Genomic DNA, 48,196 nt, shown 5'->3' on the forward strand with positions numbered 1-48,196 from the left:
AGGAGTTTTGTCTGATGAGTACCAAGAAGCCAGCCACCCCGCCGAAGAGTGAACTTGCGGGCACCGATACCTTGGACCGTGGCAACACCAACGCCAAACTGCAGGCCCTGGAGGAATTCCGCTCCGACGCGACCGGCCAGGCCCTGCGTACCAACCAAGGCGTTAAGATTTCCGACAACCAGAACACCCTGAAAGTCGGCTCCCGTGGCCCGTCGCTGCTGGAAGACTTCATCATGCGTGAAAAAATCACGCACTTTGACCATGAGCGCATCCCGGAGCGCATCGTGCATGCCCGGGGTACCGGCGCCCATGGCTATTTCCAGACTTACGAGAACCATTCGGCGCTGAGCAAGGCCGGGTTCCTGCGTAATCCCGAGCATAAAACCCCCGTGTTCGTGCGCTTCTCTACCGTGCAGGGCCCGCGCGGCTCGGGCGACACGGTGCGCGACGTGCGTGGTTTCGCCGTGAAGTTCTTCACCGACGAAGGCAACTTCGACCTGGTGGGTAACAACATGCCGGTGTTTTTCATTCAGGACGCGATCAAGTTTCCCGACTTTGTCCACGCGGTGAAACCTGAGCCTCATAACGAAATTCCTACGGGCGGCTCGGCCCACGATACGTTCTGGGATTTTGTTTCGCTGCAGCCGGAATCGGCGCATATGGTTCTGTGGGCAATGTCTGACCGTGCGATTCCGAAAAGCCTGCGTGCCATGCAGGGTTTCGGTATTCACACCTTTCGCTTGATTAACACCGAAGGTAAGTCGAGCTTCGTGAAATTCCACTGGCATCCGAAGGTCGGCACTTGCTCCCTGGTGTGGGACGAAGCGCAAAAGCTTGCCGGTAAAGATACCGATTACCACCGTCGTGACCTGTGGGAAGCCATTGAGGGGGGCGACTACCCCGAGTGGGAACTGGGTGTGCAAATCGTCGCGGAAGAAGACGAGCACAAGTTCGACTTCGACCTGCTCGACCCGACCAAGATCATCCCCGAGGAGCTGGTGCCGATTACGCCGCTGGGCAAGATGGTACTTAACCGCAACCCGGACAACTTTTTCGCCGAAGTCGAACAGGTCGCCTTTTGCCCAGGCCACATCGTGCCGGGTATCGACTTCACCAACGACCCGCTGCTGCAAGGCCGTCTGTTTTCCTACACCGACACCCAGATCAGCCGTCTCGGTGGTCCGAACTTTCATGAGCTGCCGATCAATCGGCCCGTGGCGCCCTTCCACAATGGCCAGCGCGATGCCCAGCACCGCACCGTGATCGACAAGGGGCGTGCGGCGTACGAGCCTAATTCGATTGATGGCGGTTGGCCGAAGGAAACGCCACCGGCGGCTCAGGATGGTGGTTTCGAGACCTATTACGAGCGGGTCGATGCCAACAAAGTACGTGAGCGCAGTGAGTCGTTCGGTGATCATTTCTCCCAGGCCACGCTGTTCTTCAATAGCATGAGCCATCACGAGAAAGAGCACATCATCGCCGCCTACAGCTTCGAGTTGGGCAAGGTGGAGCGCGAGTTCATCCGCGCCCGTCAGGTCAACGAGATCCTGGCCAATATCGACTTGGAGCTCGCCAAGCGCGTGGCGCAGAACCTGGGTCTGCCGGCACCGACCAAGGGCACTGTGCCGCCACGCAAGACCTCGCTGAAAGCGTCGCCAGCGCTGAGCCAGGTCAACTTGCTGTCGGGCGATATCAAGACGCGCAAAGTGGCGATTCTTGCCGCGAACGGCGTTGATGGTGCTGCAATTGATGCGCTGAAGAAGGCACTGGAAGCTGAGGGCGCACATGCCAAGCTGCTGGGGCCAACCTCGGCGCCGGTGAAGACCGCTGATGGCAAGAGCCTTAAGGTGGATGCGTCGATGGAAGGTATGCCGTCGATTGCATTCGATGCGGTGTTTGTCCCTGGCGGGAAAGACTCTGTGAAAGCCTTGAGTGGTGATGGCGTGGCGTTGCACTTCCTGTTGGAAGCGTACAAGCACCTGAAGGCGATTACCGTCGCCAGCGATGCCAAGCCATTGCTGGATCTGTTGAAGCTTGAGGCGGATGCGGGATTGATCGTCGGGTCGGATGCCAAGGCGTTCAAGGCGTTCTTTGCCGCGATTGCCCAGCACCGGGTCTGGGACCGTGAGCCGAAGGCCAAGGCGATTCCGGCTTAAGCGCCTGCTCGGCTACTAGAGCGCTTTCGCGGGCAAGCCCGCTCCCACATTTGAACTGCATTCACGTGTGGGAGCGGGCTTGCCCGCGATACTTTTACTCCGCCTTGCGCGGAATCAGCACAATCTGGGCCGGAATATTCTTAAGAATCTGCCGGTGAATCTTCAGGTCATACCCTGAGTCGATACGTTTCACCCGTTTGGTCAGCAACGTGGCCAGCCACGGGTAATCCTCCGTGCGCGGCGCCTGGATGCTCACATCGCACTGGTAATTCACCACGTCGGTGGCAATTGCATCCAGCTGGTGGCGCAGTTCTTCGATATTGGTGAGGTTCAATGCCACGGTCGTGCTGGGCGCAGCCGGGTCGATGACCTTGGCCGGGGGCTTGGCTTCGGCCGCTTTCAGGGCCGCCTCGGCTTTGTCCAGCTCGGCTTTGCGGGCATGGGTGATGGCGCTGTTCACGCCGCCGGTCAGCGCGGGGGCCTTGGGCATCAACGCCCGGGCACGGCTCAGGGCGGTGGCGGCTGCGTTGACATCACCCTTTTGCAGCACGACCTGGCTGCGCTGCAGGTACGCTTCCGCCAGTTGGCGCTGATAGGCTTCAAGCGCCGGGTCATTAGGCGATTGGGCCTGCAACGCGGCCAGTTGGTCTTCGGCCGTGGCCAGCTCGCTGCTGGCCAGGTTTTGCTCCAGCTGCGCGATGGCCGCAGCGCGTGCGTCCGGGGCCTCGGGGGCGGCGGGCGGTGTGCTTTGACAGGCGCCCAGCAGCAGGGAAAATGCGGCAAGGAGCAGATAACGGGAGGTGAACGGCTTCATTCCTGCGACTCTCTATTTGCGCAAAAAGCGAGCAAGTCTACACCCCTCGACGGGGCAGGACAAAACTCAGCAGAAACAGGGCGGCGGCCGTGACCACTATCGATGGGCCGGCCGGCGTGTCCTTGAACCAGGACAGCGCCAAGCCACCGCACACTGCAAGCATCCCCAACAGGCTGGCGCCGATCGCCATTTGCTCCGGCGAACGGGCATGGCGCTGGGCAGCGGCTGCAGGAATGATCAGCAACGACGTGATCAACAATACGCCCACTATCTTCATCGCGACAGCAATCACCACGGCGATCAACAGCATCAGGGCCATGCGCAGGCTCGGCACGGGCAAGCCTTCCACCGTCGCCAGTTCTTCGTGCACGGTAATCGCCAACAGTGGGCGCCACAGGGCTACCAGCAGCAGCAGTACCGCCGCGCTGCCGCCGAGGATCCACGCAAGGTCGGTGGGGCTGATCGCCAGCAGGTCGCCGAACAGGTAGGCCATCAAGTCGATGCGCACTTCGTGCATGAAGCTCAGCACCACCAGGCCCAGGGACAGCGTGCTCGGCGCCAGGATGCCCAGCAAGGTGTCGGAAGCCAGGGGCTGACGCTGTTGCAGGGTCACCAGCAGCACCGCCAGGAGCAGGCAGCCCACCGTCACGGCGATGGTCGGGCTGACATCCAGCAAGAAGCCCATGGCCACGCCCAACAGCGCAGCATGTGACAACGTGTCGCCGAAATAAGCCATGCGCCGCCAGACCACGAACGAGCCCAACGGGCCCGCTACCAACGCCAAAGCCAAGCCTGCCAGCAGGGCGTAAAGCAGAAAATCAGCCATGCTTGCAGCTATCTCCATGAACGTGGGTGTGAGGGGGGGTAGGATCGTCCACCACGGCGCCATGCAAATCGTGGGCGTGGTCGTGATGGTGGTGATAAATCGCCAGGCTCTGGGCGTTCTTGCCGAATAGCTCGACGAACGCCGGGTCACCGCTGACTTGCTCAGGGTGACCGGAGCAGCACACGTGACGGTTGAGGCACACCACCTGGTCGGTCGTGCTCATCACCAGGTGCAAATCGTGGGACACCATCAGCACGCCACAGCCATGGCGGTCGCGCAGGCGAGTGATCAGGCTGTACAGCTCGGCCTGGCCGGCGACATCGACGCCTTGTACGGGCTCATCCAGCACCAGCAGTTCCGGCTCGCGCAACAGGGCGCGGGCCAGCAGCACGCGCTGCATTTCGCCGCCGGAGATGCTTTGCACCGGGCTGTCGATCACCTGTTCAGCGCCGACTTCCTTGAGCGCTGCCTGGGCACGGGCGCGGTCAACCCCCGGCACCAGGCGCAGGAAGCGCAGCACGGACAGTGGCAGTGTCGGGTCCACGTGCAGCTTTTGCGGCATGTAGCCGACGCGCAGTTTGGGTTTGCGCCAGACGCTGCCGGTGTCGGGCTTGAGCAAGCCGAGTACGGCACGCACCAGGGTGGTCTTGCCAGCGCCGTTGGGGCCGATCAGGGTGACGATCTGCCCAGGCTCCACGCTCATTGCGATGTTATCCAGCACGTTTTGCCCGGCAAACGTGACCCCGACTTTCTCCAGGCGGATTAACGCGTTGCTCATCAAGCCCCCTGGCAGCCCGAGCACAGGCCGACCACTTCGACCGTTTGCCCTTCGACCTGGAAGCCGACCTCGGCAGAGCTTTTGACGATGGCGTCGCTGATGCTTTTCTGTTCAAGCTCGATGGCGGCGTGGCATTCGCGGCAGATCAGGAATTGGCCCTGATGCGCGTGTTCCGGGTGGCTGCAGCCAACAAAGGCGTTCAGCGAGGCAATGCGGTGCACCAGGCCGTTTTCGAGCAAAAAGTCCAGCGCGCGGTACACGGTCGGCGGCGCTGCGCGACGGCCATCTTGCTCGCTGAGCACGCCGAGAATGTCGTAGGCACCCAGTGGCTTGTGGCTCTGCCACACCAACTCCAGCACGCGGCGACGCAAGGCGGTCAGGCGCAACCCCTTCTGTGTGCACAGGGTGTCGGCCTCCGACAGCGCGGTATGCACGCAGTGAGAGTGGTCATGGGGACGGCTGGCAAGCGGTGTTTTAGGCATGAGCGGCGACAGATATTTGATAGAGACGTTATTATGTTACCCGTTCCTACGCCATTGAGTGGTCATCGTGTCCCGACTTTTTCCCGTTTTTGTCGTATTTGTCACCAGTTTGTTCATCGCTGGCACCGCTCAGGCCGAGGTCAAGGTACTGACCAGCATCAAGCCATTGCAGTTGATTGCCGCTGCCGTGCAGGACGGCGTGGCGGTTCCCGAGGTGCTGCTGCCGCCGGGTGCATCGCCGCATAACTATGCGTTGCGACCATCCGACGTACGGCGTGTGCAGTCGGTGGACCTGCTGTACTGGATCGGCCCGGATATGGAGAGTTTCCTGCCGCGCGTGTTGAAAGGTCGTACGGCAGCAACGGTGGCCGTGCAGGATCTTCCCGGTATGAAGCTCCGTCGATTCGCCGAAGATAGCCACTCGCACGCCGACGATGCCGACGAACACGATCACGATCATCGCCCTGGCAGCCTGGACGCGCACCTGTGGTTATCGACCGTGAACGCGCGTGTGATTGCAGCACGCATGGCGACTGACCTGGCCGCCGCCGATCCGGCCAATGCCGCACGTTACCAGCGCAACGTGAAGGCCTTCGATGAGCGCCTGGATGCTCTGGATGCTCGACTCAAGGCACGCCTGGCGCCGATTGGCAGCAAGCCGTATTTCGTGTTCCACGAGGCCTTCGATTACTTCGAAGACGCTTACGGGCTCAAGCATGCCGGTGTGTTCAGCGTTGCCGCAGAGGTGCAGCCCGGCGCCCAGCACGTAGCCGCGATGCGTACGCGTTTGCAGGAGGTGGGCAAGACGTGTGTGTTCAGTGAGCCGCCATTGCGTCCGCGGCTGGCTGAAACGCTGGTCGCCGGTTTGCCGGTGAAGCTGGCGGAGTTGGATGCGTTGGGTGGCTACACGTCGGCCACGGCTCAAGGCTACGAGCAGGTGTTGGAGAAGTTGGGGAATGATCTGGCGGGTTGCCTGGAATCGCTCTGACCGCCAGCCCCGGTCTCATGTGGGAGCTGGCGTGCCTGTGACGCCGTCAGGTCAGCCAGCTTCCCCGTCGACCCGCTGGTGTTCTAGAGCGCGAACGGCAGTTGGACGGTTACCTGCTGGCGCTGCACCAGCCGATGCTCGAACTCCGCCGGGTCATGGATCAACACATCCTGCCCGGCAAATGATTCGGCTGCGATCAGGCGCGACAGCCAGAACCGCACGCAGGCTACGCGCAGCATGGTCGGCCACAACTCCGCTTCCCTGGCGGTAAATGGCCGCAGGCCTGCGTAGGCGCCCAGCAATGCCCGAGCGCGTTGCCCATCAATCACGCCATCGGCGTCCGAGCACCAGTCATTCAAGGCGATCGCCACGTCATAGAGCATTGGCCCGGAGCAGGCGTTGTAGAAGTCGATCAGGCCCGTGAGATGCGTGCCTTCGAACATCGCGTTATCGCGAAACAGGTCGGCGTGAACGTTGGCGCGTGGCAGCGCGAGGATCTGGGCCTTGTGCGCTTCGATCTCGGTCAGCGCCTCTTGCAGCAGTCGCTGCTGTGCATCGTTCAAGTGCGAAATGAGTTGCGCGCCTTCGCTGAGCATCCAGTCCAGGCCGCGATCGGTCCTGCGTTCCAGCACCTTTTCGCCTTGCGTTGCCAGGTGCAGGTGGCCAAGCAGGTCGCCCACCTGGGCACAGTGCTGGGCATTGGCGTCCTTGATGTGCTTGCCGGCCAGGCGCGGTTGCAGCAGGGCCGGTTTACCCTTCAGTTCGCGCAGGGCCACGCCATCGGTGGTGCGCAGGGCGTAGGGCACGGGCAGTTCGGCGTCGTGCAGCACGTCGAGCAATTCGATGAAGAAGGGCATTTCTGCGACCGGGCCGCGTTCAACCAGGGTCAGGACGAACTCGCCCTGCTCCAGGCTGATAAAGAAATTGGTGTTTTCACTGCCGGCGGCAATCCCCTGGAAGTCGATCAGGCGGCCGAGCCCGTAAGGGGCGAGAAAGGTTTCCAGCTCGGGCCGAGCCAGGGGGGTGAACACAGACATGGTTAAAACTGCCAGTACGGGCGCCGCGGTGCGCGGCGCCAATTGATGTTAAGAAATCATTTCCATTCGAAGATCTTCCATGACGGGATCAGCATATCCGGCTGGTCAGAGCGGATGAAGTTCGCATCGGTTCCGTCCGCACGCACCAGGAAATACGGGGGTGCCCCCTTCGGTGTCACCTTGATTGCGTACAGGAAACCATTCTGGCGGTACTCCTGGATGGTCTTGTCGCCCTCCGTGCGAATGGTCACTTCCGGATCGCCTCCGGGGGCGTCGTCTGCCGCCATGGCAGCCATCGGAGCGAGTGCAATCAAGCCGGTCAACAGCAGGCGATTGAATGTACGCATGATAACCTTGTCCCTTTGTCGTCATTGGTCCGGCTATTCTAGCGCCTGACCCGCCGAAAAGGTTGATTCTGCTCATGAGCCAAGCACCCCTCGTCCTGGTGGACGGTTCTTCCTATCTGTACCGCGCCTTCCACGCGCTGCCACCGCTGACCACCTCCAAAGGCCTGCCCACCGGCGCGGTCAAGGGCGTGTTGAACATGCTCAAAAGCCTGCGCAGGCAGTATCCGGACAGCCCGTTCGCGGTGGTGTTCGACGCCAAGGGTGGGACCTTTCGCGATGACATGTATGCCGAATACAAGGCCAACCGCCCCAGCATGCCCGATGACATGCGACTGCAGATCGAGCCCCTGCACCAGAGCGTGATCGCCCTGGGGTTCCCGCTGTTGTGCGTCGAAGGCGTCGAGGCCGATGACGTGATCGGCACCCTGGCCCGCAGCAGTGCGGCCGCTGACCGTCCGGTGGTGATTTCCACTGGGGACAAGGACATGGCCCAACTGGTCGACGGGCACATTACCTTGGTCAACACCATGACCGGTAGCGCCATGGACGTTGAGGGCGTGAAGGAGAAATTCGGCGTCGCTCCCGAGCAGATCATCGACTACCTGGCATTGATGGGCGATTCCTCCGACAACATCCCGGGCGTCCCGGGCATCGGTCCGAAGACCGCTTCGGGCTTGCTGGTCGGCGTGAACGGTGGCCTCAAAGAGCTGTATGAGCAGCTGGATATTGTGCCGACCCTGCCTATCCGCGGGGCGAAGACGCTGCCAGCGAAGCTGGAAGAGCACAAGGAGATGGCCTTCTTGTCCTATCAGCTGGCGACGATCAAGGTCGATGTACCGCTGGACGTGGGCCTGGAAGATCTGCACCTGATCGAACCCGACCGTGAAAAGCTGCTGGAGCTGTACACGCTGCTGGAGTTCAAGAGCTGGTATGAAGAGATCCAGCGCGACGCCAAGCGGGTTGAGCTCAAGGCGGCTCCTGTTGTTGAAGAGGTCATTGAAACTGTGGCGCCGGCAGAGGCGACCTACACCACCATCCTCGACCAAGCGACGTTCGACGTCTGGCTGAAGAAACTCAACGACGCCACGCTGTTCGCCTTCGACACCGAAACCACCGGGATCGACGCCCAGCGCGCCCAGTTGGTGGGGGTCTCCTTCGCTGTGCAGCCCCATGAAGCGGCCTACATCCCACTGATCCACTCCTACATCGGCGCGCCGGAGCAGTTGGACCGCGACACCGTGCTGCTGGCCCTGAAACCATTGCTGGAAGACCCGACCAAGCTCAAGGTCGGCCAGCACGCCAAGTTCGACATGAACATCCTGGCCAACTGCGCCATCGGCGGCGACCCGGCACACGGCATTACCGTGCGTGGCATCGCGTTCGACACCATGCTCGAATCCTACGTGCTGAACGCCACCGCAACGCGGCATGACATGGACAGCCTGGCCAAGAAATACCTGGACTACGACACCGTCGCCTTCCAGGACATCGCTGGCAAGGGCGCCAAGCAGCTGACCTTCGATCAGATCGCGCTGGAGCAGGCCGGCCCCTATGCGGCGGAAGACGCCGATGTGACCTTGCGTCTGCATCAGGCGCTGTTTGCGCAACTGAGCGCCCTCCCTAGCCTGGCAAGTGTACTCACGGATATCGAGATGCCGTTGGTGCCGGTGCTGGCCCGTATCGAGCGCCAGGGCGCGCTGGTCGACAAGGATCTGCTGGGCATCCAGAGTATCGAGCTGGGCAACAAGATGGTCGAACTCGAGCGCCAGGCGTTCGAGATCGCCGGTGAGGAGTTCAACTTGGGTTCGCCCAAGCAACTGGGTGCGATCCTGTACGAAAAACTCGGCCTGCCGGTGTTGAAAAAAACCGGCAAGGGCCAGGCGTCGACGGCCGAAGAAGTGCTGGCAAAGCTCGCCGAAGATGACTACCCGCTGCCCAAGGTGCTGATGCAGTACCGCAGCATGAGCAAGCTGAAAAGCACCTACACCGATCGCCTGCCGGAACAGATCAACCCGCGCACCGGGCGTATCCACACGTCCTATCACCAGGCGGTGGCAGCGACTGGGCGGTTGTCTTCCAGTGATCCGAACCTGCAGAACATCCCGGTGCGTACCGCCGAAGGTCGGCGGATTCGCCAGGCGTTCATCGCGCCCAAAGGCTACAAACTGCTGGCGGCGGATTATTCCCAGATCGAGCTGCGGATCATGGCGCACCTGTCCAAAGACGAAGGGTTGATGAATGCCTTCCGTCACAACCTCGACGTACACACGGCCACCGCGGCCGAGGTGTTTAAGGTTGAGCTGTGCGATGTCACTTCCGACCAGCGTCGCAGTGCCAAGGCGATCAACTTCGGTTTGATCTACGGCATGGGCGCGCAGAAGCTTGGCAAGGACATTGGCGTCGATACCAAGACGGCCAAGGCCTACATCGATGTGTATTTCGCCCGTTATCCCGGGGTTCGCGAGTACATGGAGCGCACCCGTGCCCAGGCATCCGATCAAGGCTTCGTCGAGACTTTCTTCGGTCGCCGCCTCTACTTGCCGGATATCCATTCCAACAAGCCCCAGGAGCGCGCGGCCGCAGAGCGCACCGCGATCAACGCGCCGATGCAGGGCACGGCGGCAGACATCATCAAGAAAGCCATGGTGCTGGTGGACAACTGGCTGGCCGATTCAGGCCTGGATGCCAAGGTGATCCTGCAGGTGCACGACGAATTGGTGCTGGAAGTGCGCGAGGACCTGGTCGCGCAAGTCAGCGAGAAGATTCGCGAGCACATGAGTGCCGCTGCCCAGCTGGACGTGCCGTTGCTGGTGGAAGTGGGCGTGGGCGATAACTGGGACGAAGCGCACTGATTGCGGGGATTTGCCACCACGTTGCGTGGTGGCAGAGTGCTTTAGTGCAGAAGGTGCCGTCAGTTATTTCCAATAGTTTTTTGAACCTGCCGGAACTTAACCCGTGAACTGCCACTCAGAGTTACTGAATGGGTGGTGAAGCCCTTCAATGCTCCTATGTTGTGTTAAGTGTTGGCAGATATCTGGACCCCGCCCTAGCGGTCCGGAACTTGAACCCCGAACTTCCCCTCCCCATACGAAGTCCGGGGTTTTTTTTGCCCGCAGAAAAGTTACTCCGCGATTTCCGCGCCTTTGTCTGCCAGCTCCATCCAGCCGGCCAGCACGGTGTAAGCCTCTTCCAGGCCCATGCGTTTGGGCGCCGAGAACAGCTGGATGGTGATCGCATCACCCCAGCCTTTACGGATTTCTGACTGCACTTTGAGCAGGGTGTTCTTGGCGGCGCCGTAGGTCAGCTTGTCGGCCTTGGTCAGCAGGATATGCATCGGCATGCCGCTGGCCACAGCCCAATCGAGCATCAGCAGGTCGAAATCGGTCATCGGATGGCGGATGTCCATCATCAGAATCAAACCCTTCAAACTCTCCCGGCCACCCAGGTAAGCCTCCAGGTGACGCTGCCAATGCAGCTTCAGCGGGATAGGTACTTTTGCGTAACCGTAGCCCGGCAGGTCGACCAGACGCCGATCATCGTCTAGCTTGAAGAAATTGAGCAGTTGCGTACGGCCCGGGGTTTTCGAGGTGCGTGCCAGGCTGGCGTGAGTCAGGGTGTTCAGCGCGCTGGACTTACCGGCGTTGGAACGACCGGCAAAGGCGACTTCAAAGCCTTCGTCATCGGGGCATTGGTCAACTTTGGCGGCGCTGAGCATAAACGTGGACTGTTGGCACAGGCCGAGGATGGGATTCTTGAGTTGCATGAGTTTTCCGATGTGGGCGGTGCCGAGAAAAGGTGCGGCAAGCGGTGTCGTTTCCGTTTCAGTAGCGCCAGTATATAATGCCGCAGATTTTGTGTGTGCTTTGTCCCAGCGAAGGATGAAGTTCACGGGAGCGATAGACCTTTATTGCGCATTAGAACGCAAAACGCTCTCAAACCCTGAAATGGTCGACGTATGACCAAGTGGTTGCTTGCTATCGGTGTCCTGCTCCCGCTTTACGGCGCTCAGGCTACACAGGATCCGGAAGCGGTGTACAACCGAGTTTGCGTGGCTTGCCATGCCGGCCAACTGCCCAATGCCCCCAAGCGGGGTGATCAAGCAGCTTGGAAGCCAAGACTGGCTAAGGGCATGGACACGCTGGTGCAACACGTGACCCAGGGTTTCAAGGCAATGCCGCCGCGTGGTTTGTGCATGGACTGCAGTACTGAGGATTACCAGGCCATCATTGAGTTGATGGTGAGTAAACCCGGTAGATAACTCTTAAACCCCTTAGCCGTAGTTGGATTAGCTGATGAACAAACTGATCGTGAGTCTGCTGTTGACCTTGGGCATCACAGGCGTCGCCGTCGCTGCAGAGGGCCCCCTAAAAGGTGATGCCACTGCCGGGCAAGCGAAAGCCGCCGTATGTGGTGCCTGCCATGGACCGGATGGTAACAGCCCGGCGCCGAACTTCCCCAAGCTGGCCGGCCAGGGTGAGCGTTACCTGACCAAGCAACTGCACGACATCAAGGATGGCAAGCGCACGGTGCTGGAAATGACCGGCTTGCTGACCAACCTCAGCGATCAGGACCTGGCAGACCTCGCGGCGTATTTTGCCAGCCAGAAAGGCAGCGTGGGAGCTGCTGATCCGAAGCTGGTGGCCCGTGGAGAAAAACTGTTCCGCGGCGGCGACCTGGAAAAAGGTCTGCCAGCCTGCACCGGCTGCCACTCGCCAAATGGCGCGGGCATAGCCGCCGCCGGCTTCCCGCATCTGAGTGGCCAGCACGCGACCTACATTGCCAAGCAGTTGACCGATTTCCGTAAGGAAGAGGCGGGACGAGCCAACGATGGCGACGCCGCGATCATGCGCACCATCGCCCGCAAGCTGAGTGATGAAGACATTGCAGCGGTCTCCAGCTACATCCAGGGCCTGCACTGAGGTGCATGCAACGTTAACACTCGATTAATCCGGTGATGCAAGCATAAAAAGGGTGGCCCAGGCCGCCCTTTTTTGTGGCCGGTGCCGTTACACTAACGAACTCATGCCCGCGTAGACCTGTCACAACAAAGGTCGCGTGAGGCGACTTTATTTGTCCAGGAGTAAAGCATGCGTAATCTGATCCTCAGCGCCGCTCTCGTCACTGCCAGCCTCTTCGGCATGACCGCACAAGCTGCCGATGTGCCGCTTGAAGCCGGTAAAACCTATGTTGAATTGGCTAACCCGGTTCCGGTTTCGGAGCCAGGCAAGATCGAGGTGGTGGAGCTGTTCTGGTACGGCTGCCCGCATTGCTATGCTTTTGAGCCGACCATCAACCCATGGGTCGAGAAACTGCCTAAAGACGTCAACTTCAAGCGTATCCCTGCCATGTTCGGCGGCCCATGGGATGCACACGGCCAACTGTTCCTGACCCTGGAAGCCATGGGTGTGGAGCACAAGGTCCACAACGCGGTATTCGATGCGATCCAGAAGCAGGGTAAGCGCCTGACCAAGCCAGACGAAATGGCTGACTTCGTGGCCACCCAGGGTGTCGACAAGGACAAGTTTCTGGCCACATTCAACTCCTTCGCGATTCAGGGCCAGATCAAGCAGGCCAAGGAACTCGCGCAGAAGTATGGCGTGCAGGGCGTTCCAACCATGATCGTCAACGGCAAATACCGTTTCGACCTGGGTACCTCCGGTGGTCCTGAACAGACTCTCAATGTTGCCGACCAGCTGATCGCCAAAGAGCGCGCAGCCAAGTAAGGGGCCTGTCATGCGCCGCTGGGGTACCGAACGTGCTGTTGGCCTGCATGATCCGCAGGTCAACGAACATCACCTGGAGTCCACGGGCCTGCCGGCAGACAGTCGCCTGCGGCTGCTGAGCTTTAATATTCAGGTGGGCATCAGTACCGAGAAATACCGGCATTACCTCACCCGTGGCTGGCAGCACCTGCTGCCCCACAACGGGCGTGCCGGCAACCTGCAGAAGATCGGCAACCTGTTGAATGACTTCGACCTGGTTGCCCTGCAGGAAGCTGACGGCGGCAGCATGCGCTCCGGTTACATCAACCAGGTGGAACACCTGGCCCAACTCGGTGCTTTCCCTTACTGGTACCAGCAGCTCAATCGCAACCTCGGGCGCCTGGCACAGCACAGCAATGGCGTGCTCAGCCGCTTGAAGCCCTCCGCCATCGAAGACCACCCGCTACCAGGCCCCAAGGGGCGGGGTGCGATCCTCGTGCGTTTTGGCGAAGGCCCGGAGGCCTTGGTGGTGGTGATGATGCACCTGGCGCTGGGTGCCCGTACCCGCACCCTGCAATTGGCTTACATCCGAGAGCTGATTGGCAATTACAAACACCAGGTGCTGATGGGGGACATGAATACCCACGCCAGCGACCTGTTGATGAATTCTCCGTTGCGCGACCTCGGGCTACTGGCACCGCAAGCCGAAGCCACGTTCCCAAGCTGGCGCCCGCAACGCTGTCTTGACCATATCCTGCTCAGTCCTACCCTCACGCTCGAGAGTGTGCAGGTGCTGGCGCAGCCCATCTCCGATCACCTGCCGGTCGCGGTAGAGATTCGTCTGCCGGGTTCGCTGACGGCTGATGCATTACCCGCGTTGAGCCCCGGCCCTCGCGGACCCCTTGCATGAGCGACGACGCCCAGCGCTGGAAAGAGAAATACCTCAAAAGCATCGAGCAACAGGAAAAGCTCGAACGCCGGTGGGCCGCCCGCCTCGACTTGCTGCGCCGTGGGCTGGTGCGCAGCACGCTGGCCGCCGAGGGCACCGACCGCGCGGTCGACCAATGCATGAAGGAAATGCGCGACGTCGTGCGTACCGATGATATGGACGCCGCGCTTGCCGCCTTGTTGCCGCGCCTGGAAAAAGCCGTACTGGATTCGGAGCAGCGCCGCGAAACCCGGGTCGATCAGATCAGCACCGCGCTGACGTCCCTGGTCACTCAACTGCAAAAACTGCCATTACCCCGTGAAGTGGCCCGGCCGCTGAAGGCGTTCGCCAAGCAGTTGGACGGTCGAGTCAGCCAGGCACGTGAGATCCCCTTGCTGCTCAGCGAGTTGAGCGGCCTTCAAGGCCAGGCGCTGAACAACCTGGAGCCGGACGGCGAAACCACGCGGTCTGGGCCTGGGCTTCTGCAGCGCCTGTTCGGTTCCAAGGAGGTCGCAAACGAGGGCGTGACCAGCGAGCCAACACCCGCCCCTGCCGCGCAACCCGCAGTGGCCAAGCCTGTTGCTGAGCCTCAGCCGCCCGAGCCTGAGCCCGAGCAGTCCGAGGCGTTGACACAGGCCCTGCGCGCCTTTGCGCCGCAGTCTCAAGAGGCGGTTGCCCCCGCAGTTGAGCTGGCCGCACCCGCCAAGGTTGCCGAAGCTGCCAGCGAGACGTTTGTCTACGAAGCCCCGGCTCAGGCTGCTCCCCTTGACGTGCCCTTGGCGCGTGTCGAACCCGAGCCTCAGGCCGAACAAGCTGCATCGCAAAGCGCCCTCGCCGCCTTTATTGAACCGCCTGACGTCAAGGTCGAAGCCCCCGATGAGACCGTCATCGGTAGTCTGTCGCTCCCTCCCGTGCTGGAGGTCGAGCAGTCCGACCCTGACGAGCTGCAAGCGGGCGGCCCTTACTCCCTGCCCGATTCGCCGGAGCCATCCTACAGCTCCGTGGCCAAGCACATTGAAGACACCCTGCTTGGTCTGCTGGATGAGCTTTCCTTGCCCGAGCGCCATCGGCCCCAGGCCGAAGCCATGCGCGAGCGTCTTGCCCACGGCTTGAACTGGTATGAATTGCTGCCGATCCTCGATGACCTGGCCGTGTTGATGCTGGCGGTCACCGACAGTGGCCAGCATGAGTTCGAGGCTTACCTCAAGCAGCTCAACGAGCGTCTCGAAGCGTTCCAAGGGCATTTGCAGGTCGCCAGTGACGGCCATGCCGATAGCCGTTCCGCCGCCCGGGAGTTGGACACGCAGATCCGTGAACAGGTCGACGGGCTGCAAAGCAGCGTGCAGGACGCCGCCGACCTGGAAAGCCTCAAGCACGTATTGGAAAGCCACCTCGAAGGCCTGCTCGGCACCATGGATGAACACCAGCAGCAGCGCGACCAGCGCGAGCAGGAAACGGCCGCACGCCTTAAAGGCCTGGCTGAGCGGGTCGCCAATATGGAGCAGGAAGCCCAGGGCTATCGCGAGCACCTGGAGGTGCAGCGCCAGAAGGCCTTGATCGATCCGCTCACCGGCCTGCCCAACCGCGCCGCCTGGAGTGAGCGTCTGGATCATGAAGTCAATGCCTGGCATCAACGTGGCAACAGCCTGTCGCTGGCGATGCTGGACCTCGATCACTTCAAGCGCATCAACGACGGCTACGGCCACCTGGCTGGCGACAAAGTGCTGAAAATCATCGCCAGCGTGCTGCGAAAGCGCCTGCGCCCGACCGACTTTATCGCGCGTTTCGGCGGTGAAGAGTTTGTGTTGCTGATGCCAGACTCATCCCTGACGGATGCCCTGGCAGCGGGCGAGGTATTGCGTGCAGCGATCGAAGCCTGCCCATTTCACTTCAAGGGCGAGCCGGTGACCATCACCGTGTCCATGGGTGTGGCACAGTTTCAACCGGGAGAACGCAGTGACTTGGCGCTCAAGCGTGCCGATGCGGCGCTGTATCGGGCCAAGGCAGCAGGGCGTAACCAAGTACAGGCAGCCTAAAAAGATGTTCCATTTTGTAATTTGACGGCTGGGTCATAAACGGTACGTTACACTGTTGCATTATTGTCCTTCAGCGTAACGTCTTCCGCCATGAAATCCTTGTACATCGCCTTTGTGTTTCTTCTGCTCGCGGGCTGCGCCAGTGGTCCGCGCCTGGACACCACCCACCCCTCGGTGAACCACGACAACCGCATACAGTTCGTGGTCGTGCATTACACCTCCACCAACCTTGAACGTTCCCTGGCATTGCTTACCCACGGCCAGGTCAGCAGCCATTACCTGATCGGTGACGACGCCTCAGGCACCCTCTACAAGCTGGTGGATGAGAGCCAGCGCGCCTGGCATGCCGGGGAAAGCGAGTGGATGGGCCGTACCTGGCTCAACTCCAGCTCCATTGGTATCGAGATCGTGAACCCTGGCTACAAGGACACGCCGACAGGCCGCTTGTGGTATCCGTATTCCGAGGCGCAAGTGAAGTCCCTGGTGGTCTTGCTCAAGGACATCAGCAAGCGCAACGGCATCGACCCCAAGAACATCATTGGCCACAGTGACATCGCGCCGCTGCGCAAGCTTGACCCGGGCCCCCTGTTCCCCTGGAAGCGCCTGGCGGATGAAGGGCTAGGCGTCTGGCCGGATGCCCAGGCCGTCGCGCGGTTCCAAGTGCAATACGCCGCGGAACTGCCCAGCATTACCTGGTTCCAGGAAGAGTTGGCTCGCCTTGGCTATCAGACGCCCCAGACCGGCGAGCTGGATGTAGCGACGCGTCACGTGATCGCGGCGTTCCAGATGCATTTCCGGCCATCGCTGTTTGATGGCACGCCAGATGCGGAAAGTGCCGCGATCCTGCGTGCGTTGAACCGTCGTTAGAGCGGCAGCGCCATATAGAATTGAGTACCCTGCCCCGGCCGCGAGTACACGCCCATGCGGCCGCCGTGCAACTGCACGATCTCCTTGCACAGCGCCAGCCCGAGGCCGGCGCCGCCTTTCTTGCGGCCCACCTGGACAAAGGGTTCAAAGATCCGCCCCTGCTGCCCATACGCAATGCCCTCGCCGTTATCCTCGACGCTGATAATGACCCGCTCGCCATGGCGGCGCGCCTGCAGACGAATTTGCCCGCCAGCAGCGGTATGGCGCAGGGCGTTGCCCAGCAGGTTGTCGAGCACCCTTTCCAGTTGTGCCTGGTCCGCGTAGAGCCGCGGTAGATCGGGTTGAGCTTCTACGAGCAGTTCGATGTCTTGCGCGTTGGCTGGCTCGACGAAACGCGCCCGGGCATGTTCGAGCAGATCGGTGACATCGCACGGCCCCAGCGTGAGTTTCTGCAGGCCGTTCTGGTAGCGCGAGAAGTTGAGCAGGTCGTTGATCAGCTGCATCAGCCGCTGCATCTCCTCGTTGACCGTATCCAGCAGATCCGCTTCACGGGAGTCCGCAGGAAATTTAGCACGCTCGCGAAACAGCCCGAATGCCATGTGCATGCCGGTCACCGGAGTACGCAGTTCATGGGAGGCACGTAATACGAACTCGCTGCGCACCCGTTCGAAGGCGCGTTGTTCGGTGACGTCATGCAGCACCATCACTGCCCCGAGGATATGCCCCTGGATATGGCTGACGGGGGTCAGGCTATAGGTCAACAGGCGAAGTTCGCCTTCGACCTCCACTTCCAGGTCATCCGGTGCCCGTTCCAGGTTGCCGCCGCGCAATACCAGTTGCAGTTGCTCATCCAGTTCCGGCCGCGCCAGCGCCTCGCCCAGGCCCTGGCCGAGGCGTTGCTCATCCCAGCCCAGTTGACGCTGGGCCACAGGGTTTAGGTGCTCCAGGCGGCCTTGGCGGTCAATCATCAGCAGACCATCGTCGATGCTGTCGAGCACCGCTTGCAGGCGCTGTTGACCGGCCAGAAGTTCATCGACATTGGTCGCCTGATGCTGGCGTACCGCTTCGGCCATGATGCCGAAGCGACGGGTCAGCTGGTTCATTTCCGCTGCCGATGAGATCGGCAGCGTCACCTCGAAATCGCCTTGCCCGATCTTGTCCGCCGCCTTGGCCAGCGCCTCGATCGGCCCGCCAAAACGCCGCGCGATACCATGCGCCGTCACAAAGCCGATGATCAGCACCGCGAGGCCTACCAACCCCAGCAACCCGGCGATCAGCAAGGCGCGTTCGCGAGACTTGTGCTCGCTGTTGCTGATGTTTTCCAACGCCTGCTTGTGTTCGCTGATCAGGCCGTTGCGCAGCGTATTGAAGGTGTCGGTGAGTTTTTCCTTGGTGCCTGGCGGGGGGGGTGGTTGCTGGGACTCGTCAAAGGCCTCCAGTAGTCGCTGATACTGGCTTCGGGCCTCGCTGAAGCCTGTCCCGCGTCCGTCGCGCTGTTCATGGGCGATGCCCTGGTCCAGCAGTTCGAAGTAGCGCTGCTTGGAGGCTTGCAATGCCTCGGGGTCTGGGCGGTCCTCCAGCATCATGATCAGTTGGTCACCCAGGCTCTGGCGCAGCTTGAGCCCCAGGTCCAGGGTGATGAAGTTGCTGCGAATCAGGGATTCCTGGGTCTTGGCCATTTGCATGACGCTCACCAGGCCCAGGATCAGGCCCAACAGGGCGACGGTGATCAATGCTGAGATACTCAGGAATAACCGAGTGCGCAGCTTCATCGCTAACTTCATAAGGTACAGCTCACAGGTTGTACTGTTTGCGTTTGCGGTACAGGGTCGACGCGTCGATACCCAGGGTGCGAGCAGCCTGGTCCAGGGTGTCGCTGGTGGCGAGCACGGCGCCGATGTGGGCTTTCTCCAGTTCGTCCAGGCTCAGCGCCGCCCCGATGCGTGGAGCGTTGTTGGTTGGCTGCTCGGCCATCCCCAAGTGGCTGATTTCAACCTTCTCCTGTGGGCAGATGATACTGGCGCGCTCAACCACGTTACGCAGTTCTCGAATGTTCCCCGGCCAGCGGTAGTTGAGCAATGCTTCGCGCGCTTCATCGCTGAAACCGCGTGCCGGTCGGGCGTATTCCTTGACGAAACGCGCCAGGAACCGATCGGCCAGGGTCAGGATGTCTTCGCTGCGCTCGCGCAGCGGCGGCAGGTGCAAGGTGATCACGTTGAGGCGATAAAGCAGATCCTCGCGGAAGCGACCATCACGCACCATGTCTTCCAGGTTCAGGTTAGTGGCGGCGAGAATGCGTACATCGGCACGACGGGTGACGGGGTCACCCACTCGCTCGTACTCCTTGTCCTGGATAAACCGCAGCAACTTGGGTTGCAATGTGAGGGGAAAGTCGCCGATCTCGTCGAGAAACAGGGTGCCTCCGTCGGCCTGGTTGACGCGACCCAAGGTGCTCTCACTGGCCCCGGTAAAGGCGCCACGGCTGTGGCCGAACAGCTCGCTTTCCATCAGCTCAGCCGTCAGCGACGGGCAGTTGATGGTCACGCAGGACTTTTTCGAGCGTTTGCTCCAGCCGTGGATGGCGCGGGCCAGCTCACCCTTACCGGTGCCGGATTCACCCAGGATCAGGATGTTGGCGTCTGTCCCGGCCACCTGGCGCGCAGTTTCCAGCACCACCATCATGGATGGGCTATGCGAGTCCAGGCCGTCCTTGGGCTGGCGTACTTCGCCTTCGAGGGCTTCAAGGCGCGCAGAGAGCTGGCGCACTTCCAACTGCTTGGCAGTGGCAAGGCGTAGTTGGTCGGGGCTGCAGGGCTTGACCAAGTAGTCGGCGGCTCCGGCCTGGATCGCATCCACGGCGGTATCGACCGCCGAGTGGGCGGTGACTATCACCACGCGCATCCACGGTGCCTGAATGCGCATCTGGGCCAGCACGTCCAACCCATTGTCTTCGCCCAGGCGCAGGTCGAGGAAGCACAGGTCGAAGACCTGGCGCTGCATCAAGGTATCCGCCTGGGCTGCACTGTTGGCGGTGGCTACGGTGTAACCCTCGTCTTCCAGGCAATAACGGAAAGTGCGGAGGATCGCGGATTCGTCATCCACTAAAAGAATGCGGCCTTGAAGTTCCTTGGCTGATTCCATCTGTCCCGCGCTCCTTAAACTATGTGTGTATGAATGATGGTGGTTAGTCCCGGAATAATCGGGCAAGTTGCATGGTTCATTCTGATCGATAAAAGGCAATGTCGTGCAGCTATCTGCATCGCGTCCTACAAAGCCCCGCCTGATGGCGTTTCCATGCTTTCTTGCCAGTTCGGCAACACGCTTCACGTGTTCTATCCCTTGATCCGACCGCTGGCGATCGTGCATTTCGCACGGCTTGCGGGGGTGCATCGTGCAGGATGCTGGGCAGTCGTGTGACTGATAATATTTAACTCTTTGATTTTATTGAGTTTTATTTTGTAAAAAAGCTGGCATGCGCTCTGCAATATCTCTCCCAACGAATAATCAGAATGCGGGAGAACAGCAGCATGACTCGCCAAACCCTCAGCCAACTGCGTGTTTCGCCACTGCACTTGCAACAAGGCCTGTTTGCCAGCCTGGCCTTGATGGTCACGCTGATCGGTGGCCAGCAGTTGCAGCATTGGCAGCAGAGTCAGCAGCAGATTCCCCAGTTCGAACGTCCGGCCATGACCCAGACCCATTTCCGTTCCGTTGGCAGTGTTGCTGCCGATGTAACAGCCCCGCAACTGCAAATGGTTGACCAGGAATCTTCCCTGAGTGAACTGCCATCCCAGGAGCGTTGGGTGTTCTAGGCACCACAAGGCCACTCGTGTTGAGTGGCTGCACAGCACTACCGCTGTTACCTCTTAAAGAAGCATAAGGAGAATCACCATGTTGAGTTGGGCAATCACATTTCTGATCATCGCCATTGTGGCTGCAGTCCTGGGCTTCGGTGGCATCGCGGGCACCGCCACGGGTATCGCAAAAATTCTGTTTGTGGTCTTCCTGGTGATGTTCATCGCTTCGTTCTTCTTTGGTCGTCGCGGCCGAGGCTGAACATGACCACTTTGTCTTTCAAAGCCATTACTGCCGCCCTGCTGCTGGGCGGTAGCGGCTTGGCAATGGCCGCCAATGACGGCCAATCCCGAGCCAACGAATTGCTCAGCGCGGACCCGCAATACCGTGAAACGTGGCAAGGCGTAGTGAAGAAAGAAGAGCGCCTGCCGGAATGGGTCATGAACCTGTCTGGTACGGCCGAGCAGATGAATGCCGTGGAAGAAGATGGCGACAAGTACTTGGTCGGGCCGCTCTGCGAAACCGCGGACACCTGCTTGGACAAGCGCCTGATTGTTGCCTTCAGCCTCGACAAGGAGGATGCCTACGCCATGTTGGTGGAAGTCCCGGCCGGCCTGCCGGCGGACAAGTCCCCCACGCGGCACGCCGACTACCGCTTTATCGGTAAACCGGATGAAGGCATGCAGAAGTTGCTGATGGAGCAACTGAAGAAAGATCCGAATTGGTACTAGGTTCCGTCTGACGCGTTTGTCGTCTACGGGGCCAGCGTCCATAGAAAGAAGCCCCTCGCTTCTTTCTGTCTGCATTGCCCGCCAAGGGCGGTGCATGACCAAGGGGCCGGGTTGCTCTGATCAATCGCGATCGGCGCGACCTACGGGTACAGGGAGTGCCTGCGCAAGGGCCGGGTCAGGTGAAAAGCTGCGACGCAGGTTCACAAGCCCATGGCTTGCTGAACTTGCGGCGGGCTTGTCAGGCTCACCTGCCGCTTCGTATGCCCCACATAGTTGATAATTCCCTTTCTGCTCTTGGCCAACCGTTACTTGGTGTGTCGGCCCGACCATCTATCGATAAAATCTGGTCTGGTCCATAGGACACTTCCGACGCTAAACACCGGTATTCCCAGGCATTTCTGCCACAGCCCGAGAGACGTCCTGATTCTCTGAGCGAGCCGGCTTTGGCAGGTTCACGGCATGTCTGCTGGACAAAATGTCACATTTGAACTGACCGTTCGGACAGTTATTATTAAAAAAAGCCATGCCGATTCGGCATAGGGTAGGCGTTTACGGCATTAGACGTCGCTCCCTTGCATGGGAATAGTTGCGCCTTTTTTCGCCTGCCAGTAAGCCATTTCGGCCACGCTGCGGTGACCTTCCATGGAGGCAGATGCACACACTTTTTCGCTTTCGAGCGTTGCGGCTGGCGCATTTGCCTTAAGTTCACTTGAAGTAAGGGTAATGACATGAAGAAGGCAAAGCTAAGCCTCGCCTGGCAGATCCTCATCGGTTTGGTGCTGGGGATCGCAATCGGTGCAGTGCTCAACCATTTCAGTGCTGAAAAGGCCTGGTGGATCAGCAATGTGTTGCAGCCAGCGGGCGATATCTTTATCCGCCTGATCAAGATGATCGTGATCCCGATTGTGATCTCCTCGCTCATCGTCGGCATTGCCGGTGTCGGCGACGCGAAGAAACTCGGGCGTATCGGCGTCAAAACCATCCTTTACTTCGAAATCGTCACCACCATCGCCATCGTGGTTGGCCTGCTGCTGGCCAACCTGTTCCATCCGGGTGCCGGTATCGACATGAGTACCCTGGGTACCGTCGACATCTCCAAGTACACCGCCACTGCCGCTGAAGTGCAGCACGAGCATGCGTTCATCCAGACTATCCTCAACCTGATCCCTTCGAACATCTTCGCCGCCGTTGCCCGTGGCGAAATGCTGCCGATCATTTTCTTCTCGGTGCTGTTCGGCCTCGGCTTGTCGAGCCTCAAGCCTGAGCTGCGCGAGCCGCTGGTGACCATGTTCCAGGGCGTGTCCGAGAGCATGTTCAAAGTCACCCACATGATCATGAAGTACGCGCCGATCGGCGTCTTTGCACTGATCGCCGTGACCGTCGCCAACTTCGGCTTCGCCTCCTTGCTGCCATTGGCCAAGCTGGTGATCCTGGTTTACGTCGCCATCCTGTTCTTCGCTTTCGTGATCCTCGGTCTCATCGCCCGCCTGTTTGGCTTCTCGGTGATCAAGCTGATGCGCATCTTCAAGGATGAGCTGGTGCTGGCCTATTCCACCGCCAGCTCCGAAACCGTGCTGCCGCGTGTGATCGAGAAGATGGAAGCCTACGGCGCGCCGAAGGCGATCTGCAGCTTCGTGGTACCGACTGGCTACTCGTTCAACCTCGACGGTTCGACCCTGTACCAGAGCATTGCCGCGATCTTCATCGCCCAGCTGTATGGCATCGACCTGTCGATCGGCCAGCAACTGATGCTGGTGCTGACGCTGATGGTCACTTCCAAAGGCATCGCCGGCGTACCGGGCGTGTCCTTCGTGGTGCTGCTGGCCACCTTGGGCAGCGTGGGCATTCCGCTGGAAGGCCTGGCGTTCATTGCCGGTGTCGACCGCATCATGGACATGGCGCGAACAGCCCTTAACGTGATCGGCAACGCGCTTGCCGTGCTGGTCATCTCCCGTTGGGAAGGCATGTACGACGACGCCAAGGGCGAGCGCTACTGGAACTCGCTGCCGCACTGGCGCAGCAAGGAAGCGTCGCCGGCCGCGCAAGCCACCCGCAGCTGATAGCCCGATGGCGCCAAGACAAACCCCGGAGAATTCCGGGGTTTGTCGTTTCTGCCAGCCCCGCTATCATTCGCTCCATTCTTCGAGGGGTTTAACTGATGCTCAATGGCCTGTGGCTTGGCTTCTTTGTCGTGGCAATGGTGTCGGCACTGGCGCAATGGCTGGTCGGCGGTAACGCCGGGATTTTCGCGGCGATGGTGGAAAGCATTTTCGCCATGGCCAAATTGTCGGTTGAAGTCATGGTGCTGCTGTTCGGCACCCTGACGTTGTGGCTGGGCTTTTTGCGCATTGCCGAAAAAGCCGGGATCGTCGATTGGCTGGCCAAGGCGCTTGGCCCGCTGTTCCGCCGCCTGATGCCGGAAGTGCCCGCCGGCCACCCGGCCATCGGCTTGATCACCCTCAACTTCGCTGCCAATGGCCTGGGCCTTGATAACGCCGCCACGCCCATTGGCTTGAAAGCGATGAAGGCGCTGCAGGAACTGAACCCCATCCCTAACACCGCGAGTAATGCGCAGATCCTGTTCCTGGTGCTCAACGCGTCTTCGCTGACGTTGTTGCCGGTGACCATCTTCATGTACCGCGCCCAGCAAGGTGCTGCAGACCCAACGCTGGTGTTCCTGCCGATCCTGCTGGCGACCAGCGCCTCGACCCTGGTCGGCCTGCTCTCGGTCGCGATCATGCAGCGCCTGCGGCTGTGGGACCCGGTGGTGCTGGCGTACCTGATTCCGGGTGCACTGGTGCTCGGCGGTTTCATGGCGCTGCTGGCGACCCTCTCCGCCACCGCGCTGGCCGGGCTGTCGTCGATCCTCGGCAACCTCACGCTATTCGGCCTGATCATGTTGTTCCTGGTGATCGGGGCGCTGCGCAAGGTCAAGGTGTACGAGGCGTTTGTCGAAGGCGCCAAGGAAGGCTTCGACGTGGCCAAGAACCTGCTGCCGTACCTGGTGGCGATGCTGTGTGCGGTGGGTGTGTTGCGTGCCTCCGGGGCGCTGGACTTTGGTCTTGAAGGCATCCGTCATGTGGTCGCCTGGACGGGCATGGACACGCGCTTTGTCGATGCCTTGCCGACCGCGATGGTCAAGCCGTTCTCCGGCAGCGCCGCGCGGGCAATGTTGATCGAGACCATGCAGACCCAGGGCGTGGACAGCTTCCCGGCGCTGGTCGCGGCGACGATCCAGGGCAGTACCGAGACCACCTTCTATGTGTTGGCGGTTTACTTCGGTTCGGTCGGGATCCAGCGGGCCAGGCATGCCGTGGGGTGTGCGTTGCTGGCGGAGTTGGCCGGTGTGGTGGCGGCGATTGCGGTCTGCTACTGGTTCTTCGCTTAAGGCTGATACCGCTGTCGCAGGCGAGCCAGCTCCCACAGTTGACCGCGTTTAGCCTGATGAAATGCGTTCGGATGTGGGGGCTGGCTCGCCTGCGAAAAGGCCGTCAGCGTTTCGCTGCAGTATTGCCCTGCGCCACCACCCAATCCACCACCTGCTTGTTCAACTGATCCCCCGCCTGCCCAAACCCGGCAACCACCGCCGGCACCTGGGTGCCGCTCACCGGCTGCCTCACCTCAAACCGTCGGCTGGCAACAATCCGCTGATCACTGCCGCGCACCAGGCGTGCATCCAGGCGAATCACCACCTCCACCGCAGTACCGCGGTATTCACTCTGGAACGCCTGCAGTTGCCCACCCAACTCATAGTCGGACTGCAAATTGGTGTCGTCGGTGCTCAGCAGCGTTACCCGGCCATCGCGCTGGAAGCCATCCATGAAGCGGTTGCGCAGGAGCACGGGCGACGGGTCGCTCCAGCGCGAGTGGGCATAGCTGCTGATCAGGTCACCGTTGGGCACCACGGCAATGCGCGGGCTGTCGAGAAACTCGCTGGTCTGCGGCTTGTTCACGCGCAGTGACCAGCTGACCGGCGTGCCCTGGCTGGCGGTCTGGGCCGTCGCCAGGCGATACACATCCGAAGGGTCGGCCTTAGGCAGGATCGAGCACGCGCTCACGAGCGCCAGCGCTAGAGGGGCAATCAGTTGGTAAGCACGCTTCATGGCGTGAACTCCTTGTTCTTGTCGCTGCCCAGCAGGTAACCGCTGGGGTTGGCTTCCAGGCGGCGGGAGATAGCGCGCAGCGAGCCCAGGGTTTCGCGCAGTTCGCGCACGGCTGGCGCCAGTTCGTTGAGGCCTTGCATGCCGCTGTTCACCGAGTCCTTGTTGTGGGTCAACAAGGTGTTGATGGTCGCGGTGCTTTGCTCAAGGGATTTCATCGCCTGCTCGGCGCTGCCGAAGGCCTGCTTGCCTTGCTCGTTGAGCAAGCCGTTGGCGTTGCGCATCAGCACGGTGGTTTGCTCCAGGGCGGCGCTCGCCTGCTTGCTCACCTGCATCAGCTGCTGCATCACCACCTTGATGTCGCCGCGCTGGTCGGCAATGGCGCCGGTGGTTTGTTGCAGGTTATCCAGGGTGTTGCTCAGGCGCTCGACGTTCTCGCGGGAGAACATGTGGTTGGCGTTGTGCAGCAACAAGTTGATGCTGGTCATCAGGTCGTTGCTATTGTTCAGCAGCCGGGCAATGGGCGATGGCGAGGCGATGATTTCCGGCAGGTTGCCGTCCTTGCCCTTGAGTTCGGGGCTCTGCGGTGTGCCGCCACTGAGCTGGATGATCGAGGTGCCGGTGATGCCGGTCAGTGCCAGCTTGGCCTGGGTGTCCTCCTTGATCGGTGTCTGCCCTGCCAGGCGGATGCGCGCCAGCACGCGGCGCGGGTCGTTGGGGTCCAGGCGCAGACTGATCACGTCGCCCACCTTGATCCCGCTGTACTGCACTGAACTGCCCTGCGACAGGCCGCTGACCGCCTCGTTGAAGATCACTTCGTAATCCTGGAAGGCGCTGTCGACGCTGGATTTGGCCAGCCACAGGCCAAACAGCATCGCGCCGACCACCACGATCACGCTGAACAGACCGATCATCACATGATGGGCTCGGGTTTCCATGTCATACCTCGTTGAGCGGTTGAGCGGCATCCAATGCCGCGCGGCCCCGGGGGCCGTGGAAATATTCGTGAATCCAGGCGTCGTTCGTTTCCGAGACGATGTCGATGGCGTCGGCCACCAGCACCTTCTTCTGCGCCAGCACCGCCACGCGGTCAGTGATGGTGTACAGCGTGTCCAGGTCGTGGGTGACCAGAAACACGCTCAGGCCCAGCGCGTCGCGCAGGGTCAGGATCAGTTGGTCGAACTGCGCCGCGCCAATCGGGTCGAGGCCAGCGGTGGGCTCGTCGAGGAACAGGATGTCCGGGTCCAACGCCAAAGCACGGGCCAGGGCGGCGCGCTTGATCATGCCGCCGGACAGTGACGCCGGGTACTTGTCGGCCGCCGACAGCGGCAACCCGGCCAGTGCCAGTTTGACCGCTGCCAAGTGCTCCGCATCGGCGCGGCTGAGGCCGGCATGTTCAATGAGTGGCAGGGCTACGTTCTCGGTCACCGTCAGCGAGGAAAACAGCGCGCCCTTCTGGAACAACACGCCAAAGCGCCGTTCCACCAGCGAGCGTTCATGTTCCGGCAGGCTCGGCAGGTTTTTGCCGAACACCCGCACCTGGCCTTCGCTGGGCCGGCGCAGGCCGACGATGCTACGCAACAGTACCGACTTGCCGCTGCCGGACCCGCCGACCACGGCAAGGATCTCACCCTTGTACAAATCGAGGTCGAGGTTCTCGTGCACGCTCTGGCTGCCAAAGCGATTACACAAGCCACGCACCTCAATGACCGCCTCGGTGGGCGCACGGTGTAGACGACTCACCAGCCCATCTCCATGAAGAACAACGCCGCGACCGCATCCAGCACGATCACCACAAAGATCGATTGCACCACGCTGGAGGTGGTGTGGGCGCCCACCGACTCGGCACTGCCGCTGACCTTGAAGCCTTCCAGGCAGCCAATGGCCGCGATCAGGAACGCGAAGATCGGCGCTTTCACCAAGCCCACCAGCAAGTGCTGCACGCCAATGTCCGATTGCAGCAACGAGAGGAACATCGCCGGCGAAATATCCAGCGCCACGGCACAGACCACGCCGCCGCCGACAATCCCCGAAAGCATCGCCAGGAAGGTCAGCATCGGCAGGGCCACCAGCAGCGCCAGCACGCGCGGCAATACCAGCAATTCCATTGGGTCCAGGCCCAGGGTGCGGATCGCGTCGATTTCCTCGTTGGCCTTCATCGAGCCGATTTGGGCGGTGAAGGCACTGGCGGTGCGACCGGCGATCAGGATGGCCGTCAGCAGTACGCCGAATTCCCGCAGGAAAGAGAACGCCACCAGGTCGACGGTGAAAATAGTTGCGCCAAAACTCTTGAGCACGGTGGCGCCGAGGAACGCCACCACGGCGCCGACCAAGAACGTGAGCAGGGCCACGATGGGCGCGGCGTCGAGGCCGACCTGTTCCAGATGCGCGACCATCGGCGTCAGGCGCCAGCGTTTGGGCCGCAAAATGCCACGGGCGAAGGTTTCGAGAATCAGGCCGATAAAGCCCAGCAGTTTCTTGCTGTCTTGCCAGACGGTGTCCACCGCCCGGCCAATACGGGCCAACACTTGGATCCCGGCGGCTTCTTCCGGTGCCTTGTCCGGCACGCAAAAGTCATTCAGGGAGCGGTAGACGGTCTTGAGCAGTGCGCGGTCAGCGGCAGACAAGCTGCAATCGGTCTGCTCGGCGGATTGCTCGATACGGGTCGGCCCCAGCAACTCCACCAGCAGTGAGGCGCCGGCAGTATCGAGGGCGCCGAGGCCGTTGAGGTCGATGCGTGCGCCGGCGTCGTATTGGCCATCGAGCTTGTCCGACAGCTTCTTCAGGCTGGCATAGTGGGCAAGCGTCCAGTCCCCCGTGACCCTCAGTTGTGGCGGGGTGGTGGACGTGTCGAGGTGGGCGGCGCCGGCCGTCGTACTGGTGGTCATAAGCTCCGAGCTTGTTTGGCTATCCACAATTCCTACGTAATAGCACGAACCTGCCTACTTTGGGTTGTCCGTTTGTGCTGAGTCCGTCACTTTGAAACGCAGCACGCCGATCACCTGCCCGTCTTCGGTCAACACCCTTACCTGCCAGCGGCCTACCGCGTCGCCGGGGAAGTTCTGCTTGTGGGTCCAGGCGCGATAGCCCTCTTTGCGCCCGCCGTGAATATCCAGGGCGATGCGGTCGACCTCTTTGCCGTTGAATTGCCACACGTGGTAGATCCGCTCATCCAGCCCCCGGGGAGCGTTGATCGCGGTGTAGGCGTACAGCCCGCCGCTGCGCAGTTGGGCGGCGGTGACTTCCTTGAGGTCGTCGCCTGGCGTGCGGTCTTGCAGTTGAGTGCTGATCGCCACCTCGGTCATCCACAGGGTGGCCGGCGGTACCCAACTGCGCAGGAACCAACCGGCGCAGCCAATGGCGGCCGTAACGCCGAGCAGCATCGCCCAGCCCTTGAGGCTACGCAGTGGCAGGCTTACCGCCAGGCTTGGGATCGACAACGCCATGGCCACGCCGAGGGCCAGCTTGTAACTCTCGGCGGTGGTCAGGTGCAGGATGATCGGCAGCGCGGTCAGCAGTGCCGCGAACAGCGTCAGCGTGTGCAGTGCGAGGAACAATGAGCGCTTGGGCGCCAGCCACTTGTAGTACAACGGGTCGGTAATCGACACCAGCGCGGCCGCGCCGAGCAGACCGGTGAACACCGATTGCCCGCTGTTCCACGCGGTGGTGACAAAAAAGAACGGCAGCACGAAGAACAGACTTTCCTGGTGGATCATCTGGGTCGCGTAGCGCAGCAGCGGTTCGGGGATTTCGCGCTTGAAGACCTTGGTGAACAGTTGGGTGAAGCTGTTCTCCAGCATCAGCCACAGCCAGCTCACCAGCATGATCACCGCTATCCAACTGGCCATGCCCTGCTGGCGATCCACCAGAATGAAGCTGCACACACCCGAGATGAAGCCGCCGAGTGCAATTACCCCTGGGTAACGCTTCATCAGTTCGAGGATGCGGGTGATCAAGCGAGTCACGTTTTGCATTCGGCAGTTCGCAGTCTTTGTAGGAAAAAATCCCAGACAGAATAACGTCTTAGCCCGGCGTCTGGTGCCCCATTACGCGATCCGTTTGCGATAAACCCGCACGCCGATCAACACAATGGCGATCAGGCCGAGCAGGCTGGCGCCGATCCAACTGAGGGCGTCGTAGCTCAGCAGTGGTTTCTCGATGCGCCAGTAGCCTGGCTGCTGGAACACTTGGCGCATGGCCTGGTTGGTCTGGTCCAGGCTCACGGCCTTGATGCGTTTGACCGGGTCGCTGAAGTGGCCGTTGTGGTAGTCACCGGACGCGCTCCAGTAGTAGTCGGCCAACGCGCTGTTGCCCTGCACCGCCCATGCCTGGCGTGCGATGGCGGCCTGTTGCAGGCGAGCGAATACTGCCGGGTCGAGGCCCTCCTCGAGCAGTTGCGCCCTGAGTGCCTGGAGGACCTGTTCTGCTTCAGGAAGGTTTTCCCGCTCAAGGTCGGCATTCAGGCTGAGGAAGCCGACGCCGCCGAGTACTTCGCGTTCGCTCCAGGGGCCGTAGGACAAACCGTGCTTGAGGCGCAGTTGGCGGTACAGCGCCCAGTCGAGGTAATCCTTGAGCAGGTCGTAGGTTTCGTCATGCCCGTCATCCAATACCGGCTCGGGGAACAGCCAGTGCAGCTTGGCGCTGTCGCCAACCCAGCCGTGGATGAGTTCGCGATGGCTGGCGGCGTCGTGCTGGATTTCCGGCAACGCCGGGTGCTCGGTGGGCTCGACCGGTTCGAGTTGGCCGTAGGTGCGTTCCAGATAGGCCGGCAGCAGTTTGTCCAGGTCGCCGACGATGATCAGGCTCATGTTGTTGGGTGCGTACCAGTGTTTGCGCAGGTTCTCCAACTGGTCGCGGGTCAGGTGGTCGACCTCGGCGCGTTCGGCGCATTTGAGTCCCAGTTCGACGGCCAACTGGTTGCTGGCGGTGTGGCCGAGGTCCTGGCGGTCCAACAGGCGTTGCAGGTGTGAGTAGTGGCCGCCGTCCTCGCGTTCGACAACACGCTTGGCTGCATTGATATTGGCGTCGGTCAGTTCGGTGCGAGTGATGATCGCCAGCAGCAGGTCGAGCACCTTGCGCTGGTTTTGCGCCGGCGCCTCGATCACGAAGGTGGTGTCAGCGTTGCTGGTGTAGGCGTTCCATTCGCCGCCCAGGGCTTGCATGCGGTCTTCGAGTTCACCTTCGCCGCCACCGTCGATGCCGCTGAACAGCAAGTGTTCCAGCAGGTGAGGTAATTCCTTGTCTTCGCAGCCGAAGTCATCCAGGCCCACGCCAACCACCAGGCGGATTGCCACATGCCCGCGCTCGGTGCCCGGTTTGAGCAGCAATTGCAGGCCGTTGGGCAAGGTGTAACCCTCGACTTGCAGACGGTCAAAGGCGAAGACGTGGGCAGAACCCATGAGCAGGCAAGCGAACAACAGGCGACGCATAACAAGCTTCCTGGCGAGTGAGGTCAGTTTTAACTGACTTCACGGGCCATCGTACGTTCAGGGCGAATGTGTGATGTCGGCAATATCTTCGGCGGAGAGCGCGCCGGTGTCGGACGTTTCCAACACTACATAGGCACTGCTGCAGAACAGTGAATTCAAGCGTTTCATGTCGGCAATCAGCTCCAGGTGCAGGGAGCTGGTTTCCAGGCTCTGCACGATCTTGCGCTGCAGCCGGCTGACATGAGCGTGCGCCAGACGGCGTTCCTGGGCGCGGAAACGGCGCTTTTCGCGCAGCAATTGTCGAGCGCTTTCCGGGTCTGCGCTGAGGAACACTGACAGCCCGAGGCGCAGGTTGGCGATCAATTGGCTGTGCAGGCCCGTGAGTTCCTCCAGGCCGACTTCCGAGAACTGGCGGCGCTGGGAGGTTTTCTGCTGTTGGACTTTGCGCAGCATGCGTTCGATCAGGTCGCCGGCCAGCTTGAGATTGATCGACAGTTCGATGATTTCGGCCCAGCGCCGGCTGTCCTGCTCGCTGAGGTCCTCGCGGGGCATTTGCGCCAGGTAGAGTTTGATCGCGCTGTAGAGCGCCTCGACGTCGTCGCTGAGGCTGCGTATTTCCTGGGTAATGGCCGTCTGTTTACCGCGCAGTACTTCCTGCATGGCGGTGAGCATGTTGTCGATCAGGTCGCCCAGGCGCAGGGTTTCCCGCGCGGCGTTGGCCAATGCCAGGCTCGGCGTGGTGAGCGCGGCCAGGTCCAGGTGGCGGGGTTTGGCCTTGCCATTGGTCTCTTCGCGCTCGGGCAGCAGCCAGGCGCACAGCCGTGCCATCGGCCCGATGGTGGGCAGCAGAATGAGGCAGCGCGTGACGTTGTAGAGCAGGTGGAAGGTGATGACCATGCCTTGGGCGCTGTAGTCCAGGCCGTCCATCCACAGCACCAGCGGGTCGAGTACCGGGATGATCAGCAACAGGCCGATCAATTTGTACAACAGGCTGCCCAGCGCGACTTGGCGACCGGCGGCGTTCTGCATGCTGGTGCTGAGGAAGGCCAGCACGCCGCTGCCGATATTGGCGCCGATCACCAAGCCGATCGCCACGTGCAAGCCGATCACACCGGCGCCGGCCAGGGTGGCGGTCAGTAGGACCGCAGCCAGGCTGGAGTAGGAGATCATTGCGAATAAGGCGCCGACCAAGGCGTCGAGCAGGATGTCGCCGGTCAAGGAGGCGAACAGCACCTTCACGCCCTGGGCATGGGTGATAGGCCCAGCTGCTTCGACGATGAGTTGCAGTGCGAGGATGATCAGCCCGAGGCCAATGCCCACCCGACCCAACTGCCCGGCGCGCGTCTGTTTGCGCGACAGGAAGAAAATCACCCCGAGAAAGATCAGCAGTGGCGACAGCCATGACAAGTCAAACGTCAGCACCCGCGCCATCAGCGCAGTACCGACGTCGGCGCCGAGCATCGTCGCCAGGGCGGGCATCAGCCCCATCAGGCCTTGGCCGACAAAGGACGTCACCAGCATTGCCGTGGCGTTGCTGCTCTGCACCATGGCAGTCACCAGGATACCGGCGATAAACGCCAGCCAGCGCTTGGCCATGTTCTGCCCGATGACTTGGCGCAAGTTGGAACCGTAGACCCGCAGGATGCCGGTACGGACGATGTGCGTGCCCCAGATAAGCAGGGTCACGGCGGAAAGCAGATTGAGCAAGGTCAGCATGCTCGGCCCCCCGTGTGGGTGCGCTCCAGCAGGAGCGAAGAAAATTTTCCGCGTGCCGTTCTACGTCTTGTAGTTAAGCTGTAGTTGGCGAATGGGCTCTGCGCCAGCATCGCATAGCTAAAGTGGTGATTGAAACAAAACTGTCATGAAGGATCGTTCCCGTGCCGGCGTGGGAATTCATCCTGTGACGCGTTGCGTTACCACCGCGCGCAAAAAAGGGGCTTCTAAAAGCCCCTTTTTGTCTGGCCCGGGTTTATTGACCCGGGATGTCTTTGCGCAGTTTCACAGGATCCTGCTGTTTCTTCTTTTTCGCGATGGCAGTGCGCATCTTGATGTTCACCGCTTCCACCGCCAGCGAGAACGCCATGGCGAAGTAAACGTAGCCTTTTGGCACGTGCACATCGAAGGATTCGGCGATCAGCACGGTACCCACTACCAGCAGGAACGACAGTGCCAGCATCTTCAACGACGGGTGCTTGTCGATGAATTCGCTGATGGTGCCAGCGGCGAGCATCATCACTAGCACCGCCACGACAATCGCCGCGACCATGACGGGCACATGGGAGACCATACCGACGGCGGTGATCACCGAGTCCAGGGAGAACACGATGTCGATGATCGCGATCTGGATGATGGTGTAGATGAACTTGCCACCGGCGCCCTTTGGCTCGTCATGGGTTTCGTCTTCACCTTCCAGTGCGTGGTACATCTCCTGGGAGCTTTTCCACAGCAGGAACAGGCCACCGAAGAACAGGATCAGGTCGCGACCGGAAATACCCTGGCCGAAGACCACGAACAGGTCGGCGGTCAGTTGCATCACCCAGGTGATCGACAGCAGCAACAGGATGCGCGTGACCATGGCCAAGGCCAGGCCGAAGATCCGGGTGCGCGCCTGCATGTGCTTGGGCATGCGGCTGACCAGGATCGAAATCATGATGATGTTATCGATGCCCAGGACGATCTCGAGGGCCGTCAGGGTGAAGAAGGCAATCCAGATTTCCGGATTGGTCAGCCATTCCATGTGTATTCCTTTGAGCAAATGTTAAACCGCGCAAGCTGCAGCGCCGCGCGGTGAGTGAGTCGGTACGATTATAGAGTGCTGAACAGCGGAAAAATCCCCATCAGCAATGCGGCGAACATTATGCACAGGCACACCAGCACTGCCCACTTCAGGGTGAAGCGCTGGTGATCACCAAATTCGATACCGGCCAGCGCCACCAACAGGTAGGTCGACGGTACCAGCGGGCTGAGCAAGTGCACGGGCTGGCCAACGATCGAAGCGCGAGCCATTTCCACGGCGGTGATGCCGTAGTGGCTGGCGGCTTCGGCAAGTACTGGCAGTACGCCGTAGTAGAACGCGTCGTTGGACATGAAGAAGGTGAACGGCATGCTCACCAGGGCGGTGATTACCGCCAGGTACGGGCCCATGGCTTCCGGGATGACCGCCAGCAGGCTCTTGGACATGGCGTCGACCATGCCGGTACCGGACAGGATGCCGGTGAAGATACCCGCGGCGAAGATCAGCCCGACTACCGCCAGTACGCTGCCGGCGTGGGCGGCAACGCGGTCTTTCTGCTGTTGCAGGCACGGGTAGTTGACGATCATCGCGATGCTGAACGCCACCATGAACAGCACCGGCAGCGGCAACAGGCCGGCGATCAGCGTGCACATCAAGGCCAGGGTCAGCGCACCGTTGAACCAGATCAGCTTCGGACGACGAGCATCCGGGAATTGCGACACGCTGATTTCGCTGTGGTCGATTTCATCACCTTGCAGGTGCAGCTCGCCCAGGCGCGCCCTTTCGCGTTTGCCGTACATGTAGGCAATCACCAGGATCGCCACCACGCCGGCGGCCATCGCCGGGATCATGGGGACGAAAATATCCGAAGGGTCCACATGCAGCGCACTGGCGGCACGGGCGGTGGGGCCACCCCAGGGGGTCATGTTCATCACGCCACCGGCGAGGATGATCAGGCCGGCCATGATCCGCGGGCTCATGCCGATGCGCTGGTACAGCGGCAGCATGGCGGCCACGCAGATCATGTAGGTGGTAGCGCCGTCACCGTCCAGGGACACGACCAAGGCCAGCACGGCGGTACCGACGGAGACCTTCAGCGGATCGCCCTTGACCATCTTGAGGATCTTGCGCACGGCCGGGTCGAACAGGCCGGAGTCGATCATCAGGGCAAAATAGAGAATGGCGAACATCAGCATCACGCCGGTCGGCGCGAGTTTGGTAATGCCTTCGAGCATCATTGGGCCGATCTTCGGTGCAAAACCGCCGAACAGCGCGAACAGGATCGGCACGATGATCAGGGCGATCAGCGCAGACAGGCGCTTGGTCATGATCAGGAACATGAACGTGATGACCATGGCAAAGCCAAGGAAAGTCAGCATAGGAATACTCCAGGCGTAGCGCGGCTAGGGAATGGCGAACCGGGTTGGGGTCAGCGCAGAACGAAAGGCACGAGGCTTACGGGTGGAGTTGGGGCGAACAGGCGGGTACGAGCGGACATCGGGAATCACCATTGTTGTTGTTAACAGCCGGTCTGTTGCCGGCAGTGGGGGCGATCCTAGACGGGTAAGCTTTCAGCCAGCTTTCGCTGATAAAACAGGTGATGCGGGGGCGACACGCGGTCGTCAGGTCTAGACAGACCGACGTGTGGGAGCTGGCTTGCCTGCGATAGCGGTGTGTCATTCGCCAAAGCGGTCGACTGAATGTCCGTTATCGCAGGCAAGCCAGCTCCCACATTTGAGGGGGGCCCCCGGCAGCCTCAGGGAAGTTCCAGGCCGCCCGCGGCTTTATGCAATGCCCGCAAGTGCTCGCCCACCTGCTTGAGGTTGGCTTCACAGGCGGCAATTTCGGCGGAGCGGGAGGGATCCAGCAGCGCCCTCACCTCTTTGTCGAGTTCGCCGGTAAGGGATTGCAGTTGCTTCTGGCGCTCGGCGCTTTCCGACTCCAGGCGCTTGGCTTCCGACGGTTGCGGCAGGCCGTAGCCGCCACTGCCCAGCAGTTCCGCCGGGCGGCTGAGGAAGCCGCTGTTGGCGAGGATCTGCTGCAGCGTGGCGTTCGCTTTCTCCATGCCGCCGTTTTTCAGCTCGCGGGCACCGAGGTAGCGTTGTTTGACTTCGTCCTGGGCCAGCATCAACTGCTTGCGAAAGCTCGCCTGCTCAAGCAGCAATAACGCGGCGCTGGTGCGCAGGTCGGCCTGACCGAACCACTGGCGGCGCTCCGCCGCACTGAGAGACAGCCAGTCTTCGACCTGGGTTTGTTTGATCGGCAGGTGTTTGCGCAGCACATCGAACATGGCCTGGTAGCGTTCGCGGAAGGAATCGAAGTGATAACCCAGGCGCAGTGCCCTGCGTTTGTCATCCAGCACACGGGTGTCAGCCAGGCCGCGGGCACTCAGGACCTCGAGCAATCCGTTGGGGGTGATGTTGTCCAGGCCGGTGAGTTGTGGGTTGGCGCTGCCACTGCGTAATAGTTTCAGGCTCTCCACTGCGCAATTATTGGAGATAAAGAAGTAGTTGCCGTCGTAGCTCCAATGCATTTCGGCAGCGTGCTCGACGGTGTCGTTGATTTCCTGGCGGGTCAGTTTCAATGGTACCGAGGCGAGGCCGCGCAACTCGGTCTTGGTGTATTCGTCGATCACCTGCGCCAGCGGCAGTACAAACAATCGTGACGGGTATTTGCCGACCAGGCCATCCCAGCTCGACAACTGGACGTCACCCACGAACGCGCGGTAGGACAGCACCAGATGCTGGTCCAGATCCAGCCGACAATCTGGCCCACGCGGGCGGCCCGGCGCACAGATCACCAAGCGCAACATGCTGTGGCCCCAGCGGCTGACCAGGTTCTGGTTGGCTTCGGCCAGCAAGTAGTCGATTTCGTACACGCGTTCCGGGTCCACATGACCCAGCGGCGTCTTGGCGAAATCGTTACCGGCGTTCAGGAATGCGTAGGTGTTCGCGCAGGTGTCTTGCTCCGGTGGAGCCCAGCCAAAGTGCTCCTTGTAGTAGCGGAACAATGCCGGGCGACGGCAGCCGTAGCTCGGGTCGAGCAGGAAATACTCCATATTGACCGCCACGAATTCCAGCGGGCTGGTGGTTTCGTAGATGTCCGGGCTGCGCGCGACCTGATGGTTGTGCTGCTCACGCTCGCCGCGACGGCCGACGTATTGCGGCCAGCCGGCAAGGTCCAGCAGGCGCGGGTCATCACTGAGGGTAAAGCGTCGGCCATTCTGGCCACGGCATTGATCAGGCAGGCCGATCAGGCCGGTGAGATTGTTCTGGCGGCTGCAGCGATTGATCAGCGTGCGGTCATCGTTGGACCACAGGCGTGCACGGTCATAGATGTGGGTCAGTTCATGCAGCACCGTGGCGAGCATTTCGCGGCGCACAGTACCGTGGGGGCGATTGGTTTTCTGGGTGGCGGCGCTGCCGTCGGTCAGGCTGGCGAGCAGGTTGCGGTTGAGGTCCAGCTCGGACACCAGGGAGGCTTGCCCATAGGCGTTCTCAGGCATCTTGTCGGTCCAGCCGACATCGATGCGCCGGTCCAACTGCTCCACGAAGCGCGGCGGTAATGCGCGCATGGCTTCGTCGAGCAATGCCTGGCTGGCCTGCTGTTCAGCCGGGCTCAGACCGTCGGTCTTGAGCCGCAGTTGCAGGCTGGCCTGGGCTGCGCTGGCACACAGCAGCACAGTCCCGGCCAGGAGCCAGGCGACAACTCGCCTCACAGTGCGAGGATAGCTTCGGCGAGGGTCTGGTCACTGGCGTCGCGGGCTTCCGGCAGACGTGTACGCAGGGTGTCGAAGGCAGCTTCTAGGCGTGCACCCCGGATCTCGCCGTTGGTAGCAACGAAGCTGGCGGCGTCGTCGTGGGCTTCGCGCACAACTTTGGAGTCACGGATGGAGGTGGTGGTGTCCGAGGTGAAATCGATGGTGCGGCCAGAAGCACGAACAATGATGTTACTGGTGGCCACCAGAGTTTGCGCCTGGGCAACGTCGGCCAACAACAGCAGGCCAAGGGTGGCGGCGATCAGCGGGCTACGCATGGAATGACTCCGAATACAAAGATGATTATTGGACGAGAATTGCTTGCGCCAGTTCACGGTCGCTGGCGTTAAGTTTTGGTTGGCTGCGGCGCAGATAATCCAGCGCTGATTCCAGCCGCGCGCCCCGCCATTGGCCGTCAGTGGCGATAAACGCGGCCGCGTCATCCTGGGCGGCCATTATCACTTTTCTGTCGAAGGGCGCGGAGGTCACTTTGCTGGTGGCGTACGCGCTCACGACGGTGCTCTGGGTGGTGAGGTCAAAGGCCGAAGCCGATGGCGACCAGCCGCAGGAAAACAATACAGGGACGATTAAAAGGCGGTATGAAAAAGCCATGGGACTCGACAACTGAAAGCGAGCGCCAAGGCTAGCGTAATGCCCGGGCGAGAGCCAGCGCCCAGGCATCAGTCCTGTCGTCAGATAGCCAGGATAGCCTGGGCCAGCTGCGCGTCAGTCGCGGTGTCCAGTTGCGGCGCTTGTTGGCGGATCTGTGCCAGGGCGCTCTCCAGTTTCACGCCCCGAATGGCACCCTCACTGGCGACAAAGCTGGCGGCGTCGTCACGGGCGGCGCGCACGACCTTGTTGTCGCGCAGGGACGAAGTGGCATCGGAGCTGGCGTCCGAGGTGGCCTTCAGCGCGCCGACGATGGAGTCGGTGGTCACGATGAAGCTGGTCGCGTTGGCGTTGGCTGCCAGGGCCAACAGGGCGGCAGCACTCAGCAGGCGAAGACGGGACATGGGATGACTCCTGTAGATGAACTGATAATGTGGCGCAGCGCAGCCATTGGGGATCAGACGCCTCTGCGGCGTGGTTCGCCACGTGGTGACTGGATATTAAGCTGGCGTTTATCCATTCGGGAAGCTCCTTGACTGCCTAGTCACGCCAGAACGGCTTGGATATCTCGGCCATTCGGTCGCCCTGGCTGATGCCAAGGTCAGCGAGCTCTCTCGTATCAAGTTGTGACAGCTGGCGCCGTTCGTAGGCTTGGCGCCCCCATTTGGCGAGGGTAGCAGTCGTGCGATGTAACAGCCGCTTATAAATAGAAGAAGACGTGTCCATGGCGAGTGCCTTTCATGAGGTCTTGGAACACCATGGTGGGTGAGACGGTCGGACCGATACAGATACACCGGAACCAAATTGTACTGCTTAATTGTTATATTTATTTAACTGTACCTATCGTTGCCAGGGGCTTCTGTTTTGCGCAGAAATCCTCGATTGCGCAAACAACAAAGCCCGCCTCCGGTTTCCCGGGGCGGGCTTTGTTTTGACAAATCAGGTTGCTGGCAGTGGACCCGACAGGTCAGGGCCAGCGAGCGCTAAATTAGCGCCAGAACGGCTTGCTCAGCTCTTCGTAGCGTTGAGCTTCGCTGATACCTGCATCAGCCAGCAGACGCGAATCCAGGCGAGCCAGTTGGTGGCGGCTTGAGATGCGGCGCTGCCACAACATCAGGTTGGCGATAACGCGCAGAGGCAGGGAGGCCTGGGTGTTTACAGCTTTTTCTTCAAAGAACAGATCGGAACTGAGTGTACGTTCCATGATGACATCCTTCCGCTTGTGGCGGGATTAGGTAGTGGTTTAACTGATGCCAATGATCCTCCTCTGGCGCAAGACTCTCTAGATACAGTTCACCTGTATTGTGAGGGGCCAGTTAACTGTTTACAGGGGCTGTACGGTACAGAAATGGGGCAACTGTACCTGTCTGCACTGAAATAGTGCGAAATAGGCTTTTTAGGTAGGAGGTGGAAGGTATTTAGGTAGGAAATGACCGGTACAGCAGTACAGTTTTTTTAATAAGCGGCGAACAAGACACCGAGCTGATGAAACTGTGTTTGCATCAGCTCGCCTCTGTATCAATCACGCCTTGAGCATATGCCCTGTTTCTTCCAGGTTAATGTGCCAACTCAGTGCTTCGCGCAGGATGTGGGGGGTATGCCCGCCGATGGCGCAAGCGGCGTTGAAGTAACTGTTCAGCGCATCGCGGTAGGCGGGATGCACACAGTTGTCGATGATCACGCGGGCTCGTTCCCTTGGTGCCAGGCCCCGCAGGTCGGCCAGCCCGACTTCGGTCACTAGGATGTCAACGTCATGCTCGGTGTGGTCCACATGGCTGACCATGGGCACCACGCTGGAAATCGCCCCGCCCTTGGCAATCGACTTGGTAACGAAGATCGCCAGGTGCGCATTGCGTGCGAAATCCCCGGAGCCGCCAATACCGTTCATCATCCGCGTGCCGCAGACATGGGTGGAGTTGACGTTGCCGTAGATGTCGAACTCCAGCGCAGTGTTGATGCCGATGATGCCCAGGCGACGCACTACTTCCGGGTGATTGGAGATCTCCTGCGGGCGCAAGACCAGCTTGTCCTTATAGTGTTCCAGGTTGCCAAACACGTCGGCGTTGCGCCGTTCCGACAAGGTGATCGAACTGCCCGACGCGAAGCTCAGCTTGCCCGCGTCGATCAGGTCGAAGGTTGAATCCTGCAACACTTCCGAATACATGGTCAGGTCTTCGAACGGCGACTCGATCAGCCCGCACATCACTGCGTTGGCGATGTTGCCGATCCCAGCCTGCAGCGGGCCGAGCTTGTTGGTCATGCGGCCAGCGTCGACTTCCTGCTTGAGGAAGTTGATCAGGTGGTTGGCAATGCCTTGCGTGTCGCTATCGGGCGGCGTCACGGTGGAGGCGGAGTCGGCCTGGTTGGTGATGACGATGGCGACGATTTTTTCCGGGGGGATCGGAATGGCGGTGCTACCGATACGGTCGTCGACTTTCACCAGGGGTATTGGCGTGCGCGTCGGCCGATAGGTCGGGATATAGATGTCGTGCAGCCCTTCCAGGTTCGGATTGTGAGCCAGGTTGATCTCAACGATTACCTGCTTGGCGAAAATCGCGAAGCTGGCGGAGTTGCCCACTGAAGTGGTGGGCACGATATGGCCTTGTTCAGTGATCGCGACCGCTTCAATCACTGCGATATCCGGCAACTTGAGCTGGTTGTTGCGCAGTTGCTCGACGGTTTCCGACAGGTGTTGGTCGATAAACATCACCTCGCCGGCGTTGATCGCTTTGCGCAGAGTGCTGTCGACCTGAAACGGCATGCGGCGGGACAGCACGCCGGCTTCGGTCAGTTGCTTGTCCAGGTCATTGCCCAGGCTGGCGCCGGTCATCAGGGTGATTTTCAGCGGGGACGTCTTGGCGCGTTCTGCCAGGGCGTGGGGTACGGCCTTGGCTTCACCGGCGCGGGTGAAGCCGCTCATGCCAACGGTCATGCCGTCTTCAATCAGTGCAGCGGCGTCTGCCGCGCTCATGACCTTGTTCAACAACGAAGGCAAGCGGATGCGATCACGGTACATGGATTCTTATCTCAGGCTACGGAAGCAAGGTGCGCAGTTTAGTGATTTCAAAAAAATTCGGCCCGCTACCATGGTCGAATGCCAGGCGGCGATTTAGAGCCTTTGGTCGGGTTTCATGCAGTCATAAAAAACCCCAGCCTACGGGAGGCCGGGGTTTCGAGTATTGCGCTGAAGCAGTGTTACTCGACGGCTTTGACCATGTCTTCGATGACCTTCTTGGCATCACCGAAGACCATCATGGTCTTGTCCAGGTAGAACAGTTCGTTATCCAGGCCGGCATAGCCGCTGGCCATCGAGCGCTTGTTGACGATGATGGTCTTGGCCTTGAATGCTTCGAGGATCGGCATGCCGGCAATCGGCGAATTCGGGTCGTTCTTCGCGGCCGGGTTGACCACGTCGTTCGCGCCCAGCACCAGCACCACGTCGGCCTGGCCGAATTCGGAGTTGATGTCCTCCATCTCGAACACCTGGTCGTAAGGCACTTCCGCCTCGGCGAGCAGCACGTTCATGTGTCCAGGCATACGGCCGGCCACCGGGTGGATCGCGTACTTTACGGTGACGCCATGGTGAGTCAGCTTCTCGGTCAGCTCCTTGAGGGCGTGTTGCGCCCGAGCCACTGCCAGGCCGTAGCCTGGAACGATGATCACGGTGTCGGCGTTGGTCAGCAGGAAGGTCGCATCGTCGGCCGAGCCGGATTTGACCGGGCGTGCTTCTTTAGAGCCCGCCGCCGCGCCCGCATCCGGGGCATTGCCGAAACCGCCGAGCAGTACGTTAAAGAACGAACGGTTCATCGCCTTGCACATGATGTACGAGAGGATCGCGCCGCTGGAACCTACCAGGGAACCGGCAATGATCAGCATCGAGTTGTTCAGCGAGAAGCCGATGCCCGCCGCAGCCCAACCGGAGTAGCTGTTGAGCATCGACACCACGACCGGCATATCGGCGCCGCCAATCGGGATGATGATCAGCACGCCGAGCACAAAGGCCAGGGCCAGCATCAGCGCAAAGGCCGTGAGGTTGCCGGTGAACATGAAGGTCAGGCCCAGGCCCAGTGTCAGCAAGCCAAGCACCAGGTTCAGTTTATGCTGGCCGCCGAACTGTACCGGTGCGCCTTGGAACAGGCGGAACTTGTACTTGCCCGACAGCTTGCCGAACGCAATCACCGAACCGGAGAAGGTGATGGCGCCGATGGCCGCGCCAAGGAACAGCTCCAGGCGGTTACCGGAAGGGATCGAGTCACCCAGGTGCTTGACGATGCCCAGCGACTGCGGCTCGACCACGGCGGCAATCGCAATGAACACCGCGGCCAGGCCGATCATGCTGTGCATGAAGGCAACCAGCTCCGGCATCTTGGTCATTTCTACGCGCTTGGCCATGATCGAGCCGGCGGTGCCGCCGATCAGCAGGCCAACGATCACATAGCCGATGCCAGCGGTTGCCAGCTCCGCGCCGAGCTTATAGATGAGGCCCACGGTGGTGAGCACCGCCAGCGCCATGCCAAGCATGCCAAACAGGTTGCCGCGTCGCGACGTGGTTGGGTGTGAAAGGCCCTTGAGCGCCTGGATGAAGCAGATCGACGCGATCAGGTAGAGCGTCGTTACCAAATTCATACTCATTACTTCTGCACCTCTTCTTTAGCTTTGGGCGCTTTCTTCTTGAACATCTCCAGCATCCTGCGAGTGACCAGGAAGCCGCCGAACACGTTAACGGCTGCGAGTGCCACGGCCAGGGTGCCCATGGTCTTGCCCAGCGGGGTAACGGTGAGCGCGGCGGCGAGCATCGCGCCGACGATCACAATGGCCGAAATCGCGTTGGTCACCGCCATCAAGGGTGTGTGCAATGCGGGTGTAACGTTCCAGACCACGTGGTAACCGACATAGATCGCCAGCACAAAGATGATCAGGTTGTAGATACCGGGGGAGATAAGCTCTTCCATCGTCTGAATCCCTGCTTAGGCGTTTTTGCGGATGACTTGGCCGTCGCGGCACATCAGGCACGCGGCAACGATGTCGTCTTCGAGGTTGATTTCAAACTGCCCTTCCTTGGTGAAGACCAGCTTCAGGAAGTCCAGCAGGTTGCGCGCGTACAGGGCCGAGGCATCGGCGGCGACAGCGCTGGCCAGGTTGGTCGGGCCACAGATGATCACGCCATTTTCCACCACCACCTGGTCGGCGACGGTCAGCGGGCAGTTGCCGCCTTGTGCGGCGGCGAGGTCGATCACCACCGAGCCGGGCTTCATCTGCGCGACAGTGTCGGCGCTGAGCAAGGTCGGCGCCTTGCGGCCCGGGATCAGTGCCGTGGTGATGACGATGTCGGCCTGCTTGGCGCGCTCATGCACGGCCAGGGCCTGGCGTTGCATCCAACTGGTGGGCATTGGACGTGCGTAGCCACCGACGCCGACCGCGCATTCGCGCTCTTCGTCAGTTTCGTAAGGCACATCGACGAACTTGGCGCCGAGGGATTCGATCTGCTCCTTCACGGCCGGGCGAACGTCTGACGCTTCGATCACCGCACCCAGGCGCTTCGCCGTGGCAATCGCCTGCAGGCCTGCAACGCCGGCACCCAGAATCAGCACGCGCGCCGCTTTCACGGTGCCTGCGGCCGTCATCAGCATCGGCATGAAGCGCGGGTAGTGATGAGCGGCGAGCAGCACGGCTTTGTAGCCGGCGATGTTGGCCTGGGAGGACAGCACGTCGAGGCTCTGGGCGCGCGAGGTGCGTGGCGCGGCTTCGAGGGCGAAGGCCGTGATGCCGCGCTCGGCGAGCTTGGCAATGGTTTCGTTGCTGAACGGGTTGAGCATGCCCACCAACACGGTGCCGCTCTTGATCAGCGTCAGTTCGCTGTCGCTGGGGGCAACCACCTTGAGAATCAGCTCGGCGCCAAACGCATCGTTGGCACTGCCAATGGTTGCGCCTGCCGCTTCATAGGCACTGTCGACGATGCTGGCCTTGATGCCGGCTCCGCTTTGTACAGTGACCTTATGGCCCTGGCCGATCAGCTTCTTGATGGTTTCCGGGGTGGCAGCCACCCGCGTTTCACCGGTCTGGGTTTCGAGAGGAACACCAATGTGCACGTCAAATCTCCTGCATGATCTTTTTGCTTTTGATCTTTTTGTAAAAAGGCCAGTGCGCCGCGAGTGGCGCAACTGGGGCGGCCGATCAGCACGATCCCGCTGAAATGACAGCGGGGCGCGGCATTTTGCAGGCGAACTTTACGGCCATCAAGGGATTATGACGGGTGACGAAAAATTAACTACAAGTCACCCTGTGACTGATTGTCGCAACGCACTGAAATAACCTCTTCAAATACATGGGCTTAAAGGGTTTCAGGCAGTTTTGCAATCTTTTGTCATCGTTGATGTGAATAGTCGGCTATTGGCTCGTAATAGTCGCTACAAGCCAAGCAGATCATGGCCTTGAGCCTTATTTTTGATCGACAGATACAGTCTGTTTAAATGCGACATATATGTATATCTGTAGGATTTAAAATTTACTGACTACAAAGTCAGCAATTGGCCGTTGGCCTTTAAATGCTGGGGCTGTAGCGCCGGGACTGGTCGATCAGCCAATCCCTGAAGGCATGCAAAGAGGCCGATTCGACCTTTCTGTCCGGAATCATCAAGTAATAGGCTTTCGAACTGCTGAGCGCCTCGGGGCTTGCGATCACCAGGTGGCCCTCTTCCAGCTCGCGTTGAATAAGGAACGGTGGAATCAGCGCGACCCCCATGTCATGCATGGCGGCCTGGGACAACATCGAGAATAGCTCGTAACGGGGGCCTGTCATGTCGCGGGGCACGTTCAGTTGTTGGGCGTTGAACCACTGGCGCCACGCGTAGGGTCGCGTGGTCTGCTGCAGGAGTGGCAGTGTGGCGATCTCCTGGGGGCTGAACTGTGTACGGTTCCCCAATAGCCGAGGGCTGCACACGGGCACGGGGTTTTCGCCCATCAGGCGGTGGGATTCGGTGCCGGACCAGTCGGCATCGCCGAAGTAGATCGCGGCATCGAAGTCGGTGTCGGCAAACAGGAAAGGCCGCGTTCGGTTCGTAAGGTTGACCGTGGCTTCAGGGTGCTGGCGCTGGAAGTCCTTGAGCCGGGGTATCAGCCATTGAGTGCCGAACGTGGGGACGACGGCCAGTTCGATAGTGTTGGCGCCCTGCTGGCCCATCACGGAAAGCGTGTCGCGCTCCACCGCATCCAATTGAGTGGCAACGCGTCGGCTATAAGACAGCCCCGCTTCAGTCAGCTTTACCCCGCGCCGCGAGCGGCGAAACAGCTCGACACTTAAAAACTCCTCAAGGCTGGCGATCTGTCGACAGATGGCACCTTGAGTGATCGAAAGCTCTTGAGCGGCCTTGGTAAAGCTCTCGTGGCGGGCCGCCGCCTCAAAACTGACAAGGGCGGTGGTACTGGGAATTTTCCTGCGCATATACCGGGTCCTCACTTAGTAAAGCGCATATGCGCGTTTTTCTGGTGTTTCGAAGTGAGAAATTAGCACAACCCTATGCAGAAACCTCGTTTGCCCTCTGCGCCTGCCGCGCCTAGGCTGCTTCCACGACTTCCGATTCTTTCCGCGAGGACTTATTCATGGCTGGCAAGGCAAGCTTCAACTGGATCGATCCACTCCTGCTGGATCAACAGCTCACCGAAGAAGAGCGCATGGTGCGTGACAGTGCTGAGCAATTCGCCCAGGACAAGTTGGCGCCGCGTGTGCTCGAAGCCTTTCGCCATGAAAAGACCGACCCTGCCATTTTCCGCGAGATGGGCGAGACCGGGTTGCTCGGCGCGATGATCCCCGAGCAGTACGGTGGCAGCGGCTTGAACTATGTCAGTTACGGGTTGATCGCGCGCGAGGTGGAGCGTGTCGATTCCGGCTATCGCTCGATGATGAGTGTGCAGTCGTCACTGGTCATGGTGCCGATCAATGAGTTCGGTACCGAGGCACAGAAACAGAAGTACCTGCCGAAACTGGCCTCTGGCGAATGGATCGGTTGTTTTGGCCTGACCGAACCCAATCATGGTTCCGACCCGGGCGCGATGATCACCCGTGCTCGCAAGGTTGAGGGGGGTTACAGCCTCACGGGCGCGAAGATGTGGATCACCAATAGCCCGATTGCGGACGTGTTCGTGGTATGGGGCAAGGACGATGCGGGCGATATTCGTGGCTTCGTCCTGGAGAAAGGCTGGAAGGGTCTGAGCGCTCCGGCGATTCACGGCAAGGTCGGGCTGCGCGCCTCTATCACTGGTGAAATCGTCATGGATAACGTGTTTGTCCCGGAAGAGAACATCTTTCCGGATGTGCGTGGTTTGAAGGGGCCGTTCACCTGCCTTAACTCTGCCCGCTATGGCATCTCCTGGGGGGCATTGGGGGCCGCTGAATTCTGCTGGCATACCGCTCGTCAATACACGCTTGATCGCCATCAGTTCGGCCGTCCGTTGGCGGCGACTCAGTTGATCCAGAAGAAGCTGGCCGATATGCAGACCGAGATCACCCTGGCCCTGCAGGGCTGCCTGCGTCTGGGGCGTATGAAGGACGAAGGCACGGCGGCGGTTGAGATCACTTCAATCATGAAGCGCAACTCGTGTGGCAAATCTCTGGATATCGCACGCATGGCGCGAGACATGCTGGGTGGCAACGGTATCTCCGACGAGTTCGGGGTGGCGCGTCATCTGGTCAACCTGGAGGTGGTGAATACCTATGAGGGTACTCATGACGTGCATGCCTTGATTCTGGGGCGTGCGCAAACCGGTCTTCAGGCGTTCTATTAATAGGAGCATTGCATGGGCGCGCTTTCGCATCTGCGGGTACTGGATTTATCGCGAGTACTGGCGGGCCCTTGGTCCGGGCAGATCCTTGCGGACCTTGGGGCTGAGGTCATCAAGGTCGAGCGGCCGGGCAGCGGCGACGACACGCGCGCCTGGGGGCCGCCCTTCCTAAAGGATGCCTATGGCGAGAACACCAGTGAGGCGGCTTATTACCTGTCTGCCAATCGCAACAAGCAGTCGGTGACTATCGATTTCACGCGACCGGAGGGGCAGGCGCTGGTCCGCGACCTGGCCGCCAAGTCGGACATCCTGATCGAAAACTTCAAGGTCGGTGGCCTCGCCGCGTACGGGCTGGACTATGAGTCGCTGAAGGAGATCAACCCGGAGCTGATCTATTGTTCGATCACGGGCTTCGGTCAGACCGGGCCTTATGCGACACGTGCGGGTTATGACTTCATGATCCAGGGGTTGGGCGGGCTTATGAGCCTGACGGGTCGACCTGAGGGCGATGATGGCGCTGGACCGGTAAAGGTTGGCGTGGCGCTGACGGACATCCTTACAGGGCTTTACTCGACCGTGGCGATTCTGGCAGCACTGGCTCATCGGGATCACGATGGGGGTGGGCAGCACATAGATATGGCATTGCTGGATGTGCAGGTCGCCTGCCTGGCGAACCAGGCGATGAATTACCTGACGACCGGGGTGTCGCCCAAGCGCTTGGGTAATGCTCACCCGAACATCGTGCCTTATCAGGACTTTCCCACGGCCGACGGTGATTTCATCCTGACGGTGGGTAATGATGGGCAGTTCCGCAAGTTTGCCGAGGTGGCTGGGCAGCCGCAGTGGGCGGACGATCCGCGCTTCTCTACTAATAAGGTGAGGGTGGCCAATCGGGCGCAACTGATTCCGTTGATTCGTCAGGCCACGGTATTCAAGACAACGGCCGAGTGGGTGTCGCAGTTGGAGCGCGTTGGTGTGCCTTGTGGGCCGATCAATGACCTCGCTGAAGTTTTTGCGGACCCCCAAGTCAAGGCGCGTGGGTTGGCAATGGCGTTGCCGCATGCGTTGGCGGGCATGGTGCCTCAGGTTGCCAGTCCGATGCGGTTGTCCAAGACGCCTGTGGAGTACCGCAATGCACCTCCTCTTTTGGGAGAGCATACGGCCAAGGTGCTTCAGGAGGTGCTGGGGCTCGGGGTAGCGAATGTGATCGCTTTGAAGAAGGCGGGGGTGGTCTGAGCCCTTTCTTCTATATAGAAGGGATTTGCGCTCTTGATTGGTGGTTTTTTAATCAATCCTAACTAA

45 protein-coding genes (1 of these 45 only partly in view) are annotated in these 48,196 nt (G+C 60.6%); 16 read left to right on the forward strand and 29 right to left on the reverse strand.

Annotation, left to right across the window (positions count from 1 at the left end):
* A protein-coding gene (gene katE, locus ATH90_RS00300) for a catalase HPII (protein ID WP_167356513.1) crosses the window boundary here: on the forward strand, positions 1-2,156 show its 3' portion. 58 nt of this gene lie to the left of the window's left edge; only the last 2,156 of its 2,214 coding nucleotides appear in the window; the start codon falls outside the window, past its left edge; it ends in the stop codon at positions 2,154-2,156.
* A gap of 94 nt (positions 2,157-2,250) precedes the next feature.
* On the opposite strand, the gene ATH90_RS00305 is transcribed toward katE, so the two are convergent.
* From ATH90_RS00305 to ATH90_RS00320, 4 genes are read right to left on the reverse strand one after another with little or no spacing between them, the layout of a single operon-like run.
* Complete coding sequence (locus ATH90_RS00305; protein WP_034110611.1) at positions 2,251-2,970, reverse strand: PA5502 family lipoprotein; 720 nt, start codon at positions 2,968-2,970, stop codon at positions 2,251-2,253.
* A 37-nt stretch (positions 2,971-3,007) separates the two neighbouring features.
* Entirely contained in the window at positions 3,008-3,796 is a 789-nt protein-coding gene (gene znuB / locus ATH90_RS00310) for a zinc ABC transporter permease subunit ZnuB (RefSeq protein ID WP_034110613.1), read from the reverse strand.
* Positions 3,789-4,574 (reverse strand): zinc ABC transporter ATP-binding protein ZnuC, encoded by a 786-nt coding sequence (znuC, locus tag ATH90_RS00315; RefSeq protein WP_098465478.1) that lies wholly within the window; start codon positions 4,572-4,574, stop codon positions 3,789-3,791. The genes znuB and znuC overlap by 8 nt, the downstream gene beginning before the upstream one ends.
* Positions 4,574-5,056 carry a Fur family transcriptional regulator gene (locus ATH90_RS00320; RefSeq protein ID WP_034110617.1) on the reverse strand — a complete coding sequence of 161 codons (483 nt, stop codon included), beginning with the start codon at positions 5,054-5,056 and terminating at the stop codon, positions 4,574-4,576. Before ATH90_RS00320 ends, znuC begins: the two co-directional genes overlap by 1 nt.
* A gap of 58 nt (positions 5,057-5,114) precedes the next feature.
* Between ATH90_RS00320 and ATH90_RS00325 the strand changes: the two genes are divergently transcribed.
* Positions 5,115-6,044, forward strand: coding sequence for a zinc ABC transporter substrate-binding protein ZnuA (locus tag ATH90_RS00325; RefSeq protein WP_034110619.1), 930 nt, complete (start codon positions 5,115-5,117; stop codon positions 6,042-6,044).
* Between the two features lie 83 nt (positions 6,045-6,127).
* On the opposite strand, the gene ATH90_RS00330 is transcribed toward ATH90_RS00325, so the two are convergent.
* On the reverse strand, positions 6,128-7,081 hold the full coding sequence (locus tag ATH90_RS00330; protein WP_098465479.1) for a homoserine kinase: 954 nt from the start codon (positions 7,079-7,081) through the stop codon (positions 6,128-6,130).
* Positions 7,082-7,137: 56 nt separating this feature from the next.
* Positions 7,138-7,428, reverse strand: a complete 291-nt coding sequence (locus tag ATH90_RS00335; protein WP_012721523.1) for a DUF2782 domain-containing protein — start codon at positions 7,426-7,428, stop codon at positions 7,138-7,140.
* Between the two features lie 74 nt (positions 7,429-7,502).
* Between ATH90_RS00335 and polA the strand changes: the two genes are divergently transcribed.
* Positions 7,503-10,280, forward strand: coding sequence for a DNA polymerase I (polA, locus tag ATH90_RS00340; RefSeq protein WP_098465480.1), 2,778 nt, complete (start codon positions 7,503-7,505; stop codon positions 10,278-10,280).
* Between the two features lie 269 nt (positions 10,281-10,549).
* Here the strand turns inward: polA and yihA are convergent, their stop codons facing one another.
* Positions 10,550-11,191, reverse strand: a complete 642-nt coding sequence (yihA, locus tag ATH90_RS00345) for a ribosome biogenesis GTP-binding protein YihA/YsxC (protein WP_025854318.1) — start codon at positions 11,189-11,191, stop codon at positions 10,550-10,552.
* A 192-nt stretch (positions 11,192-11,383) separates the two neighbouring features.
* On the opposite strand from yihA, the gene ATH90_RS00350 reads away from it, so the two are divergent.
* From ATH90_RS00350 to ATH90_RS00375, 6 genes are all read left to right on the forward strand, one after another.
* Positions 11,384-11,686, forward strand: a complete 303-nt coding sequence (locus ATH90_RS00350) for a c-type cytochrome (protein ID WP_034110625.1) — start codon at positions 11,384-11,386, stop codon at positions 11,684-11,686.
* A gap of 34 nt (positions 11,687-11,720) precedes the next feature.
* Positions 11,721-12,347 carry a c-type cytochrome gene (locus ATH90_RS00355; protein ID WP_034110627.1) on the forward strand — a complete coding sequence of 209 codons (627 nt, stop codon included), beginning with the start codon at positions 11,721-11,723 and terminating at the stop codon, positions 12,345-12,347.
* Positions 12,348-12,515: 168 nt separating this feature from the next.
* Positions 12,516-13,151: a thiol:disulfide interchange protein DsbA gene (dsbA, locus tag ATH90_RS00360; RefSeq protein ID WP_033899253.1), complete on the forward strand. Its 636-nt coding sequence runs from the start codon at positions 12,516-12,518 to the stop codon at positions 13,149-13,151.
* 10 nt (positions 13,152-13,161) lie between these two features.
* Positions 13,162-14,040 (forward strand): endonuclease/exonuclease/phosphatase family protein, encoded by an 879-nt coding sequence (locus tag ATH90_RS00365; protein WP_034110630.1) that lies wholly within the window; start codon positions 13,162-13,164, stop codon positions 14,038-14,040.
* The gene (locus tag ATH90_RS00370; RefSeq protein WP_098465481.1) at positions 14,037-16,094 is read left to right on the forward strand and encodes a GGDEF domain-containing protein; all 2,058 of its coding nucleotides are present in this window, start codon (positions 14,037-14,039) and stop codon (positions 16,092-16,094) included. The genes ATH90_RS00365 and ATH90_RS00370 overlap by 4 nt, the downstream gene beginning before the upstream one ends.
* Before the next feature lie 90 nt (positions 16,095-16,184).
* Entirely contained in the window at positions 16,185-16,961 is a 777-nt protein-coding gene (locus tag ATH90_RS00375; protein ID WP_034110634.1) for an N-acetylmuramoyl-L-alanine amidase, read from the forward strand.
* On the opposite strand, the gene ATH90_RS00380 is transcribed toward ATH90_RS00375, so the two are convergent.
* Both ATH90_RS00380 and algB read right to left on the reverse strand, forming a co-directional pair.
* The gene (locus tag ATH90_RS00380) at positions 16,958-18,745 is read right to left on the reverse strand and encodes a KinB sensor domain-containing domain (RefSeq protein ID WP_098465482.1); all 1,788 of its coding nucleotides are present in this window, start codon (positions 18,743-18,745) and stop codon (positions 16,958-16,960) included. The genes ATH90_RS00375 and ATH90_RS00380 overlap by 4 nt on opposite strands.
* A gap of 10 nt (positions 18,746-18,755) precedes the next feature.
* On the reverse strand, positions 18,756-20,102 hold the full coding sequence (gene algB / locus ATH90_RS00385; protein WP_025854310.1) for a sigma-54-dependent response regulator transcription factor AlgB: 1,347 nt from the start codon (positions 20,100-20,102) through the stop codon (positions 18,756-18,758).
* Between the two features lie 386 nt (positions 20,103-20,488).
* Here algB and ATH90_RS00390 point away from each other — a divergent pair, with 386 nt between their 5' ends.
* From ATH90_RS00390 to ATH90_RS00410, 5 genes are all read left to right on the forward strand, one after another.
* Entirely contained in the window at positions 20,489-20,773 is a 285-nt protein-coding gene (locus ATH90_RS00390) for a hypothetical protein (RefSeq protein WP_034110702.1), read from the forward strand.
* Between the two features lie 79 nt (positions 20,774-20,852).
* Positions 20,853-21,017: a DUF1328 domain-containing protein gene (locus ATH90_RS00395; protein WP_003170804.1), complete on the forward strand. Its 165-nt coding sequence runs from the start codon at positions 20,853-20,855 to the stop codon at positions 21,015-21,017.
* A gap of 2 nt (positions 21,018-21,019) precedes the next feature.
* On the forward strand, positions 21,020-21,487 hold the full coding sequence (locus ATH90_RS00400) for an inhibitor of vertebrate lysozyme family protein (protein ID WP_098465483.1): 468 nt from the start codon (positions 21,020-21,022) through the stop codon (positions 21,485-21,487).
* Between the two features lie 728 nt (positions 21,488-22,215).
* A complete protein-coding gene (gene gltP, locus ATH90_RS00405; protein ID WP_034110638.1) occupies positions 22,216-23,547 on the forward strand; it encodes a glutamate/aspartate:proton symporter GltP in 1,332 nt (443 codons plus the stop codon).
* 98 nt (positions 23,548-23,645) lie between these two features.
* A complete protein-coding gene (locus ATH90_RS00410; protein ID WP_034110640.1) occupies positions 23,646-24,875 on the forward strand; it encodes a nucleoside recognition domain-containing protein in 1,230 nt (409 codons plus the stop codon).
* A gap of 103 nt (positions 24,876-24,978) precedes the next feature.
* On the opposite strand, the gene ATH90_RS00415 is transcribed toward ATH90_RS00410, so the two are convergent.
* From ATH90_RS00415 to ATH90_RS00510, 20 genes are all read right to left on the reverse strand, one after another.
* Positions 24,979-25,590, reverse strand: coding sequence for an ABC-type transport auxiliary lipoprotein family protein (locus ATH90_RS00415; protein ID WP_034110642.1), 612 nt, complete (start codon positions 25,588-25,590; stop codon positions 24,979-24,981).
* Positions 25,587-26,525, reverse strand: coding sequence for an MlaD family protein (locus ATH90_RS00420; RefSeq protein WP_069078660.1), 939 nt, complete (start codon positions 26,523-26,525; stop codon positions 25,587-25,589). Before ATH90_RS00420 ends, ATH90_RS00415 begins: the two co-directional genes overlap by 4 nt.
* A 1-nt stretch (position 26,526) precedes the next feature.
* Positions 26,527-27,330, reverse strand: coding sequence for an ABC transporter ATP-binding protein (locus ATH90_RS00425; RefSeq protein WP_098465484.1), 804 nt, complete (start codon positions 27,328-27,330; stop codon positions 26,527-26,529).
* Positions 27,327-28,475 (reverse strand): ABC transporter permease, encoded by a 1,149-nt coding sequence (locus tag ATH90_RS00430; RefSeq protein ID WP_034110647.1) that lies wholly within the window; start codon positions 28,473-28,475, stop codon positions 27,327-27,329. The genes ATH90_RS00425 and ATH90_RS00430 overlap by 4 nt, the downstream gene beginning before the upstream one ends.
* A 54-nt stretch (positions 28,476-28,529) precedes the next feature.
* Positions 28,530-29,561: a DUF5924 family protein gene (locus ATH90_RS00435; protein ID WP_034110649.1), complete on the reverse strand. Its 1,032-nt coding sequence runs from the start codon at positions 29,559-29,561 to the stop codon at positions 28,530-28,532.
* A gap of 72 nt (positions 29,562-29,633) precedes the next feature.
* On the reverse strand, positions 29,634-31,016 hold the full coding sequence (locus tag ATH90_RS00440) for a M16 family metallopeptidase (protein WP_098465485.1): 1,383 nt from the start codon (positions 31,014-31,016) through the stop codon (positions 29,634-29,636).
* Positions 31,017-31,073: 57 nt separating this feature from the next.
* The gene (locus ATH90_RS00445; RefSeq protein WP_098465486.1) at positions 31,074-32,732 is read right to left on the reverse strand and encodes a Na/Pi cotransporter family protein; all 1,659 of its coding nucleotides are present in this window, start codon (positions 32,730-32,732) and stop codon (positions 31,074-31,076) included.
* A 253-nt stretch (positions 32,733-32,985) separates the two neighbouring features.
* Positions 32,986-33,753, reverse strand: a complete 768-nt coding sequence (locus ATH90_RS00450; RefSeq protein WP_014716354.1) for a TerC family protein — start codon at positions 33,751-33,753, stop codon at positions 32,986-32,988.
* A gap of 68 nt (positions 33,754-33,821) precedes the next feature.
* On the reverse strand, positions 33,822-35,129 hold the full coding sequence (locus ATH90_RS00455) for a CitMHS family transporter (RefSeq protein ID WP_003187405.1): 1,308 nt from the start codon (positions 35,127-35,129) through the stop codon (positions 33,822-33,824).
* A gap of 377 nt (positions 35,130-35,506) precedes the next feature.
* On the reverse strand, positions 35,507-37,468 hold the full coding sequence (locus ATH90_RS00460) for a DUF7844 domain-containing protein (protein ID WP_034110653.1): 1,962 nt from the start codon (positions 37,466-37,468) through the stop codon (positions 35,507-35,509).
* A complete protein-coding gene (locus ATH90_RS00465; RefSeq protein ID WP_034110655.1) occupies positions 37,465-37,785 on the reverse strand; it encodes a DUF2388 domain-containing protein in 321 nt (106 codons plus the stop codon). The genes ATH90_RS00460 and ATH90_RS00465 overlap by 4 nt, the downstream gene beginning before the upstream one ends.
* A 25-nt stretch (positions 37,786-37,810) precedes the next feature.
* Positions 37,811-38,119, reverse strand: a complete 309-nt coding sequence (locus ATH90_RS00470; protein ID WP_034110704.1) for a DUF2388 domain-containing protein — start codon at positions 38,117-38,119, stop codon at positions 37,811-37,813.
* A gap of 80 nt (positions 38,120-38,199) precedes the next feature.
* Positions 38,200-38,520 carry a DUF2388 domain-containing protein gene (locus ATH90_RS00475; RefSeq protein WP_098465487.1) on the reverse strand — a complete coding sequence of 107 codons (321 nt, stop codon included), beginning with the start codon at positions 38,518-38,520 and terminating at the stop codon, positions 38,200-38,202.
* Positions 38,521-38,656: 136 nt separating this feature from the next.
* Positions 38,657-38,842 carry a DUF1127 domain-containing protein gene (locus tag ATH90_RS00480; RefSeq protein WP_098465488.1) on the reverse strand — a complete coding sequence of 62 codons (186 nt, stop codon included), beginning with the start codon at positions 38,840-38,842 and terminating at the stop codon, positions 38,657-38,659.
* 262 nt (positions 38,843-39,104) lie between these two features.
* A complete protein-coding gene (locus tag ATH90_RS00485; protein ID WP_010168694.1) occupies positions 39,105-39,320 on the reverse strand; it encodes a DUF1127 domain-containing protein in 216 nt (71 codons plus the stop codon).
* A gap of 318 nt (positions 39,321-39,638) precedes the next feature.
* Complete coding sequence (locus tag ATH90_RS00490) at positions 39,639-41,132, reverse strand: acetyl-CoA hydrolase/transferase family protein (RefSeq protein WP_034110661.1); 1,494 nt, start codon at positions 41,130-41,132, stop codon at positions 39,639-39,641.
* Between the two features lie 179 nt (positions 41,133-41,311).
* Positions 41,312-42,748: an NAD(P)(+) transhydrogenase (Re/Si-specific) subunit beta gene (locus ATH90_RS00495; protein WP_034110663.1), complete on the reverse strand. Its 1,437-nt coding sequence runs from the start codon at positions 42,746-42,748 to the stop codon at positions 41,312-41,314.
* Positions 42,748-43,068 carry an NAD(P) transhydrogenase subunit alpha part 2 gene (locus tag ATH90_RS00500; RefSeq protein WP_003233786.1) on the reverse strand — a complete coding sequence of 107 codons (321 nt, stop codon included), beginning with the start codon at positions 43,066-43,068 and terminating at the stop codon, positions 42,748-42,750. Before ATH90_RS00500 ends, ATH90_RS00495 begins: the two co-directional genes overlap by 1 nt.
* Positions 43,069-43,083: 15 nt before the next feature.
* Positions 43,084-44,205 (reverse strand): Re/Si-specific NAD(P)(+) transhydrogenase subunit alpha, encoded by a 1,122-nt coding sequence (locus ATH90_RS00505; RefSeq protein WP_098465489.1) that lies wholly within the window; start codon positions 44,203-44,205, stop codon positions 43,084-43,086.
* A gap of 452 nt (positions 44,206-44,657) precedes the next feature.
* Complete coding sequence (locus tag ATH90_RS00510; protein ID WP_034110666.1) at positions 44,658-45,557, reverse strand: LysR family transcriptional regulator; 900 nt, start codon at positions 45,555-45,557, stop codon at positions 44,658-44,660.
* A 158-nt stretch (positions 45,558-45,715) separates the two neighbouring features.
* Here ATH90_RS00510 and ATH90_RS00515 point away from each other — a divergent pair, with 158 nt between their 5' ends.
* Positions 45,716-46,897 carry an acyl-CoA dehydrogenase gene (locus tag ATH90_RS00515; protein WP_003170842.1) on the forward strand — a complete coding sequence of 394 codons (1,182 nt, stop codon included), beginning with the start codon at positions 45,716-45,718 and terminating at the stop codon, positions 46,895-46,897.
* A 12-nt stretch (positions 46,898-46,909) separates the two neighbouring features.
* A complete protein-coding gene (locus ATH90_RS00520; protein WP_034110667.1) occupies positions 46,910-48,130 on the forward strand; it encodes a CaiB/BaiF CoA transferase family protein in 1,221 nt (406 codons plus the stop codon).
* Positions 48,131-48,196 lie beyond the last annotated feature (66 nt).

Origin of the sequence: Pseudomonas lurida, assembly GCF_002563895.1 — a bacterium.
Classification (GTDB): Bacteria; Pseudomonadota; Gammaproteobacteria; order Pseudomonadales; family Pseudomonadaceae; genus Aquipseudomonas; species Aquipseudomonas lurida.

Bases quoted from the DNA above. Each gene is read 5' to 3' on its own strand.
- ATH90_RS00305 (WP_034110611.1), bottom strand. From the start codon at position 2,970: ATGAAGCCGTTCACCTCCCGTTATCTGCTCCTTGCCGCATTTTCCCTG.
- znuB (WP_034110613.1), bottom strand. From the start codon at position 3,796: ATGGCTGATTTTCTGCTTTACGCCCTGCTGGCAGGCTTGGCTTTGGCG.
- znuC (WP_098465478.1), bottom strand. From the start codon at position 4,574: ATGAGCAACGCGTTAATCCGCCTGGAGAAAGTCGGGGTCACGTTTGCC.
- ATH90_RS00320 (WP_034110617.1), bottom strand. From the start codon at position 5,056: ATGCCTAAAACACCGCTTGCCAGCCGTCCCCATGACCACTCTCACTGC.
- ATH90_RS00330 (WP_098465479.1), bottom strand. From the start codon at position 7,081: ATGTCTGTGTTCACCCCCCTGGCTCGGCCCGAGCTGGAAACCTTTCTC.
- ATH90_RS00335 (WP_012721523.1), bottom strand. From the start codon at position 7,428: ATGCGTACATTCAATCGCCTGCTGTTGACCGGCTTGATTGCACTCGCT.
- polA (WP_098465480.1), top strand. From the start codon at position 7,503: ATGAGCCAAGCACCCCTCGTCCTGGTGGACGGTTCTTCCTATCTGTAC.
- yihA (WP_025854318.1), bottom strand. From the start codon at position 11,191: ATGCAACTCAAGAATCCCATCCTCGGCCTGTGCCAACAGTCCACGTTT.
- ATH90_RS00350 (WP_034110625.1), top strand. From the start codon at position 11,384: ATGACCAAGTGGTTGCTTGCTATCGGTGTCCTGCTCCCGCTTTACGGC.
- ATH90_RS00355 (WP_034110627.1), top strand. From the start codon at position 11,721: ATGAACAAACTGATCGTGAGTCTGCTGTTGACCTTGGGCATCACAGGC.
- dsbA (WP_033899253.1), top strand. From the start codon at position 12,516: ATGCGTAATCTGATCCTCAGCGCCGCTCTCGTCACTGCCAGCCTCTTC.
- ATH90_RS00365 (WP_034110630.1), top strand. From the start codon at position 13,162: ATGCGCCGCTGGGGTACCGAACGTGCTGTTGGCCTGCATGATCCGCAG.
- ATH90_RS00370 (WP_098465481.1), top strand. From the start codon at position 14,037: ATGAGCGACGACGCCCAGCGCTGGAAAGAGAAATACCTCAAAAGCATC.
- ATH90_RS00375 (WP_034110634.1), top strand. From the start codon at position 16,185: ATGAAATCCTTGTACATCGCCTTTGTGTTTCTTCTGCTCGCGGGCTGC.
- ATH90_RS00380 (WP_098465482.1), bottom strand. From the start codon at position 18,745: ATGAAGTTAGCGATGAAGCTGCGCACTCGGTTATTCCTGAGTATCTCA.
- algB (WP_025854310.1), bottom strand. From the start codon at position 20,102: ATGGAATCAGCCAAGGAACTTCAAGGCCGCATTCTTTTAGTGGATGAC.
- ATH90_RS00390 (WP_034110702.1), top strand. From the start codon at position 20,489: ATGACTCGCCAAACCCTCAGCCAACTGCGTGTTTCGCCACTGCACTTG.
- ATH90_RS00395 (WP_003170804.1), top strand. From the start codon at position 20,853: ATGTTGAGTTGGGCAATCACATTTCTGATCATCGCCATTGTGGCTGCA.
- ATH90_RS00400 (WP_098465483.1), top strand. From the start codon at position 21,020: ATGACCACTTTGTCTTTCAAAGCCATTACTGCCGCCCTGCTGCTGGGC.
- gltP (WP_034110638.1), top strand. From the start codon at position 22,216: ATGAAGAAGGCAAAGCTAAGCCTCGCCTGGCAGATCCTCATCGGTTTG.
- ATH90_RS00410 (WP_034110640.1), top strand. From the start codon at position 23,646: ATGCTCAATGGCCTGTGGCTTGGCTTCTTTGTCGTGGCAATGGTGTCG.
- ATH90_RS00415 (WP_034110642.1), bottom strand. From the start codon at position 25,590: ATGAAGCGTGCTTACCAACTGATTGCCCCTCTAGCGCTGGCGCTCGTG.
- ATH90_RS00420 (WP_069078660.1), bottom strand. From the start codon at position 26,525: ATGGAAACCCGAGCCCATCATGTGATGATCGGTCTGTTCAGCGTGATC.
- ATH90_RS00430 (WP_034110647.1), bottom strand. From the start codon at position 28,475: ATGACCACCAGTACGACGGCCGGCGCCGCCCACCTCGACACGTCCACC.
- ATH90_RS00435 (WP_034110649.1), bottom strand. From the start codon at position 29,561: ATGCAAAACGTGACTCGCTTGATCACCCGCATCCTCGAACTGATGAAG.
- ATH90_RS00440 (WP_098465485.1), bottom strand. From the start codon at position 31,016: ATGCGTCGCCTGTTGTTCGCTTGCCTGCTCATGGGTTCTGCCCACGTC.
- ATH90_RS00445 (WP_098465486.1), bottom strand. From the start codon at position 32,732: ATGCTGACCTTGCTCAATCTGCTTTCCGCCGTGACCCTGCTTATCTGG.
- ATH90_RS00450 (WP_014716354.1), bottom strand. From the start codon at position 33,753: ATGGAATGGCTGACCAATCCGGAAATCTGGATTGCCTTCTTCACCCTG.
- ATH90_RS00455 (WP_003187405.1), bottom strand. From the start codon at position 35,129: ATGCTGACTTTCCTTGGCTTTGCCATGGTCATCACGTTCATGTTCCTG.
- ATH90_RS00465 (WP_034110655.1), bottom strand. From the start codon at position 37,785: ATGCGTAGCCCGCTGATCGCCGCCACCCTTGGCCTGCTGTTGTTGGCC.
- ATH90_RS00470 (WP_034110704.1), bottom strand. From the start codon at position 38,119: ATGGCTTTTTCATACCGCCTTTTAATCGTCCCTGTATTGTTTTCCTGC.
- ATH90_RS00475 (WP_098465487.1), bottom strand. From the start codon at position 38,520: ATGTCCCGTCTTCGCCTGCTGAGTGCTGCCGCCCTGTTGGCCCTGGCA.
- ATH90_RS00480 (WP_098465488.1), bottom strand. From the start codon at position 38,842: ATGGACACGTCTTCTTCTATTTATAAGCGGCTGTTACATCGCACGACT.
- ATH90_RS00485 (WP_010168694.1), bottom strand. From the start codon at position 39,320: ATGGAACGTACACTCAGTTCCGATCTGTTCTTTGAAGAAAAAGCTGTA.
- ATH90_RS00490 (WP_034110661.1), bottom strand. From the start codon at position 41,132: ATGTACCGTGATCGCATCCGCTTGCCTTCGTTGTTGAACAAGGTCATG.
- ATH90_RS00495 (WP_034110663.1), bottom strand. From the start codon at position 42,748: ATGAGTATGAATTTGGTAACGACGCTCTACCTGATCGCGTCGATCTGC.
- ATH90_RS00500 (WP_003233786.1), bottom strand. From the start codon at position 43,068: ATGGAAGAGCTTATCTCCCCCGGTATCTACAACCTGATCATCTTTGTG.
- ATH90_RS00510 (WP_034110666.1), bottom strand. From the start codon at position 45,557: ATGCGCAGGAAAATTCCCAGTACCACCGCCCTTGTCAGTTTTGAGGCG.
- ATH90_RS00515 (WP_003170842.1), top strand. From the start codon at position 45,716: ATGGCTGGCAAGGCAAGCTTCAACTGGATCGATCCACTCCTGCTGGAT.
- ATH90_RS00520 (WP_034110667.1), top strand. From the start codon at position 46,910: ATGGGCGCGCTTTCGCATCTGCGGGTACTGGATTTATCGCGAGTACTG.